A 42667-nucleotide genomic window follows, 5' to 3' on the forward strand; every position below is an offset into this window, starting at 1 on the left:
TCACCCCGTTGATTGGATCGGCGGTCGCCGCACGGGTAACGGCCGTCGCGACATCCGCCGAAGCAATGGGCTGAAACGCCCCGTGCGGCGCGCGGACCGTGTCACCGTCGGCCAATGAATCCGCAATGCCGTCAACGAATTCGAAGAACTGAGTCGCCCGCACGATTGAGTACGGAGATCCCGATTCCGTGATCACCTTTTCCTGGGCTATCTTGGCCCGCATGTAGCCGCTTTCGGCGGCCCGGTCGGCGCCCACGATCGATAAGGCGACGTGATTGCGCACCCCGGCGGCCCGCTCCGCCGTCAGCAGGTTGCGGGTGGAGGTGGTGAAGAAGTTCAGGACATCATCGTCGGCCCAGGACGGCGAGTTGGAGACGTCCACCACCGTGTCGACACCGGTGACGGCATCGGCAACACCCTCCCCGGTTACGGTGTTGACGCCGGTGCTCGGTGATGCCGGGACTGCTTGGTGTCCCTGGTCGGTCAGCATGGCGACGACCTGTGATCCGATCAGCCCGCTGCCACCGATTACCAAAATCTTCATGATCATGCCTTTCAAGTCTCCCGATGCACTGGCCCTTTCAGCATGATTCAGGCGAGGGCAAGTCGGAACCCTGGAAAGTCCGTAGTTATGCCGAACTCAGGGGGCCAAGTCCTTGGCCAAACCTCGCAGTTGGCGGCGCGAGGTGAGGCCAAGCTTGGCGAACACTTTCCGCAGGTGCCATTCGACGGTGTGCGAGCTGATGAACAACTGCGCGGCGATCTCGGGGTTCGTCAGCCCCTCTCCGGCCAGCCGGGCGATCTGCGCCTCCTGTGCCGTGAGCTCACCGCCGGATGCTGCGCCTGCTTTGGCCGACCGCTTGCTCACCTTCTCGCCGGTGGCCAGCAGCTCGCGACGGGTCCGTTCGGCGAACGCCTCGGCTCCCATCCGGGCGAACATTTCGTGGGCGGTACCCAACTGGGCGCGCGCGTCGATCCGGCGGTTGCAGCGGCGGAGCCATTCCCCATAGGACAGGTGTGCCCGCGCTAGCTGAACCACGATGCGGGTTCGCGCAAGCCGCTCGATTGCGTCCCGGTAGAAGACCTCCGCTTCACGGTCGGTAGTCAGCAGCGCCCGTGATCGCGCGTAAACTCCGGCTGCCCAATCTGTTTGGGCCCCCAGCGCCCGGGCTTCGAGTTGACGCAGCGCGTCATGGGCGGCGTCTTTGGCGCCGCTTCTCGCGGCAGCTTCGATGAGTTCCACGAGGCACTGGCCGAACAGACCTAAATCCTCGTGTTCGCATGCCTGGCGCGCGGCGGCGAAGGCATCGTCGTAGCGGCTCAGACCGTTGTAGAGGACAGCGCTGGAATACCCGGTCAACGCCACTATTCGGCCTTCGCCCCTGGCGATCCCGTCTGTTGCCGCTCGGTCGATCAGATTGGTCGCGACGTTCTCATTGCCCCGCCAAGCGGCCAGCAGCACCGAGTGATATTTGACCGGGGCATAACCCGTAGCAGCCGAGATGGCGTCGGCCTCCTCGACAAGTTGGGATGCCGTTGCGAATTCGCCGGCCTGGACGTGTACACCGGCGCGATAGACCAGGGCGTTCGGTAACACGGCGAGTGCGCCCGCCGCACGCGCCAGGCGTACCGCGTGGGTGGCCAGCCGATGCCATACGTCGTCGTCCCAGAGTTCGTGGGCGGCAGATTCCTGGACGATGGGAAAGGCTCGCCAGAACCAATGCATGACGTCATCGGCGCGCTCGGCGGCAGCTTCGATGAGGCGCAGCGCTTCGCGCATCGCTGCCAGACTCGGGACGAGTCCAGCCGTCGCCCGCAGCGCGACGCCATCAAGAAGGAGATCGACTGGCCGTGCCGGCTGCGGCCCGGGCGGTGCCGCGCGGGCCGCCTCGGCGGTCGACGCAATACCGCCATGCGGGCACAGCCGGCCGCCGAACATCGCCGCCCCCACGGCGTCTAGGTACGTTTCGCGGGATTGCGCGTCGTCCAGTGTTTCCAGCCGGCGTGCGGCGTCGAGCAGGCGTACGGCCGCATCGGAGACCATCGGTGCATCGGCATCACCGCTACGGCTGCGGGAGAAAACGATCTGCGCGCGCAGTCGGGTGACGCGGGCCTGCTTCAGCTTGTCCAGTGGCGCGGCCTCGGCGATGGCGAGCAGCTCGTCCGCGGCGTCGAAGGCCGCCACGTCACGCTTGGCCTGGGCGGCCGCGAGTGCCCGTGCCCCTCTGCGGGCCGAATCCGAGGTCAGTTGGGTGGCCCGTTCCAGGAACGCGGCAGCCGCGGCCACTCCGCCTCGGGCCTGGGCGCGGTCGGCGGAGCTCTCGAGTGCGGCGGCGATGGATTCGTCCGGACCCGGAGCCGCAATGGCCAAATGCCACGCGCGCCGGTCCGGATCGCTTCGTGGGTCGGTCACCTCAGCTAGCGCCCGATGTACGCGTCGGCGATTCATCAGATCCGCCGTGCGGTACGCCGCTGACCTCACCAGAGGATGACGGAATCGCACCCTGGTGCCCACGTCGATCAATCCGGCCGCTTCCGCTCTGGCCGCCGCGTCAAGTGGAAGCCCTAAATGCTCTGTGGCGCGCGACAATAGCGCCGCATCGCCCACCGGCTCTGCGGCCGCAATGATCAATAGCTGCTGGGTCTCGTCCGGCAGTGACCGGATCCGCCGGACGAATGTCTGCTCGATCTGTCCCGCCAGTGGTTGCACGTCCGGGCGCTGGAAGCCGCCGGCCAGCTGCGCGGCGGTCAGACCCCTGGGCAACTCCAACAGCGCCAACGGATTTCCCCGGGTCTCCGCCACGAAGCGCTCGCGCACCTCGTCGTCCAGTCGGCCCGGGATCACCGAATCCAGCAATGCGCGGGCGTCGGCGGGATTGAGGCCGCGGACCGCCAACCCGGGCAAGCCGTCCCAATCATCGGCATCGATGGCGGCCGAGGCGTCTCGCACCGCGAACACCATCGCCACGGGCTCGGCGATCAGTCGCCGGGCGACAAACGTCAACGTCTGGGCCGAGATTCGGTCGATCCACTGCGCGTCATCGATGAGGCACAGCAAGGGCTGGGCCTGGGTCGCTGCATCGATCAGACTGAGCACGGCCAGCCCGACGAGGAAGCGATCCGGCGCAGGTCCGGCGCTCCGGCCGAATGCGATCTCCAGTGCACCGCGCTGCGGAGGCGGCAGTTGATCGATGCGATCCAGCACTGGCACGCACAGTTGCTGTAAAGCGGCAAACGGGAGTTCCATCTCGGACTCCACCCCGGAGACCCTAGCCACGCGGAAGCCCGGGGCACGCTCGGAAACGAAATCCAGCAGCGCCGTCTTGCCAATGCCTGCCTCGCCCCGCAGCACCAGAACCTGACTCTTGCCCGAGCGGGCGCCCGACACCAGCCGGTCGAGGGCAGCACATTCCGCGCGCCGACCACGCAAAGGTTGTGCCTGTTGATCTTTCACCCACACCGCCGCTGGAAAGTGATTTGCCGTTCGACTTTACCGAGCGCACCTGCCTATGGCGTCGAGCACCGACCGCGGCCCGTGTCTTAAATCAATTGCTTGACTTAACGCGGCAGGCGCCGATTAACTCGTCGTGTGGTCAACGAATTGGACGGCAAGGTCGCCATCGTCACCGGCGGCGCTTCGGGCATCGGTCGCGGACTCGTGGAGCGGTTCGTGGTCGAGGGCGCGCGAGTCGTCATCGCCGATGTCGAGACCGACCGCGGCGAGGCGTTGGCCGCATCGCTCGGCGGCGCGGCCGCCTTCCGGAAGACCGACGTCTCCGATCCCGAACAGGTGGGGGCGCTGGTATCCGATGCCGTCGAGAAGTTCGGCGGTCTGCACGTCATGGTGAACAACGCCGGGATCTCCAGCCCGCTGCGGAAATTGCTCGACGACGACCTCGCCGATTTTCACCGGGTGATGGGGGTCAACGTGCTCGGCGTGATGGCGGGTACTCGAGATGCCGCGCGGCACATGGCCGAACACGAGGGCGGATCCATCATCAACATCACCTCGATCGGCGGCATCCAGGCCGGCGGCGGTGTGATGATCTACCGCGCGTCCAAGGCGGCCGTCATTCAGTTCACCAAGGCCGCGGCAATCGAGTTGGCAATTCACGAGATTCGGGTCAACGCCATCGCACCCGGCAACATACCCACGCCGATCCTGGGCAAGTCGGGTGCCGGCATGGACCCCGAACAGCTGCGGCAGTTCGAGGCGCGAATTCGCGAGACGATGCGGGAGGACCGGCCGCTGAAGCGCGAGGGCACGCCCGACGACGTGGCCGAGGCGGCGCTGTATTTCGCCACCGACCGCTCGCGCTATGTCACCGGGACGGTGCTTCCGGTCGACGGTGGGACCGTGGCGGGCAAGCCGATCCGGTCCAAGCGACACAGCTGACACCGCCGGAAGGCCCCGAGCGCGATGATGGACGGTCCAAAAATTTAAATCAATCGCTTGACTTAAAGTGCCGTACGGGGTTGACTGATCCAATGACCACCGCCGGCCGGACCGTTCGCACCGATCGGGCCAGTTCCACCCAAGAGGCGATTCTCGTGGCGGCCGAGCGCCTGTACGCCGAGCACGGCATGTTCGCCGTGTCCAACCGGCAGGTCAGCGAGGCCGCCGGCCAGGGCAACAACGCCGCCGTCGGCTATCACTTCGGCACCAAGGCCGACCTGGTGCGGGCCATCGAGCACAAGCACCGCGGGCCCGTCGAGCAACTGCGCGAACAGATGGTGACCGAGCTGCTAGACACGGGCGGTTCGACCGACATGCGCAACTGGGTGGCCTGTTTGGTGCGCCCGCTCACCGATCACCTGGAGGAGCTCGGAAATCCGACCTGGTATGCGCGCTTTGCCGCCCAGGCGATGACCGACCCCGCCTACTACAACATCATCGTCAAGGGCGCGCTCAGCTCCCCGTCGCTGGTCCAGGTCGTCGAGGGCATCAACCGCTGCCTGCCCGAACTGCCGGCCGAGGTGCACTTCGAACGCAACATCATGGCCCGAAACTTGTTGATGCACACCTGCGCCGATCGTGAACGCGCGCTCGCCGCAGGAGCGGTGACGTCCCATCGTTCATGGCGTGCCGCGGCGTCCGGACTCATCGACGCGATCGTGGGCCTGTGGCTGGCGCCCGTGACGGCGTACGAGTGAAGGGCGTGCGAATGAAAGTGACTGTCGACCAAGACCTTTGCGCTTCATCAGGGAACTGCGTGATGAACGCGCCCGAAGTGTTCGACCAGCGCGACGACGACGGCGTCGTGCTGCTGCTCAATCCCAATCCCACGCCCGAGCAGGCCGAGGGCGCGCGCCGGGCGGCGGCGGCCTGCCCCGCGCTTGCCATCCACATCGAGGAATGAAAACGATGTCCGACACCCTGACGAGCACCGCGGCGGAGCACGCGTCCGAAATTCCGGACTACCCGATGGCCAGGGAGCCGCGCTGCCCCTTCGCGCCACCGCCGGATGTCATGGCGCTGGCCGAAGCCCGACCGCTGTCCCGGGTCCGGATCTGGGACGGCAGCACACCGTGGCTCATCACCGGCTACGAGCAAGTGCGCGAGCTGTTTTCGGATTCGCGGGTCAGCGTCGACGACCGGCAGCCCGGCTTCCCGCACTGGAACGAAGGCATGCTGTCCACGGTGCACAAGCGGCCGCGATCGGTCTTCACCGCCGACGGCGAGGAGCACACCCGATTCCGGCGGATGCTGTCCAAGCCGTTCACCTTCAAGCGTGTCGAAGGTCTGCGCCCGTCCATCCAGCGCATCACCGACGAGCACATCGATGCGATACTCGCCGGGCCGCAGCCCGCCGACATCGTCACCGCATTGGCGCTCCCGGTGCCCTCGCTGGTGATCAGCCAGCTGCTGGGCGTCCCCTACGAAGACGCCGACATGTTCCAGCATCACGCCAACGTCGGCCTCGCGCGCTACGCCACCGGTGAAGACACCGTCAAAGGCGCCATGAGCCTGAACAAATACCTCGCCCAGCTGGTCGAGGCCAAGATGGAGAACCCGGCCGAGGACGCCGTGTCCGACCTCGCCGAGCGGGTCAAGGCCGGCGAACTCAGCGTCAAGGAGGCCGCCCAGTTGGGCACCGGCCTGCTGATCGCCGGGCACGAGACCACCTCCAACATGATCGGTCTCGGCGTGCTCGCCCTGCTGGAAAACCCCGACCAGTTGGCCGTTATCCGCGACGCTGAAGATCCGAAGGTCATCGCCAGCGCGGTCGAGGAACTGCTGCGCTACCTGAGCATCATTCAAAACGGCCAGCGCCGCGTCGCGCTCGAAGACATCCACATCGCCGGCGAAACCATCCGCGCCGGTGAGGGCATCATCATCGATCTCGCCCCGGCCAATTGGGATCCGGACGCGTTCGCGGAGCCGGACCGGCTCTACCTGCATCGCTCCGGCGCAGATCGCAACGTCGCATTCGGCTATGGCCGGCATCAATGCGTCGGGCAGCAGCTGGCCCGCGCCGAGCTGCAGATCGTGTTCCACACGCTGGTGCGGCGCATTCCCACACTGCGACTTGCCATTCCGATCGAGGAGGTTCCGTTCAAGGACGACCGACTCGCCTACGGCGTCTACGAACTGCCGGTGACCTGGTAGCCAGCCCGCTACTCATCAAATATTCGGATCCGAATGGAGGGTCAACGATGACGACTCAGACAAGTACGCTTTACCCGCCCGGCGGTTATGGCGCTCCGAAGGACCGCCGTGGTCACGCCGCGGGCAGCGACGTCGGCCTTCCGCAGGGGACCGTCGTCTTCTCCGCGGACAACCACATCTCGCTCGCGGACGACATTTTCTACCAACGCTTCCCGGACGGCCTGAAGGATAAGGCGCCGCGGATCTGGTACGAGGACGGCGCCTACCAGGTGGGCCGCAAGGGGCAGTCGTTCCTGCCGGGCGACTTCAGCGCCGTGCTGATGCAATACGACGACCTGCCCGGCGCCGCGAGCACCAACATCGAAGCGCGCATCCAGGAGCTGCACGACGACGGCGTCGAGAAGGAATTGGCGTTTCCCAACGCGGTGCTGGCGCTGTTTCACTACCCGGACAAGCAGCTTCGTGAGCTCGCCTTCCGCATCTACAACGAATACATCGCCGAGCTGCAGGAGCGCTCGAACGGCCACTTCTACGGCGCCGGACTGATCAACTGGTGGGACCCGCAGGGCACTAGGACGACGCTTGAAGAGCTGAAGTCGTTGGGGCTCAAGACGTTCCTGCTGCCGCTCAACCCGGGCAAGGACGACGACGGCAACATCATCGACTACGGCAGCACCGCGATGAAGCCGGTCTGGGACGAGATCGAGGCCGCCGGTCTTCCGGTGACCCACCACATCGGGGAGACCCCACCGAAAACGCCGTGCCAGTTCAACAGCGTGGTGGTAGGGATGATGATCAACATCGACGGATTCCGTGAGCAATTCGCCAAGTACCTCTTCACCGGAATTCTGGATGATCATCCCGGGCTGCGCATCGGCTGGTTCGAGGGCGGCATCTCCTGGGTGCCGTGGGCGCTGCAAGACGCCGACCACCTGATGGGCTCGTACCAGCACATGTTCAACCGGACTCTCGAGCACGAACCGCGTTACTACTGGGACACCCACATGAGCGCCTCGTTCATGGTCGACCCGCTGGGCTTGCAGCTGATCGATCAGATCGGGGTGGACAAGGTGATGTGGTCCAGCGACTACCCGCACAACGAGAGCACCTACGGCTATTCCGAGAAATCACTGAAATCCGTTGTGGATGCGGTGGGTCCGGAGAACGCGGTGAAGATCGTCAGCGACAACGTCACGAAGTTCCTGGGTCTGTAGTGACGACATTCGCGCAACTGAACACCGACACCGGCAACGGACTGGTGATCCCGGAAACCGCCGACCTGGCCCGCCTGCGCCGTGCGACGGGGGCCCGGCTGCGCTCGGCGATGGCGGAGCGCGGTGTCGACGCGATGATCCTGCTGGGCAACAACGCGGTGGTCTACGCCACCGGGGCCAGCTGGCCGCTCGGCGACGCCGGGTTGTCCTACGTCGAGCGGCCGGTGGCCGTGGTGCTCGCCGACGACGACTGGCCACACGTGTTCCTGCCGTTCCGCGAGGGGGCCGCACAGGAGTCGGACCTGCCCGCCGATCACCTGCACGGGCCCGTATATCTCGAATTCGACGAGGGCGTCGAGCATTTCGCGCATCAGTTGGCCGATCTCATCCCGGCCACTGCGGTAATCGCGGTCGACGAGTTCACCGGCGCCATGTCGCGTGCCGCCAAGGTTCTGTTCCCGGGCGGAGCACCCGTCGACGCCGCGGCCATCGTCAGCGCCGCCAAGTCGGTGAAGACTCCGGACGAATTGTCGTGCATGCGTACCGCGATCCAGATCACCGACGAGGCGATGGTCGAAGTGCAGAAGAGTTTGGCCCCGGGGATCCGTCAAATCGATTTGTCGGCAAGCTTTTTGCGCCGCGCCTTCGAGCTGGGCGCCACGGCCAGCATGCTTGAGCCGATCTGGCAGGTGATGCCGCCCAGCAAGGCCGAGGGTGTGTGGACCACACACGGCGACTTGGCGCTGCCGCTGCTCACCACGGAACGCGAGCTGGCCGAGGGCGACGTGCTGTGGACCGACGTCAGCATCACCTATCAGGGCTACTGTTCGGACTTCGGGCGCACCTGGATCGTCGGCCGCGATCCGTCACCCCGTCAACAGGCGCAGTTCGACAAGTGGTTCGAGATCATGAGCGCGGTTCTGGGTGTCGCCAAGGCCGGTGCCGCCGCGGCGGATCTGGGGCGCGCCGCCATCAAGGCCAACGGTGGCACCAAGCCGTGGCTGCCGCACTTCTACCTGGGCCACGGAATCGGCGTCAATGCCGCCGAAATGCCCATGATAGGAACCGATCTCGGCCAGGAGTTCGACGAGAATTTCGTTTTGCAATCCGGGATGGTGCTGGTGCTGGAGCCCGTCGTCTGGGAGGACGGCACCGGCGGCTATCGCAGCGAAGAGGTCCTGGTGATCACCGAGGAAGGTTGGATCCGTTTGACCGACTACCCCTATGACCCTTATGGCAACTGAAGTCCTGCCTGACGAGCGCACGCTGCGCCTGGGCCGCCGCCGCCGGGCGCTGGCCCAGATGGCCGCACACGATCTCGACGTCCTGGTCCTCGGCCGGCAAGCCAATGTCCGGTATGTCACCGGGGCGCCGCAACTGTGGGTCGCCGGCACCCGGCCCTTCGGCCCGACCTGCGTGCTGGTGCGCGAAACCGGCGCCGTCCACCTCCTGAGCACCTGGGACGAGGGCGTTCCGGAAGACATCCCTCACGAAAACCTCTACGGCATCTCGTGGAATCCGATGAACACCATGTCGGCGCTGCAGCGCATCGACGGCGCGGCGAGCGCGCGGCGCGTCGGAACCGACGCCCTCTCACCAGTTTTCGCCCAGTTGCTGCCGACCGCGTTTCCCAACGCCCAGCTTGTCGACGGCGAGCTGGCCATGCGGGCGGCACGCCGCATCAAGACGGACGAGGAGATAGCGGCCATCCGGGAATCCGTCGCGGTGGCCGAGTCGGCCCTGGCAGCCGCGGTATCCGAGTTGCGGCCGGGGGTGACCGAGCAGGCGCTGGCCGGCGTCCTGCTGGAGGCATCCGCGGCCGGCGGGGTCAGCACCCCGTCGAATCAGGATGTCGCATGGGTGACTTCACGCAAGCATCCATGGCGGCGGGCCGACGACGGTAATCGGAACGACGGCCGTATCCAGGACGGCGATCTGGTGGCCTTCTCCGCCGGCGTCCTGGCCGGGGGCTACGTCGGTGAGGTCGGCCGGACCTGGCCCGCCGACACCAGGCACGCGCCCAACGGGGCCGCCGCCCTGCAGCGGCGCTGGGAGAGCCTGTGGGGCAAGCTGATCGGTGCCTGTCGGCCCGGGGCGGGCGCGGGCCAACTGCTCGCCGCCTACCACGCCGCCGGCGAGCCCGAGCCGCCGATGCCGGTGGCCCGCGGCCTGGGCATGGGGTTCGACCCGCCCGTCGTCTCCAAGCATCTGCCCGCGACCGCGGCCGGCGAACGCCTCGAGCCCGGGATGGTGCTGGCCGTCACCGGTTATGTATGGGAAGAGGGAGTCGGCGCTGTCTTCGGGCGAGAGGCGGTCCTGATCACCGCCGACGACCCCGAGGTGCTCACCGGTAGCCCGTTCTGGCAACCCTAGCCATGAACGAGCCCTCCGAGCCCGCGGCCGAAGAGATCATCCGGTATGACAAGGACGCCACGACGCGGATCGCCACGATCACGTTCGACCGCCCGGACTATCTCAACGCGCCGACGATCGCCGCGCGGGTGCGTTACGCAGACTTGTTGCACCGGGCCAACATCGACGACGACGTCAAGGTTCTGGTGGTCCGCGGTGCCGGCGACGACCTGGGCTCGGGTGCGGATCTCACCGAGGCCATGCGGATGCGCGACGCGGCGGACCAGGGTCCGCGGCTCGCCGAATACCGGATCGGCGCTGACGAAGTCCGATACCCGCCGCAGGGGTCGTTTCGTAACGGTGCCACGCTCGGCCAGTGGTATGCCAACCCGAACTCGGGCATTCGCGGCCTGCAGGACTTCAAGAAGATCAGCATCCTCGAGGCCAAGGGTTACTGCTACGGCTGGCATTTCTACCAGGCCGCCGATGCCGACCTGGTGATCTCCAGCGACGACGCGCTGTTCGGGCACCCGTCGTTCCGGTATTACGGTTGGGGGCCCCGCATGTGGTGGTGGGCGCAGACCATGGGCATCCGCAAGTTTCAGGAGATGGTGTTCACCGGACGGGCTTTCACCGCCGCGGAGATGTATGACTGCAACTTCCTCAACAGCGTGGTGCCGCGGGCTGAACTCGAGGCCGAGGTGGACAAGTACGCGCTCGCCTGTGCCAGTAACCGCCCCACGGACACGGTCTTCATGCAGAAGGTCTTCTTCGAAATCATGAAGCAGTTCCAGGGCGAATATCTGGGCAGCATGCTCAGCGGCGTGTTCGAGTCAATGGGAGGCAGCGTCCGCCCGGACGCCGGCGATGAGTTGATGCTCGGCGACGCGATGAAGCGGGGCCTGGGTGACGCGGTCAAGGACAACGACGTCAAGTTTCCCGCCGAATGGCGGCTGAGCAAGAAGGCCCGCAAGAAGGCGCGAGCCGACAAGAACAGCAACGCGAAGAGAAAGAAGCAGTGACGCAACGTCGCGTCGAACCGCCGCTTGACGGCTATACCGTGATCGACCTGTCCACCGGTATAGCCGGCGCCTACTGCACCAAGTTGCTTGCCGACGGCGGTGCCCACGTCGTGAAAGTGGAATGCCCGCAGGGTGACTCGCTGCGCGCATGGTCGGCCTCGGGCGCCACCATCCCGGCCGGCGGTGACGGCGCGCTGTTCAGCTTCCTGGCCGGGGCGAAACACAGTGTCGTCGCCGATCCCGCCGCCGACGACGACGTCGAACTGGTGAACCGGCTGCTGGCCGCCGCGGATGCGGTGGTGTGGTCCGCCGGCTCCGAAGTGGTCGAACACCCGAACTTTTCGCCGCGCGCCATCCACGCCGGGCACCCACATCTGACGGTCACCGCGATCACGCCGTTCGGCCTGGAGGGCCCGTGGCGCGACCGCGCGGCGACCGAGTTCACGCTGCAGGCGTGGTCGGGAGGAATCGTCGGGCTGGGCCGCGGCGAGCAGGAGCGTCCGCCCGTCTTCGTCGGCGGTCAGGTCGGCGAATACCTGGCCGGCGTCTACGCGAGCGTGGCCACCCTGGCGTCCCGGTGGCGCCGAATCGACGGCGGGGCAGGAGAACTGCTGGACCTGTCGATGCTCGAGACGCAGATCCTGTGCCTCACCTATTACCCGGTCTCCTACTTCGAAGTGCTCGGCCGACCGTGGCGAGACATGCGGCGGCCGACCATTCCTGGAGTGGCTCAGGCCAAGGATGGCCTGGTCGACCTCGGGTGTGGGACCGCGCAGCAGTGGTTCGACCTGTGCGCGATGGTGGGCCGCCCGGAGTGGATCGATGAGGAATCGCCGCTGTCGATCACCGAGCAGGCGAACATCCACGCCGAGGAGATCTTTGCCTGGCTGGCCGACACCCCGGTCGACGAAATCCGGGAACTGGCTTCCGCATTCCGCATCCCCAACGCGCCCGTCGCCAACGGCGCCAACGTGACGTCGTTCGACCAGTTCGTGGCGCGCGATTCGTTCGTGTGCAATCCGCGCGACGGCTTCCAGCAGCCCAGCCACCCGTACCGCATGCGGCCCGCGCAGCTACGCCAACCGGAGCCGGCGCCGCGGCTGGGCGAGCACACCGAGCGCTACCGCACCGCGCTTCTCCCGGCGCGGCCCGCGCCGAGTGGGGTCGCGAAACGGCTGCCCCTCAGCGGTATTCGAGTGCTGGACATGACGACGTTCTGGGCCGGTCCCTGCTGCACGCATGCGCTGGCCCTGCTCGGCGCCGAGGTCATTCACGTCGAGTCGACCCGCCGGCCCGACGGCACGCGGATGATCGCCGGCATACCGATCACCGAGGACCGGTGGTGGGAGAAGTCTCCGATCTTCGAGGCCCTCAACACCAACAAGAAAGGCCTCACCCTGGACCTGCAGAGTCCGCGAGGCCGGGAACTGCTGCGCGAGCTCATCGCAACGTCCGACGTGCTCGTGGAAAACTTTACGCCGCGCGTGCTGGACCAGATCGGCCTGGATTTCCCGACCGCCCAGTCGATTCGACCGGACATCGTGATGGTGCGGATGCCGGGCTTCGGCCTGGAGGGACCCTGGCGTGACAACCCGGCATTCGCCTACGTCATCGAATCGGCCTCCGGGGTGAGTTGGCTCACCGGCTATCCCGATCGCACGCCGTATGACCCGTATTCGATCGGAGATCCTAACGCGGGCGTGCATGCACTCAACGCGATACTGCTGGCGCTCGAGCACCGGCGCCGCACGGGCGAGGGCGTGTTCGTCGAAGCGGCGATGGTCGATGCCGCGCTCAACATCGCCGCCGAGCAGGTCATCGAGTACTCGGCGTACGGCGCGCTGCTGGCGCGCGCCGGCAACCGGGGACCCACCGCCGCGCCGCAGAACCTGTATCTGAGCGCCGACATCGACGAATTCGGCCGCCTCGACAGCTGGGTCGCCATCGCCGTGGCCACCGACGAGCAGTGGGCCAGTCTGGCCCGGGCGATCGGGTCACCCTCTTGGGCAACCGATTCCGCGCTTTCGACCCAGGCGGGCCGGCGCCTGCACCACGACCGAATCGACGGCCAGCTCGCCGCCTGGTGCGAGCGCCGCAGCCGCGACGAAATCGTCACAACCCTGTGGGACGCCGGAGTGCCGGTGGCCAAGGTCATGCAACCGCACCGGCAACCCGAGCTGGCACAGTTGGCCTTCCGGGATTTCTTCGAAGTTGTCGACCATCCCGTCAACGGCCCGGCTAGGCTCAGCACCGTGCCGATGAGGTTCTCGACCGGTCCCCACAAGTTCCACACCGCGCATGCGCCGTTGCTGGGGCAACACAACCACGAACTGCTGTCCCGACTGGGCCTGTCCGATTCGCAGATCGCCGAGCTGGAAGCCGACGGCGTGATCGGCAGTGCACCGGCGATGCACGCGCGGAGCTGATCGACGATGACGATCGACCCCTCGAACATCCTGCTCACCGACCGCGTCGCCGTGGTGACCGGTGGGGGAGCGGGCATCGGTCGCGGGATCGCCGCCGGCATGGCCGCATTCGGTGCGCGGGTGGCGATCTGGGAGCGTGACCCGCAGACCTGTGCGCAAGCGTCCGAAGCCATCGGGGCCCTGGGAATCGTCACCGACGTCCGAGACGGCAACCAGGTCGACGCCGCCCTGGAACGCACCAGCGCCGAGCTGGGCACGCCGACGATCCTGGTGAACAATGCCGGCGGGGTGTTCTCCTCGCGCCTGCTGGACACCAGCGAAAACGGCTGGGACGCACTGTATAAGGCGAACCTGCGCCACGTGCTGCTCTGCACCCAGCGAGTTGCCCGGCAGCTGGTTGCCGCGGGCGTTGGCGGCAGCGTCATCTCGGTGACGTCGATCGAAGGCGTCCGAGCCGCACCGGGCTATGCCGCCTACGCCGCTGCCAAAGCGGGGGTGATCAACTACACCAAGACCGCGGCCCTGGAGTTGGCGCCGCACGGCATCCGGGTCAACGCGATAGCGCCCGACATCACGCTCACCGAGGGCCTGGCGGCGCTCAACAGCGACGATGCGGCGGCGGCCATGGCGGACATCGTGCCGCTGGGCCGCCCCGGCCATGTCGACGAAATCGCCGGCACCGCAGTGTTTCTGGCTTCCGACATGTCGGTCTATCTCACCGGGCAGACGCTGCACGTCGACGGCGGCACCCACGCTGCCAGCGGCTGGTACCACGACCCCCAGACCGGTGACTACCGATTGGGGCCGCCGCCATCGAGCTAGTGGCGGTCGCAAGTGCGGCGAAGCCGGGCGCGGCGGGCCGCCACCATCGAGCTAGTGCGTCCAGCCCTCGGCGGCCTGTTCGTCGAAGGTCCGGTCGATGCGCTCGAACCGGCGGCGGATCGAATCCCGGGCGGCCCCGTGCGGCAGCACGTAGAGGCGGTTGGCCAGGATCGCATTGGCCGTCAACCGCGCGACGTCGTCCGCGCTGACCGCCTCGTCCTGCGTCGGCAGTGTCCCGAACGCCCCCTCGGGTGATGCAGACAGCCCATAGTCCGCGCCGCGAATCCGTTCGGAGTTGGAGACCAGCTTGGTCTCGACCACCATCGGGCACAGCACCGACACCCCGATGCCGTTGGGCTTGAGCTCGCGGGCGAGCGTTTCGGCGAGTCCTACGACGCCGTACTTGGCAACGCCGTAGGTCCCCAGGCCGTTGTTGGGCACCAGCCCGGCGAAGGACGCGGTGAATGCGATGTGCCCACCCTTGCCTTGATCGAGCAGCCTCGGCACGAACGCCTCGACGGCATGGATCGAACCCCACAGGTCGATGTCGATCACCCAGCGCCAGTCGTCGTGGCTCGTCTGGGCCATCGGCCCCGCGACGACGATGCCGGCATTGCTGAACAGGACATCGACCTGGCCGAGCAACCGGAAGGACTCCTCCGCGAGGTGCGCCATCTCCTCGAGGTGCCGGACGTCGCAGACCACGCCGTTTGCGTCGAACCCCTCGCCGCGCAGCCGGTTCACCGCCTGTTCCAGCGCGGGCTGATCGACATCAGACAGCACCACGCGGGCGCCCCGCCGGGCGAATTCGGTGGCGGTGGCCAACCCGATGCCGCTCGCACCGCCGGTGATTACCGCCCCGCGTCCCTCGAAATCGTCCATAGATTCCGAGCGTATTACCCGGGCGGTGGGCGGTGTGAGAGGCGTCATGTAGATAGCCTGCTAACTATTAGGGCACCATATAATTATGGCCGCTGCGACCGCTCGCGAAATCGATCCGCTCGCCCTGGAACACCAGGTGTGCTTCGCGCTCGCGACGACCAACCGGGCGGTGTTGGCGGTGTATCGGCCCCTGCTGGAGCCCCTCGGGCTGACCCACCCGCAATATCTGGTGATGCTGGCGCTGTGGGATCACCGCAAGACGCCCGGGGCCGACCGGTTTCCGTTGTCGGTCAAGCAGATCGCCGCGGCGTTGCAGATGGATTCCGCGACGCTGTCGCCGATGCTCAAGCGCTTGGAGGGGCAAGGGCTGATCACTCGTGCCAAGAATCCGGCCGACGAACGCACCACCGATGTGACGCTCACACAGCGCGGAATCGCGTTGCGGGAGAAGGCACTCGAGATCCCGCCCGCCGTGGTGGCGCGCCTGGGCGTGGAACTGGCCGAGCTCGAGAACCTGCATCAGGTCCTTACCCGAATCAACGCCGCCGCCGTGGCAGCCGGCGCACTGCAATCCTGACTTCACCCCGAGGAGCCATCATGACCGCCGCGAAACCCAATCTCTGGCAGCGCATCGGCTATGCCTACGGGCGGCGACTGCCCGACTCGATGCGTGACTGGGTGGCGCGCGATCTGGCCGGGGAGGGAGCCATCCGCCGGCACATGATCAGGTGGGCCATACCGCCCCTGTTGGTCCTTGCCCCGTTTTGGTTGCTGCCCGCCTCGCTCTACGTGCACACGGAGATGACGGCGCCGCTCTACATTTGGGCGTTGCTGATAACCCTTGCCCTGAACAAGGTCTGGCGCCGCCACCGGTTGGCCGTTCATGGACTGGATCCGAACCTGGTCGACGTGATCAATCGACAAAAACAGGCGCGGATGCACGAGGACTACATCCGCCGCTACGGGCCGCGACCCGAATCGGCCGAATGGCAGTCCAACAGCAGCCCCTTCTAGCGGCTACTTGAGGCAGCTACCCGCATCGATGGGCAGGGTCACGCCGGTGATGTAGCGGGCCTCGTCCGAGGCGAAGAACAGCACCGCGTTGCTGATGTCGATCGGCTCGACCCAGGGGATCGGCAGCGTGTGGAACAGTTGACAGATCGGCGCCATGTCGTCGGGACCCGGGTTTTCCAGGTCGGGACGGAACATCTTGAAGGTGCCGTCGTTGTGCAGCATGGGCGTCTTGACGTGGGTCGGGTGCACGGAGTTGACGCGAATCATGTGCTGTCCCAGCTCAACTCCGAAGGCGCGCATCAGCCCGACGACGCCGTGCTTGGCCGCGACATAGTGGCCGGTGTGGGGGTAGGCCTTGAGCCCGCCGACCGAGCTGGTCAGGATGATCGAACCGCCGTTGCCGCCCGCGATCAGATGCGGCACACCGGCTTTCACGGTTTTCCACACGCCGGCCAGGTTGATGTCGATCATCTCGGTCCAGTCTTCTTCGCTGGTCTTGTCCAACGTTTCGCCGCCGTTGCCGATTCCGGCGTTGGCCACGATGATGTCGAGCCGGCCGAGTTGCTCGACGCCGGTGTCCACCGCCGCCTTGAGTGCGGCATAGTCGCGCACGTCGACTTCGGCCGTGAAGATCCTGCGGTTGTGTCCCTTGACCAGGTCGGCGGTCTCGGCGAGGTCTTCGGGTGTCGATGCCGGGATCGCGGTGTCCAGCACGCCTTCGCGGATCGGCTTGCAGATGTCGATGGCGATGATGTCGGCGCCCTCCTGGGCCAACCGCACCGCGTGGCTGCGGCCCTGACCCCGCGCCGCTCCGGTGACGAAAGCGACTTTGCCCTCAACACGTCCGGTCATGGCTACCTCAACTCCTGACTTGATCGATCGGCACGCCTGCGCCGGAGAACGATGCGTTCGGGACCGCGAGTCTTGCCGCCCTTGAACTCTGTCATTCGGCCGTCGCGGGTGTCAATGACGAATCCGTTTCGGCTATTTGTGGTTCTAGATATTAGAGAATCTCATTCTCACCGGCAAACGGCGTGCGCTATTTGCTCATGGCGAGATGCGGGAACGCGGGGCGTTCGGGTGCTACGCGACGAATCCGCGTGAGCAGAAATCCCATACTTCTTCGGCGGTGATGGGATGCGTCGTCGCGTCGTCGGGCCCACCGCTCGATTGTGCGATGAACATCACCGTCTGCATGGTCATGGCGGCCACCCGCTTGGGGTTGATGGTGGTGCGCAGCTTGCCGGCATCATGCGCCGCGTCCATCAGTTCAGTCAGCAACGCGAGCAGCGGTGCATGGGCGATCTTGACCTCGGCCGGGTGGGTGACAAGCAGTCGAGGAGCAAAGTCGGTGAACAGCGGGCGCTTGGCCGTCGGGTCCGGGCGGGACGCTTCGTACAGGAGCTGCACGGCGACCTGCAGCCGCTCCAGCGGATCGGCCTGGTTCTCGGTGGCCGCGCGGATCTGGTCGGCCGACCGGCTCAGTGCGTCCTCGAACAGCGCCAGCAGCAACTCGTGCTTGCCGTCGAATTGCAGGTAGAAGCTGCGCAACGACTGGCGGGAGCGGTCCACGACCTCCTGCACGGTAAAGTCCGTGCTGCCCTTTTCGATGATGATGGCCTGGGCGGCGTCGAGGAAGCGCTGAACGCGCTGCGCCGCACGCAATTTCGCCGTCTTGATCGACCGCTCGACCGCACGCTGCTTCCAGGCCGGCTCTTCGCTTGGATTGGTCACGGCCGACTCAGGTGATTGCCGCGCGGGGAGAACATGGTTGGACTCTACCGGAGAACGCCGTGACATCGCTGCGCTCGACCCCCTCACGGATCACGTGTCGGAGATTGTAACTTTCTTACCACGAGAATACTATTCTCTTAGACGTGTGTATGGAAGCGTAATCGCAAGAGTGAACCGCTTCGTCGGCGGAAACCTTGATCTACCGACGTATGGGAACGCTCAGGAGCAACCCGGGAAGTGCCGTGCAGCTGACGTTTGACGCCGACGTGGAGGCGTTCCGAGCCGAGTTCGTGGCTTTCCTCGACGCACACCTGCCTTCCGAGGCCGAGGCGTTGGTGCGGCCGCAGTCGAGCTCTGACATTCCGGAGTGGGCCCGCCGGTGGCAACGCCTGCTGTTCGACAACGGCTGGCTACAACCCGGCAACCCGCCGGAGTTCGGCGGACGCAACGCGACGCTGCTGCAGCAGTACGTGTACTCCGAAGAGTTGTCGCGCCGGCGGATCTATCAAAGTTTCAATCCCCAGGGCGTCGGGATCATCGCGGCGTCGTTGTTGTCGTTCGGGACGCCCGAACAGAAGCAGCGGTGGGCGGTGTCGATCCTGCGCGCGGAAATCACCGCGTCGCTGGGAATGAGCGAGCCCGGCGCGGGATCGGATCTCGCTTCGCTGAAGACGCGCGCGGTGCGCCACTCCGATTCGCAAGGCGACTGCTTCATCGTCAACGGGCAGAAGGTGTGGACATCGGGCGCCCATCACGCCGATGTGTTGCTGACATTCGTGCGCACCGATCCGGATGCGCCAAAACACAAGGGGATCAGCGCTTTACTGATCCCCACCGACACCCCCGGTGTGGTTCGGAGGCCGTTCGCCTCGATGGGTGACATCGAAGACGTCGACTTCAACGAGGTCTTCTTCACCGATGCCCGGGTGCCGGCCGAGAACCTGGTGGGGGAGCTCAACGGCGGCTGGCGCGTCGCGACCGGTTCGCTCGGCCACGAACGCGCGATGCTGTGGCTGGACTACGCGGACATGCTGCACGCGATGACCGTCGAGTCGAGCCCCTCGGGGCCGGTGCAGCGGGACAGCTACGCGACGCTGGTGATGGATTTCTACGCGATGCGGCTACTGGGGTCGGCGACGCTCGCCAAAGCCGCGCGTGGCGAAGAGGACGTGCCCGCCCAGTCGGTGCTCAAGTTGCTCGGCTCGGAGGCGATGCAACGCGCCTGCGAGGACGCGCTGGCCGCCAAGGACGGCGAGGGACTGGCCTTGCGCGGAGTCACCGCCCCGTTCGCCCCGCTCAACCTGGACAGCCACTACGGCAGCTGGTTCGACCGGTACGCGCGCACCTTCGCCGCGACCATCGCCGGTGGTACGTCGGAGATTCAGCGCAACATCATCGCCGAACGTGTGCTCGGGTTACCGCGCAATTGATCTGCGCGTCAATGGTTTCGGGCGTCCAGGTGGGCGTAGTAGCCGATGGCGACAAGACCCGCAACTATCGCAACCGTCCCTAGAACCATCCCGGCCAGAGCGGTTCGGCGGTTGTTCGCCTGGCCGCGGACCACCCTTCGTCGGGCGATGTCGCCGGTCACCACGGCCGCGATGCCGAAGGGCACCCCGAGCAGCAGCCAGCAGGTGATGAGTCCGACCAGGCCCAGGAGCACCGAGGCGACCCCGAACTGGTTCTGTGGTCCTTGCGGCTGACTCATTGCGTCCCACCTCCCAGGGCTCATGGCGGGGCCGACGTCCGCTCCGACGCCGAGCCACCAGGTGGCCCCCGCGAAGCATCTCATGCTCCGCGCACGGCGCCTGGGTGTGGGCGCGCCGCGTTACAGCTGCGCGAGCCGGGGCGCCGAGCCGGCAGCCACGACCGCCTTTCCGGCCTGACGGGTGAGTTCTTTCGAACTACCCAGCAGTCCGTCGAGGATCAACGACCGCTTGATGTGGTGGTGCAGCGGGTGTTCGGCGGTGAAGCCGATACCGCCGAGCACCTGCTGACAGTGACGCGCGGTGATGAGCGCCGCCTGGCCGGCCGCGGCCTTGGCCAGCAGCGAAGCAAGCCCCTGCGGGTCGTCGCAATCCGTGGCGGCCTGCAGTGTCGCCTCGGCACCCTCGATCGCGACCAGCGCCTCGGCCAGTCGATGCCGGATCGCCTGGAACGAACTGATGTGCCGACCGAACTGGACCCGGTCGACAGCGTGCTGACGAGCCAGTGACAGCATGGCGCGGCTGGTGCCGACCAGCCACCACCCGAGAGCCCGCCAACCCGCGTACAGCGCGGCTGGCGGCAACGAATCATCGTGAGGCACACGGTGTATCGGCAACAGCTCGTCGATCGCCGAGTCGGCATGGTCACGGCGCTCCCACAGCACCCAGGTGCCACCGGCGAACGGCAGCGGCAGGGTTCCCCCGGGCGCGTCCCCCGCCGCGCGCAGCACCACGTCGTTGAGCACGGGTGCGTGGGCACCGGTCTCACCGAGCAGCTTGAACACCAGAGGTATTGCGATGTCGGGCATTTCGTCGAGCATGTCGCGCCAGCCGAGCTCGGTCAGCGCCGCGTCGAGCTTGGCTCCCGAGGCGGCCGTCATCGTCGTCCGCAACGACTCCGCAAGCAGGCGAAGCGATTCGGGATCGGACTCGATGTCCGTCGGAGGGGTCACGGTCACTCCTTCCCGAGGTCGAGTAGCCGGCGGGCGATGATATTGCGCTGGATCTCGGCGGTGCCGCCGTAGATCGTCGCGGCGCGCGAATACAGATATTCCGAACGCCACGGCGTGTCTTCGAGCTCCAGCGTTCCCGGCAACACGTCGCGGACGGTGTCGTAGAGTCGCTGCTCCGCGGAGGCCAGCAGCACCTTGTCGATGGAGGTGTCCGGCCCCAGCCGGGCCCCGTCGCGCATGCGGTGCTGGGTGGCACGCGATCGGCAGCGCAACGTATGAAGAGCCAGATAGGCTCCGCCGAGCGCGGATTCGTCGGGGTCCCCGTTTTCTGACGCCGCGGTGATCAAGTCGTCGAAACGTGAATAGAGGTAGGCGATTCGCTGCCAGAAGCAGGCGGAGCGTTCGTAGGGCAGCAGGTCCATGGCCAGTCGCCAGCCGTCCCCGGGCTTGCCCAGCATCCGGCTGGCCGGAATCACCACGTCGTCGTAGTACACCTCGCAGAATTCGTCGACGCCGTGCATCGTGCGCAGCGGGCGGACGGTGATGCCGGGGGTGTCGAGGTCGACGAAGAACGCGGTGATCCCGTCGTGGCCGGGCGCGGTGCGGGTGAGCAGGACGCACCGGGTGGAGAACTGCGCGAAGCTGGTCCAGACCTTTTGTCCGTTGACGATCCAGTTATCGCCTTGCTGCGTCGCGCGGGTGGTCAGCGACGCCAGGTCACTGCCCGACCCCGGCTCGGAAAAGCCTTGGCACCATTGCTCTTCCCCGCTGAGTAGCCGCGGCACCATTTCCTTGGCGAGCTCCACGGGCGCGTAATCGATCATCGTGGGGGCGAGGACCTCGAGCATCGAATAGGGGCCGGGTTCGGCCAGGCGCCGACCAACCACCTCTTCGCCGACGATCGCGCGCAGCACTGCCGGGCCGCCCAGCCCACCGACCTCGACCGGCCAGCCGAACCGCATCCAATCGGCGTCGTAGAGCGCGCGGCTGACCCGGGCGAACTGCCGCATGTGCCCCTGCAGCGAGTGGTCGGGCTCGGGGGTCAGATCGTTGTCGTCGAGCCACGCGCGCAGGTCGGTCCGGAACTGCTCGACATTCACTTCGATTGGTCGGCTCCTTAAGTCGCTGCCTGGGCCGCGGAGTCACCGGCGGGACGGCCGATGGCGTGCGGGCGCCCGGAGTCGTGCACCCCGCTGCGGCGGATGAAGGTCATGGCGCGCGTCTTCAGTCGCCACCCGTCAGCGGTCCGCAGATAGGTGTCGCGGTAGTAACCGATCCGCATGTCGTGAGTGGCATGGTCGATGAAGCACAGCGGTTGGGTGCCGGTGGCCGCATCCCCATTAAGGTCGACCACCGCGGTTCCGGTGAGGAACAAGCCCTTTGGGGCCGCGGCCACCAATTCCGGAAATCGGCTCAGGCTGTAGGTCTCGCCGAAGGCGCTGTAGGTGCCGTCGGGAGTGAAGACGGCGACCAGACCTTCGATGTCCTCCTGGGTGATAGTGACCGCGTAGCGGCCGAGCAGCTGCTGGATCTCGACCAGGTCATCAGTTCGGGTTGGGCCGCTTTTAGGCTGATCGGGCGTCGACATAGACCTTGCCGCCTTTCATGACGAAGCTGACGCGCTGGGTAACCGTGATGTCTTCCAACGGGTTTCCCGGTACCGCGATGATATCCGCGAGCTGGCCCGCCGCGAGGCGCCCCCGGTCGGTCGAGTTGATCAGCTCGGCCGCGGTGATGGTGGCGGCCCGCAACACCGCCAGCGGCGGCATGCCCCATTCCACCAGCGTGACAAGCTCGTCGGCATTCTTGCCGTGCGGGATTGCCGGGGCGTCGGTGCCGACCGCGATTTTCACCCCGGCCTCGTAGGCGGCCTTGATCGAGGTCTCGGCCTTGGGGAACATCTCGGCCGCCTTGTCCTGCAGGGCTTTCGGGGCGCGTGACACGTCCATCGCCTGGGCGAGCCTGCGGGTGGTCACCAGGAACCTGTCGTTGTCGACCAGCATCTGGATGGCCTCGTCGTCCATCAGGAACCCGTGCTCGATGCAGTCGATACCGCACGCGACCGCGTGCTTGACGGCTTCCGCGCCGTGCGTGTGGGCGGCGACACGCAGTCCACGGCGGTGCGCCTCGTCGACGATCGCGCGCAGTTCCTCGTCCGAGTAGTGTTGCGCCCCAGCCTCACCGGTCAACGACATGACACCGCCGGAAACGCACACCTTGATCAATTCGGCGCCGTGCTTGATCTGGTAGCGCACCGCCTTGCGGATCTCGTCGACCCCGTTGGCGATGCCCTCTTCGATCGTGAGCTCGAGTGCGCCCGGCATGAATGCGGCGAACATCGTCGGGTCAAGGTGCCCGCCGGTGGGCGTGATCGCGTGGCCGGCGGGGACGATTCGGGGCCCCTCGATCCAGCCCGCGTCGATGGCCTTGGCCAGGGCGACGTCGAGCAGGTAGCCGCCGGTCTTGACGAACAATCCCAGGTTGCGCACGGTGGTGAAACCGGCGCGCAGCGTGCGCCGGGCGTTGCCGACAGCGCGCAGCACCCGCGTCGGCGGGTCGTCTTGCACCTGGGACAGCCCGGGCGTCTCCCCGCGCCCGCCCATCAGGAGGTTGACCTCCATGTCCATCAGGCCCGGCAACAGAACTTGGTCGCCCAGCTCGATGATTTCGCCTTCGGGGTCGCCCCCCACGCCGACGATCCGGTCGTCCTGGATCTTCAGGATGCCGGGCCGGATGATCTCGCCGCCGTCAACGTCGAGCAGCCCCGCGGCCTTGAGCGTCAGCACCTGCTAGATCACCGGTTCCCGGATCACTTCAACCCACGCCGCGCCGCTGTCCGGCACGCGCGGCTGCTTCCACGCCTCGATGGGGAAGGACACCATGACGAGCGACTGCATCATGTGCATCAACGTCTTTGCGTCCTCCGGCAGGTCGTCCAAGGGAAACTTGTCGCAGTAGGCGATGACGTCGTTCAGCATCGGGAAAGCGACGTCGTAGAACTCCTGCATCTGGGCCATCGTCGAGGCCAACCGCTTGGCGTAGCGCTCGGGCTCGGTGGCCAGGTCCCACTCCAAAAAGGGCTCGAGGGCGGCGAATTCAGACGGTAGCGCCATTGCGCTGGTACTCCTTGACGTAGTTGGCGGTCGTGTGGTGCAGGTGTCGGATCAAGACTTCCTGGTCGCAGAGCAGGAACTCCTTGACGGCCCGGGTGCCGATCATGGTCTGGGTCGCTTCCAGGGTGTTGGCGTCCTGCAGCGCGTACTCCTTGAACGTCACGGCGGCCAACTCCTGGGCCAGGCGTTCCCGCGCATTGCGCGGCGGCACGAAATACAGCGACGACTCGAAGATGTGCTTGTCCACCGCGGTCGGCCAGTAGTGGTAGGTCAAATACCAGCCCGGCTCCCAGATCAGCAGCATGAAGTTCGGGTAGAACAGCCACGAGTCGATGCCCCACTGCGGCACCCGCTTCACGTTGACGCCCGGTGGCAGCTCCATGTTCTGGATGATCTCCGGCTTGTCCCACGGACCGAACAACCCGCTGCGCAACACCTGGTCCATCGGCTTGACCATCGACATGTCCGGGGGAGGTGCCTGACCGCCCCAGGTCGACTGCAGGTTGTGCGGGCCGGCCAGCTCGTAGTGCAACGCCTCGTAGCCGAACTTCTGGATCTTGGCGGCTTCTTCCTTGGTGTACTGACCCTGGTGCAGGATCGGCGCGTGGTAGAACTCGACGAACGCGTCGATGAACAGCTTCCAGTTGCTGCCGACCTCCGCCCGGTAGGAGTAGGTCTCGGTCATCTCGCCGAACGGGTAGCCCTCGATGCTCTTGGCCAGCGGTCCGAGGTAGTCGGTGAGCGGCGCCGCGTTGTCGTCGAAGTTGATGAAGATGAAGCCTTCCCACACCTCGCAGCGAACCGGCGCCAGGCCGAAGTTGCTCTTGTCGAGGTCGAAGAACTCTTCTTCCTGTTGAACGAAGGTCAGATCGCCGTCGAGGCTGTAGCGCCAGGCGTGGTACTTGCAGGTGAACTGCCGGCAGGTGCCGGAGGTCTCCTCGTTGGGAAAGTCGTTCCACACCAACTTGTTTCCGCGGTGGCGGCAGACATTGTGGTACGCCTTGACGGACCCGTCCTTGGTCTTGGTGATGATCACCGACGTGCCCTTGCCGGCGGAGGGTAGTTCCCTGGTGAAGTAGCTGCCGGTGCGGGGCAGGCGCTCGACGCGACCGACGTTGAGCCAGGTCTTCCTGAACACGGCGTCACGTTCGGCCTCGAAGAACGCGGGGTCGATCGAGTCGGTGTAGTCGACCGGCGCGGTCCCCAACTCGGGGTAGTTTTCTGTCCAGCTGCCGGCGGCTGGCTTCGGGAAGTGCGGCAACGTTCTTACTCCTCTTATTCGACGTTGTTAGCGGCTGTGGTGGCGTGTTCGGGTTGGATGCCAAAACTGTTGAAGGCCATGGCCAGCAGGGCGTAGCAGCCGACTGTGAAGACGAAGTCCATCCGTTGCTGGTCGTCGAGGCGCTCGCCCAGTGCCGCCCAGGTCTGGTCCGACAGCTCCGACTTCTCATCGAGCTCGTCGACGCCAGTGATCACGACCTGGTCGAACGCGTCGGCGGCCTCGCCGCGCTTCAAGGCCGCGATCTGGTCGTCGGTGATTCCTTCTTCTTTGGCCATTCGCTCGTGGTGTGACCACTCGTAGGCGCACCGCCGGCGATGGGCCACCCGCAGGATGGCCAGTTCGCGGATGCGGGCCGGCAGTGTGGACGACACCAGGAGGTGGACGTTGAACCGCAGAAACGCCTTGGCTAGCGCCGGATGATGGGCAAGCGTGGACAGCGCGTTGTTGCTGTCCGCCTCACGCATCGCCGAGAGGGCCTGCCGGGTCGCCTCGTCCCACTGGTCGGCGGGCAGCGGCTGCAAGCGCATTGGCAGTGTCCTCTCGGTGAAAGAGAATCATATTCTCATTTGCAACTAACAGACTGGCACGAAACGCGCGTCCGGTCAATGCCGGCGTGCCGCTCGAGGACAGGTCCACCCATCGCCCTGGCGCACGTCGCGACCGGGCGGCCGCCCGCGTCGACAGGGCGGCCACCGGCCCCCGTTCCGCCACGCCAACCCGGTCCTACCTCACGGCATGGCTGCGCCGTGGAAGGGCGCTGGGCCTGCACGTTCGGCTGCTGGTCAGAAGGTTGCGGCGGCGCCGAGCAACCGCTGGATGTTGATTCTCGCCTGGCGAGAAGATAGTTTTCAGTTTAGTGATCTTGGCACGGGCAGCGATTCGCCGAGGCTCTAATCGATCCGGTGGATCCGATGAAAGGGACGGCCATGAACAAAGAAGACATGATTCTGATCAGCGTCGACGACCACACCGTCGAGCCGCCGGACATGTTCAAGAACCACCTGCCGAAGAAGTATCAGGACGATGCGCCCCGGCTCGTGCACAACGCCGACGGATCGGACATGTGGAAGTTCCGCGACACCGTCATCCCCAACGTCGCGCTCAACGCGGTGGCCGGGAGGCCCAAGGAGGAGTACGGCATCGAGCCGACGGGGCTCGACGAGATCCGGCCCGGTTGTTACAACGTCGACGAGCGCGTCAAGGACATGAACGCCGGCGGCATCCTGGCGTCGATCTGCTTCCCGTCCTTCCCCGGTTTCGCCGGAAGGCTGTTCGCCACCGACGACAACGACTTCTCGATCGCACTGGTGCAGGCCTACAACGACTGGCACATCGAAGAGTGGTGCGGTGCCTACCCGGCGCGATTCATCCCGATGGCGATCCCGGTGATCTGGGATGCCGAGGCGTGCGCGGCCGAAGTGCGGCGGGTCGCCAAAAAGGGCGTGCACGCCTTGACCTTCACCGAGAACCCGGCCGCGATGGGCTACCCCAGCTTCCACGACGACTACTGGGCCCCGCTGTGGAAGGCGCTGTGCGACACCGGCACCGTGATGAACGTGCACATCGGTTCCTCGGGACGGTTGGCCATCACCGCGCCCGACGCCCCCATGGACGTGATGATCACGCTGCAGCCGATGAACATCGTGCAGGCCGCCGCCGATCTGTTGTGGTCCAAGCCTATAAAGGAATACCCCGACCTCAAGATCGCGCTGTCGGAGGGCGGCACCGGCTGGATCCCCTACTTCCTCGAGCGCGCGGACCGCACCTTCGAGATGCACTCCGCCTGGACGCACCAGGACTTCAAGGGCAAGCTGCCCAGCGAGGTGTTCCGCGACCACTTCCTGACCTGCTTCATCAGCGACAAGGTCGGCGTGGCGCTGCGCAACATGATCGGCATCGACAACATCTGCTGGGAAGCCGACTACCCGCACAGCGACTCGATGTGGCCGGGTGCGCCCGAAGAGCTGTGGGATGTGTTGTCCCTCAACAACGTTCCCGATGACGAGATCAACCGGATGACCCACGAGAACGCCATGCGCTGGTACTCGTTCGACCCATTCACGCACATTTCGCGCGAACAGGCGACCGTCGGTGCACTGCGCAAGGCCGCCGAGGGGCACGATGTGTCCATCAAGGCCAAGGGTCACGACAAGGACGGTCGGGGCGGCTCGTCGTTCGCGGACTTCGCGGCCAACGCGAAAGCCCTTACCGGCAACAAGGACTGAGCACAGTACTGTCGCCGAGCAGACGCAAAAGCACCTAAATCGTCGGCGTGTCGGGTGCTTTTGTGTCTGTTCGCGCTGAGAAGAGGAGACCACCAGTGGGTGGAATGAACTTTGAGCTGACCGAAGATCAGGAACTGATCCGTCGGTCGGTGGCGGAGCTGGCACGGAAATTCGACGACCAATACTGGATGGAGAAGGACCAGGCGCACGAATTTCCGACCGAGTTCTATAAGGCCATCGCCGAGGGCGGCTGGCTGGGCATGACGATCCCGACCGAGTACGGCGGGCATGGCCTGGGGATCACCGAAGCGACGATCCTGCTCGAGGAGGTCGCCAAGTCCGGCGGCGCCATGAACGCGGCCAGTTCGATTCACCTGTCCATCTTCGGCATGCAGCCGGTCGTGGTGCACGGCTCCGACGAGCTCAAGGCCCGCACGTTGCCCGCCGTCGCGACCGGCGAGGTGCACGTCTGCTTCGGTGTCACCGAACCCGGTGCCGGGCTTGACACTTCGCGAATCACCACGTTCGCCAAGCGGGACGGCGATCGCTACATCGTCAACGGTCGCAAGGTCTGGATCTCCAAAGCGATGGAGTCCGACAAGATCCTGCTGCTCACCCGGACGCAGAGCTACGACGAGGTCACCAAGAAGACCGACGGGATGACCCTGTTCCTCACCGATCTCGATCGCAGCCGCGTCGACATCCGCCCCATCCGCAAGATGGGCCGCAACGCCGTCAGCTCCAATGAACTGTTCATCGACAATCTCGAGGTGCCGGTCGAGGACCGAGTGGGCGAGGAAGGCAAGGGCTTTCAGTACATCCTCGACGGTCTCAACCCGGAGCGGATGCTGATCGCGGCCGAGGCGCTCGGCATCGGCCGGGTGGCGCTGGAGAAGGCGGTGAAATACGGCAACGAGCGCGAGGTGTTCGGCCGACCCATCGGCATGAACCAGGGATTGCAGTTCCCACTCGCCGATTCACTGGCCCGGCTCGACGCCGCCGAGCTCATGCTGCGTAAGGCCACCTGGCTCTACGACAATGGCAAACCCTGTGGGCGCGAGGCCAATACGGCAAAGTATCTGTGCGCCGACGCCGGCTTCACCGCCGCCGACCGGGCGCTGCAAACCCACGGCGGCATGGGTTACGCCGAGGAATACCACATCACCCGTTACTTCCGGGAGGCCCGGTTGATGAAGATCGCGCCGGTCAGCCAGGAGATGATTCTGAACTTCCTGGGAGCCAACGTCCTGAAGTTGCCGAGGAGCTATTGACCACGACCGATGACCCCGTGTTGCTGTCGGAGGACCGCGGCGGGGTGCGCACCCTCACGCTCAACCGCCCGCGTCGCAAGAATGCGATCAACCCGGAACTATGGGTCGCCCTGCGGGACGCGCTGGAAGCCGCCGGCCACGATCCCGGCGTGCGCGCACTGGTGATCACCGGCTCCGGCGGCAGTTTCTGTTCCGGCGCGGACATCTCGGCTCCCGAGGACATCCATCCGAAGTACAAGTTGCAGCGGTTGACCGACGTGGCGCTGGCGCTGCACGAGCTGTCGATTCCGACGATCGCCAAGGTGACCGGGGTGGCCGTCGGCGCCGGCTGGAACCTCGCGCTGGGCTGTGATCTGGTGGTGGCCACACCGGAATCGACGTTCTGCCAGATCTTTTCGAAGCGTGGCCTGTCGATCGACCTCGGCGGCTCCTGGCTGTTGCCCAAAATCGTTGGGCTGCAACAGGCCAAGCGGCTCGCGTTGCTGGCGGACACGATCGATGCCGAGGAAGCATGCGCCCTCAACCTGGTGACCTGGGTGGTGTCGGCCGCGGAGATCGACGCGTTCGTCGACGATCTCGCCAACCGGCTGGCGGCCGGCCCGCCGATCGCGCTGGCCCACACCAAGGCGCTACTGAATGAGGGCGCCGACCGCACCCTGCGGGACGCGCTGGCCAGCGAGGCCCGCGCCCAGGGCGTCAACTTCGCGACCGCGGACACGGCGGCGGCCTACGCCGCTTTCGCGCAACGGCGGGAGCCATCGTTTACTGGTCGGTGGGCCCTAGCAAAATCTGGCGGGGAACCACATTCGGGCGACAAGCAATCGGAGTAGGGATATGCGTGAAACAGTCATCGTCGAGGCGGTGCGGACGCCGGTGGGGAAGCGCAACGGCGCCCTGTCCGGCATGCATGCCGCCGACCTGTCCGCGGTCGTCCTGACCGAACTCATCGAGCGCACCGGCATCGGTCCCGAGATCATCGACGACGTGGTCTGGGGTTGCGTGTCCCAGGTGGGCGATCAGTCCAGCAACATCGGCCGCTACGCGGTTCTGGCCGCCGGCTGGCCCGAGACCATCCCCGGCACCACCGTCAACCGAGCCTGTGGGTCCAGCCAGCAGGCGCTGGACTTCGCCGTGCAGGCGGTGATGTCCGGGCAGCAGGATGTCGTCGTGGCCGGCGGGGTCGAGGTCATGAGCCGCGTACCGCTCGGTTCGGCCCGCGCAACCGGTATGCCCTACGGCCCGAAAGTACTTGCCCGCTATGACGATTTCTCCTTCAACCAGGGCCTGTCGGCGGAACTGATCGCCAAGAAATGGGGATTCTCCCGCACCCGCCTCGACGAATTCTCCGTCGAGTCCCACGAGCGCGCGGCCGCGGCCCAGGACAGCGGCGCGTTCACCGAGCAGCTGGTGCCGGTGTTCGTCGAGGGAGCCGACAACAACGTCGTCACCGCCGACGAGGGCGTGCGGCGCGGCAGCACCGTGGAGAAGCTCGGCGCGCTCAAGCCCGCCTTCGCCGAGGACGGGGTGATTCACGCCGGCAATTCGTCGCAGATCTCCGACGGCGCCGCCGCGCTGCTGGTGACCACCGCGGAGCTGGCCGTCGAGCTCGGTTTGACGCCGATGGTGCGCTACCTGGCGGGCGCTGTGACCGGCGCCGATCCGGTGCTGATGCTCACCGGCCCCATCCCCGCGACCGAGAAGGTGCTGGGCAAGGCCGGCGTTGCGCTGGCCGACGTGGGTGTCTTCGAGGTCAACGAGGCCTTCGCGCCGGTTCCGCTGGCATGGCTGGCGGAAACCGGGGCGGACCCGGCCCGGATGAACCCGCTGGGCGGGGCGATCGCGCTGGGGCACCCGCTGGGCGCGTCGGGGGCGGTGTTGATGGCGCGCATGGCCCACCACATGCGCGACAACGGGATTCGCTACGGGCTGCAGACCATGTGCGAAGGCGGCGGCACCGCCAACGCCACGCTGGTCGAGCTGGTGAGCTGACAGCCCCCGAGGCGGGACCCGGCGCGCTGAAAAACCACACCACGTGACCCTTGTCACAGCGGCCAAACTAACCTACTGTGTGTTCACTAGGTTGGTTTTGCTACGTCGGTAGAGAGGACCCTGGTGCCCGTCGCGCGGCGATACGACACGCTTCTCGCTAAGGGGGAGGACCGCAAGCAGCGGATCCTCGACGTCGCCCAACGCCTGCTCACCCGCAACGGCTGGCGCAGCACCACGCTCGCCCAGATCGCCGGTGAGGCCGGGGTGACACCGGCAGGCCTGCTGCATCACTTCGAATCGAAGGAGCAGCTGCTGCACGCGGTGCTCGATGCCCGCGACCTCGACGACGACACCCACGCCGACCGGACCGGGGATCTGTTCGACCAGATCGCCGCGGTCGCGGACCGGTTCCACCGGGCCCCCGAATTGGTGGGGACGTTCACGGTGCTGCTCGTCGAGAACATCCTGCCCGAGGCTCCGCTGCACGACCGCATGCTGGCCAGGCACCGGGCCGCCACCGACATCGTCGCCGAGCTCATCCGTCGCGGTCAGGCCGATGGCCGGTATCGCGAAGACATAGACCCCGCCGTCAAGGCAGTAGAAATCCTCGCCTTCGTCCACGGAATGGAAACCACATGGTTACTCGATCCCTCGATACCGCTGCCCGAGGTGTTCAAGCAGTACGCCGAGACACTGGCGCGGGACTTCGCGCCCCCGAAGAAGCTCGAGACGACATGAGGTACCGGCTCGACGTCGTCGCCACCACCGCGGTCGATGTGGTGCGGTTCGCCGGTGGCTGGATCTTTGACCGGTCGATGGCGGGTTGGGACGTCACTGTGCTCTTGATGGATCTGGCCGACCACCCCGATGACCGGCCGCTGCAAATCATCGGTGCCCAGGTGCTCGACCTCGAAGAGGCGCTGGCGTCGGTGCATTCGCGGCCCCGCCCCCAGGCCCTGGCGGCCGCGGCGGATCTATTCGGCTGCGACGCGCGGGTTCGCCAAGGCGTGCTGCGGGCCCTCGATCAGGGCGCCATGGAGGTCACGCTGTGGGGGGAGGACTGGCCGTCGGAACTCGATGACAGCGTCGGACTGGTGCAACACCAGCTGAGCATGGCGGCGCAGACGTTCAAGGCCCAGGCCCTCGCGGCGGCGGCCGTACCGCACGCCCCCGTCGGCCACGTCGAGACGTTCCGCAGCGGGCTGCTGGCGTGGCCCTCGGTGGCCGCCGACCTGGTTCCCGCCAGCTAGTCGGGCGCGATCAGACCGGCGCGCCACGGTCGGGCGGCCGGCGAATCGCGCGTCTCGAGACGCCCGGCGGGGACCCGTCGTTGACGACCACCACCCCGTGTGAAAATGTAATACTCATCCGCGAGAGGCACATTCTCACTAGCCGAGATTCAAGGAGCAGGAGATGGCGAACGAATTCTCCGAGTTGGACTTCTTTCGCGGCAGCGAGCTCATCGAGAACCCGTACCCCTACTACGAGGCGCTGCGTCAGCGTTGCCCCGTCACCCGGGAAAGCCACCACGACGTCACGATGATCACCGGGTGGGACGAGGCGTGTGCGGTCCTCAACGACGCCGAGACGTGGTCTTCCTGCATCTCGGTGACGGGTCCGTTCCCCGGCTTCCCGGTCCCGATCGAAGGCGACGACATCACCGAGCTGATCGAGCAGCACCGTGACGAACTGCCCTTCAGCGACCAGCTGCCGACGCTCGACCCGCCGACCCACACCAACCACCGCTCGTTGCTGATGCGGCTGATCACCCCGAAGCGCCTCAAAGAGAACGAGGACGCCATGTGGGCGCTCGCCGACCAGGCGCTCGACGACTTCCTGGCCCCCGGCCACGGCGAATGGATCAAGGGCTTCGCGGGCCCGTTCACCCTGCTGGTGATCGCCGACCTGCTGGGCGTGCCGATGGAGGACCGCGACAAGTTCATCAAGGGCATCCGCGAGCACTCGGGTGGCGGCGTCGGGGGCACCGGCAAGGAATCGTTGGCCCACAGCCCGCTGGAATTCCTCTACGGCCTGTTCTCCGATTACGTCCGCGACCGCCGGAGCGAGCCGCGTGACGACGTGCTGACCGGCCTGGCCACCGCCACCTTTCCCGACGGTTCGATCCCGGACGTCGAGGACGTGGCTCGTGTCGCCAGCAACGTGTTCTCGGCGGGACAGGAGACCACCGTGCGGCTGCTCGGCGCGGCCCTGCAGACGCTGGGCGAGCGCCCCGATATCCAGGCGCAGCTGCGCAAGGATCGCAGCCTGATCCCGAATTTCATCGAAGAATCGCTGCGCCACGAGAGCCCGGTCAAGGGCGACTTCCGGATGAACCGGCGGCCGGTCAATGTCGGTGGCGTCGACCTGCCGGCCGGCACTACGGTGATGATCGTGCAGGCCGCGGCCAACCGTGATCCGTGCCGGTTCGAAGAACCCGCCACCTTCGATCCGACGCGCAAGAACGCGCGCCAGCACATCTCGTTCGGGCGTGGTATCCACAGCTGCCCCGGCGCCCCGCTGGCGCGGGCCGAAACCCGGGTGGCGATCGAACGGCTGCTCGACCGCACGACGGATATCAGGATCAACGAGGACGTCCACGGGCCCGCGGATAACCGTCGCTACCAATACGTTCCGACCTACATTCTGCGTGGCCTGACCGAATTGCACCTGGAGTTCACACTGGCATGAAGGTTTGGGTAGACGACCAGCGGTGTCGCGGTCACGGCATGTGTCTCACGCTGTGCCCCGACGTGTTCAGCCTGACCGACGACGGTTACGCCGTAGCGACAGATTCCGATGTCCCGGCGGAATTGGAGTCCGCCGCTCAGGAGGCGATCCAATGCTGTCCCGAGCAGGCGATCAGCGAGAAATAACCATAATTACGGGCGAGTAAGGAGATTCGAGTGGCCAAAGGGTATGTCATCCTCACCGAGGCCATCAAAGACCCGGAAGGCATGAAGGCATACGCTCAAGCCGCCGGATCCGCGATGAGCGGTGCCACCATCCTCGCGGTGGACACCGCGCCCAAAGTCATCGAGGGCGACTGGCACGGCGACCAGACCGTGGTGCTCGAATTCGAGTCGGTGGATGCGGCTCGGGCGTGGTACGAATCCGAGGGCTACCAGAAGGCGGCGAAACTGCGCCAGCAGGCTGCCGACTGCAACGCCGTCATCCTCTCCGGAATCTGATTACTCTCCGACGATCGAGATCGCCTGCCGAGGACACTGACGGACGGCCTCGCGCACGTCCGCCTCGTTCTCCGGGGTGACTTCCTCTTGGTGGACGGTCAACATGTCGTCGTCGCCGAGTTCGAAGATGTCTGGGTTGATGCCCATGCAGACACCGTTGCTCTCGCAGAGTCCCCAATCGACTTCGATCTTCTTCGTCATCGTGGCCCCCTTAACGAAGCACCTTGACGGGCACGTTCTTCCAGCCCGCCACGTTTTGCATGGTCACCCGTTTGCATCCCGCCAAGTCGATCTCGTAGCGCGGCATGAAGTCGAGCAACCGCTCCAGCGCGATCCGGCTTTCCAGGCGGGCCAGCGCGGCGCCCAAGCAGCTGTGGATCCCGTACCCGAGTCCGAGATGCTGCGCCTCGGTGTGATCGCGTTCGATATCGAACGTGTCGGCGTCGGTGAAGGCCTCCGGGTCGCGGTTGGCCGCGGCGCCGCAGAGGAATACGGGTTTGCCCGGCGGGATCACGCCACCGCTGACGTGGGCCTCCTTGAGGGTGTAGCGGACGTTGTATTGCACCGGCCCCTCGTAGCGCAGTAACTCCTCGACCGCCCCGGGGATCTTGTCCCGGTCCTCCTGCAGCTTCTGCCACTGGTCGGGGTGATTGGCGAAGATGACCGCGGCGTTGCCCATCAGCTTGGTGACGGTCTCCGCGCCCGCGCCGCCCAGAAGGGTTGCGAACCCGCAGATCTCGATGTCGTCGAGCTTGCGCAGCTGGCCGTCTTCACCCGGAATTTCGGCGGCGATCAGCCGGCTGATCATGTCGTCCTGCGGATCCTGGCGCCGCTCTTGGACCAGGCTGAAGTAATACATCGCCGTGTCGATGTTGGCCTGCATGCCCGCTTCGCTGACCTCGATCTGTCCCGGTTCACGGTGCAGGCTGGTGTCGATCCAGTGGCGGACCTGCTGGCGGTATTCCTCAGGGACCCCGGCCATCCGGGTGATGACCTCGACCGGGAACGGTCCGGAGAAGTCCTGCACGACGTCGAAGTTATCCGGATCGACCACTCCCAGGTATTTGTCGATCACCTCGATGATCGTCTCCCGCTGCGACTGGATCGCCCGCGGTGTGAACGCCTTGTTGAGCAGGCTGCGCATGTGGCGGTGCTCCGGTGGATCCATGAAGATGATCGACTTCTGCTCGGGCGGCAACCCCTTGCGCACCATCCCCAGGTCGCAGCCGCGCGCTGACGAGTACGTCTCGAAGTCCTTGAACGCGGCCGCGACGTCTTCATGGCGGGTCAGGGCGTAGAAGTCCTCTTGCTCGTCGTAATACAGTGGCGTTTCCTCGCGCATCCGTCGATAGATGTCGAACGGATTGTTGAAGTAGTCCTCGGAGTACGGATCGAAGACGACCTTCGGTTTTGTCACTGCATCCTCCTCAGCGGCGAGGTCGGGCTGAAACCTTTACAGCGGAGTCACTGACTGTAACGCTAACGGTAATACCTTCGTGACGAACCGGAAAGACCAAAACGCTGGCATTTCATGCCCTCTTCGCGACGCCGATGGCCGCGATGACGTCATCCAGCGCGCCCAGACCGCTGCCCAGCGCCTCGGCGCTAGCCCGGGCGGCGGCCACATCCTTCGCCACGAACTCACCGGTCATTTCGATGAACGACGCGATGGAACCGCCGGCCGCGATGAGGTTCAGCGCGTGGCTAGCCGCGCTGCCGTGTCCCAGGGCGGTCAGCAACGTCGACTCCGGCACGCCGAGCCCTTCTCCCAGCCGGACCGACTCGGCCAGCAGCCCGAGCTGCGCAGCGAACAGCGCGTTGTTGACGAGTTTCACCTTCTGGCCGGCGCCGGCCGGCCCGACGTGCAGGACCGGGTCGCCGTAGCAACAAAGCAGCGGTCGCGCTCGGTCAACCGCTTGGTCGGCACCGCCGACGAACAGCGTGAGCCGGCCGGCGGCGATGTCGTGTGGGCCCCCGCTGACCGCGGCGTCGACGACGTCAACGCCGTTGGCGCGCTCGGCAATGGCCGCGATGGTCTTCGGGTTGACGGTGGTGTGCACCACCAGCACCGCGCCGGGCCGCATTGCGGATAGCAATTCGCCGGCCAGGCAGACCTCTCGAACCTGATCGTCGTTGAACACACAGAGCACCACGACGTCGGCTCGGGCACCGGCTTCGGCCGCCTCGCCGACGGTCCGCGCGCCCAGTTGCTCGAGGTCCCGGCGTCTTTCGGCCGTTCGGCCCATGGCCTGGACGTCGTGACCGGCTGCCACCAGACGACCGACCATCGGGCGTCCCATCCGTCCCGCGCCGACGAATCCGACTCTCACCGTGGATGGTCCATCAGGGCCAGCGCCGCGTCGGCCGCATCGAGCACCGCGCCGCCGTCGGCCCCGGCCTGCTCGGCGAGATCGACGACCAGCCGAACATCCTTCTGCAGCAGGCCACCCGCGACCCCAGCCAGCCGATCAAGTCCGCCGATGCCGCCGAGAGCGTTGAGCGCAAAGCTGTTGCCAGAGCTGCGGGAGACCACTTCGGTGAGGCGGTCCGGTTCGACGCCAAGCGCGCTGGCCAGTGACAGCGCGCTGGCCGCCGTGGCCAGGTTGGCGGTGAACAACAGGTTGTTGAGGAGCTTCGTGGTCTGTCCGGAACCCAGCTCGCCGAGGTGAACGACGGGATCGGCATAGGTCTGGAAGACGGGGCGGCAACGCTCGACGACGTCGGTGTCGCCGCCCACCATCACCAGCAGCCGGCCCTCGGCCGCCGCGCCGCCCCCGCCGCTCACCGGCGCGTCGATGACGGAAACACTTTGGGCGGCAGCCTTGGTCGCGAGGTCTCGGCAGGTGTCCGGATGCACCGTGCTGTGCACGGCGATCACGCTGCCGGGCTTCATCGCCGACAGCAATCCGTTTGTCCCGCAGGCCAGTTCGTCGATGTCGGCGTCTGCGACCACGCAGAGGCAGACCAGGTCACTGGCCGCGGCGAGTTCGGCGGGTGACCCGGCGATGCCGGCCGAGGTGTCGGCGAATGCCTCGAGGGCCTCCGGCCTGCGCGCCCACAACGTGGTGGGGTAGCCGCCCTCGACGATCCGGCGCGCCATGGGACCGCCCTGGCTGCCCAACCCGATGAATCCGACGCGCATCAGCCGGCCTCCAGATCGGATTCCGTCTTCGCTGAACGCTCGGCCACGCAATCCCGCACGAATTCAAGGACTTTCGAGTGGTAGATGGGGGCGGCGTGACTGAGGCTGATGTTGTGCCCGGCGTCCGGTTGTCGATGCACGACGAATCGCGGCGCCCCGGTGAACAGGGCGCCGACCTCGGTCACCGCCGCATCGTCGGTCTGCCAGACCTTTTCGTGCTCGGCGATGCTGAAGTGCACCGGGACGCGCACGGCGGGCGCGAGCTCCGGGAAAGTCTGTCGCGCCCAGTCCGACACCATCTGGTCCTCGTAGGCCGGGGCGGACGGCGACACCGTGGCGCCGTTGAGGACCTCGGGTGGGTAAGACTGCTCTGGGCTCCACAGCAGTTCGCGCATGCCCGACGGGCGGCGTTCGCGGGTGGCCGTTTTCAGTATTTCCTTAGCGGCGGGGTGGTAGTGCCGGCCGGTGCCGGCCAGCTCGATACCGAGGAGGTCGGCACCTCGCGCGTCGGCGGCCAACCGCAGCGTCAGCTCGCAGCCGCCCGAGTGGCCCCACACGAATATGCCTGCGCCCCGCGGTCGTTCGCCGAGAATGCGGTCGACGGCACCGTAAGCCAGGTTGACGCGCTGCTCGCCGGAGGCCATCGCTTCGGGATAGGGCGCCGAGCTGCCATAGCCGGGCCGATCAAGGGCCACCACGGTGAACCCGGCGGCCGCGCCGGTCCGCAACAGCGAATACGAGGGGTGGCCCGGGCAGTCGAAATACATCGCGGTGGTGCCACCGCCGTGGATGGCCACGATCACGGCCTGCGGGTCTTCGACTTCGGTGACCAGCGCCGACATCGGCACCCCGTCGACGATTACCAGCCTTGGCCGCGGCGCCGCGGGGTTCATGCTCGTCTCATTCCGGCGCCCGCAGCAGGAGCACGCCGCTGGGAGTCAGGCCGCCGCTGCTGACCACACCGACGCGGGCACCGGCGACCTGGCGGTCACCGGCCTCGCCGCGCAGCTGAGTGATGGCTTCGTGCAGCAGACCCATGCCGTGGGTGCGGCCGTGCGAGAGTTGGCCGCCGTGCGTATTGAGCGGCAACTGCCCGTCGCGCGCGATGTTCTTGCCGCCGTCCAGAAAGTCTTTGGCCTCACCGATTCCGCAGAAGCCCAGCGCCTCGATCCAGGACAGACAGTTGAAGGAAAACCCGTCGTACAGCTCTGCCACGTCGACGTCGGCGGGTCGCAGCGAGGTACGCGTCCATACGTGCGCCGCCTGGCCCAGCACCTGCGGCTCGTGGGTGAGGGTGCTTTGGTCCCAGTCGAGTCGCTCGACGATCTGCGTTCCCACCGCTTCCACCAGTACCGGCGGCTTGGCCAGGTCGCGGGCTGCGTCGACGGCCGAGACGATGACGGCGATGGCGCCGTCGCACGGCACGTCGCAGTCGTATAGGCCGAACGGCGTGGTGATGGGCCGCGCTCCCAGGTAGTCGTCCATCGTCATGGGCGACCGGTAGATGGCGGTCGGGTTGAGTTCGGCATTGGCGCGCTGGTTCAACGCGATCCAGCCCAGCGTTTCCTTGGTGGTGCCGTACCGGTGAAAGTGCCGCTGCGCGTTCATCGCCAGTGTGTGTGCCGCCGACGTGGCACCGAATGGCATCTGCCAGCCCGACATTCGGCCCGCTGAACCATGGGCCGGGGTGATCTTGCCCTGCTTCATCAGCTCGCCGTTGGTGGCTTCCCACAGGGTGCGAAAGCACAGCACGTGGCGCGCCAGCCCGCAGGCGACCGCGAGCATCGCGGCGATCACCGAGCCGCCCGGCCCGAACGTCTCCATGGCGCCGTTGTGCCACGTCGGCCGAATGCCGAGCGCGCCCTCGAGGGCGGTGGTGCCGCCCTCCCCGAAGCCGCCGACATTGATCGCGCCGGGGTAGGTGGACAGGCCGTCGATGTCGGCGTAGGTCAGGCCGGCGTCGGCGATGGCCGCCTCGCATGCCTGCACGGTCAACGCCAGCGGCGGCTGCATCAGCCGGCGGCCGATCGGGGACGCGCCGATCCCGGTGAGCGCGACCTTGTCTTCGAACTTGTCCACCGTCAGCATCGGGCGGACGTGCTCGCCGAAACGTTCCGGCGCGATCTCGTCGACCGGCAGCTCACCGGGTTCGTCGGCATCGGCCCCTCCCGCGCGCAAGGGCCGAAACAACGGAAACCACACGTCCTCGACCTGCTCGAAGACAACCTCGACCTGCTGTCCGAGTTCCAGCCGATCGACATCGCTTTCGACGATGTTGGTGGTCAACCGGACCCGCGGGTCCTCCGCGATAGCCACCTGCGCGATCACGTAGGGCGCCGCCAGCCCGGGCAGGCTGAACCGCTCGTTGATCGTGAATCCGGCGAGCGTCGCCCGGCCCGAGACCGCCCGCACACCGATGTCGCGGGACCGGCAGTACCGGCAGACCGGCGCGGGTGGATGGATCAGCGATTCACAGCTCTGGCATTCCTGCAGGCGCAGCTTCCCGTCGGCACCCGACGTCCAGAAGAATTCGTTGTCCTGCGTGATCAGGGGCAGCGGCCGTCCGGGTGCTGCTGACACGTCACCTCCGGGGGTCCGCACGGCCGGCCTGGTAGGGCCATTATGCAAATCGGAGAATTACGTTATCACTCTGCGCGCACGCGATCCAGACGCGTTGCGGGTCAGGTGAGGTGGGCCCCCGGTCAGTACGGCACCCAGACGCCGTCGAAATAGGCGCCCCATTGGTGGAAGCCGACGCTCCACATCGGTTCGTTCGGCGACCACGCCGGCCGTGGCGGCGGGGGCGGCACGTCCGATGCGAATTCCGGCGAATACGCCGGCGGCACGGCGTACCACGGCGGCGGAGCCGGTCGCGGTTTGCATTCGAACGTCGACACGTTGAACGACAGGTTGCGATCGCACTGCGCCGAGCTGATCGCCGGCGTCGCGATCGCCGCAACGACCATCGTCATGAAGGCGACCGCGACAACGGCGGTCAGGCGACCAAATAACCACCTCATGGTGGGCCTCCCGGTGGGGCCAATTCGAGCCTGGCCCGGTCCAGCTTATTCCGTTGCTACCGCCACGACCAGGTGACTTTCGGGGCGTCTCGTGGCGTTTCCCGTCGACCGGGAGTTATGCTCGCCACGCGGTATCAAGTACTTAACATTCGGAGGACGGGTTGCTCGACGCAGAGAAGATTCTCATCACCGGGGCGACGGGCAAGATCGCGTTTCCGATCGCGCGTGCCCTGGCCGCAGCGGGCAACGAGGTGTGGGGTGCCGCGCGCCTGAAAGATCCCGCGGCCCGGCAAAAACTGGTGGACGCCGGGATCAGACCGGTCGCGCTGGACGTCGGCGCCAGCGACTTCTCCGGTCTCCCAGACGATTTCACCTACGTCTTCCACGCCGCCGTGGACCCGGGCGCCGACGATTGGAGCCAGTGCGTCGAAACGAACGCGCAGGCGTCCGGCGAACTGCTCTACCATTGCCGCGCCGCAAAGGGTTTCGTCTTCTGCTCCACCGGCTCGATCTACGCCTATCAGGGCCGGCGACCGCTCACCGAAACCGATCCGCCGGGGGCACCACTGCGGGCGAACTACAGCTTCTCCAAGGTGGCCGCCGAGGCGGTGTGCACCTGGATCGCCAGGCGCTTTCACATCCCGCTGACCATCATCCGGATCTGTTCGACGTACGGCCCCCAGGGCGGCGCGCCCGCCGACCGTCTCGATGCGATGTTGGCGGGCAAGCCCATTCGGTTGCATCCCGACAAGCCGAACAACTACAACCCCATCTATGAAGACGACTATGTGGAGCTGGGCGTCCGCGCGATGGAAGTCGCTGCGACACCGCCCGTCGTGGTGAACTGGGCCGGCAGCGAAACCGTCAGCGTGGAGGAGTACTGCGCCTTCATGGGTGAGCTGGTCGGTGTCGAGCCGATCTTCGAGTACACGCCCCAGGCGCACACCCCGCTGTGGCCGGACGTCACCCACATGCACGACGTGCTCGGCCGCACGAAGGTGCCCTGGCGCGAGGGATTTCGGCGCATGATCGCGGCCCGCCACCCAGAAATCCAGCTCTACCAACCAGATTCGACGAGAGCCTGAGGTTCAACGCCATGCATCTTCCCGGCACGCCATCGGACGAGGTGCCCGAGATCCTTGCCGCTGGTGGTGGCGAGATCACCACCCTGTTCGTCTCGATGGCGATCCGCCACCCCGACGGGAAAGACGCCGAGTATCTGCGCTGGCACAGCCTGGATCACCGCCCGGAGCAACACCGCCTGCGCGCGGTGCGCGCCTCGTTGCGGTTGGTGTCCACGCCGGCCTGCCGCTCGGCTCGCGCGGTGAGCGGCGGGCCGTTGGACGCGGTCGACCACGTGATGACGTACTTCTTCACCGACACGGCCGGATTGCACGATTTCAACGAACTGTCCACGGCGCTGGGGAACGCCGGCCGTAAACTCCCGCTGCTGCCGCCGGTGGAGCGCGGCGTGTACGACGTGCAACGCAAAGCCGCAGCGCCGCGCGTCCGAATCGGGTCAGACGTGTTGCCCTGGCTACCGGTGCGCGGCGCGTTCGTGTTGGTCGAGCGGGGACCGTCGTCCCCGGACCCGCTGGCCGACGTCGACGGCGTCGCCGGTGTCTGGTCCGCGGTATCGCGCCGGGTCGACGCCAGCTTGGCCAGCGCACCGGAGAACCAGACGATCACGTATTGCTTCCTCGACGACGATCCGGTTGCCACCGCGGAGCGGTTGCGGCCGGTGCTCGAGGCCCGCTGGGCCGAATCGGGCATCGAAGCATTGTTTGCCGCACCATTTTTCGCAATTGTTCCATACGAGTGGGATCGCTATGTGCCGTAGGAAAGGGGCCGCATGCGCATCGGCTTGATGGTCGGCTCCGACAAGGAGCGTTCACGCGCCGATCGACTTGCCGGCCTGATCGACGACGGGGTCGCCGCCGAAAGCGACGGTTTCACCGCGTTTTGGATGCCCCAAGTCCCCGGCTACCTCGACGCGTTGACCGCCGTGGCGCTGATCGGGCAGGCCACCGAGGCCATCGAGATCGGAACGGCGGTCGTGCCGATTCAGACTCGCCATCCGATGATCATGGCGCAACAAGCCCTGACCACCCAGGTCGCGTGCGGCGGACGGTTCACGCTCGGCATCGGACCCTCGCATCATTGGATCGTCAACTCACAGCTGGGCTTGTCCTATGACCGCCCGGCGCGCCTGATGGGCGACTATCTCGACGTGCTGCTCGCTTCCTTCGCCGGTCCGGGCACCGTGGATGTCGACAACGAAAACTATTGCGTCCATTCGCCGGTCGATGTCACCGACGTCTTCGGCGTCGCCGTGCTGCAACAGTCGCACATAGTTCGGCGAGAAGTCGGCGTGTCCGAGCACCTCGCTGGCGTAGCCGCGAGCCTCGTCCGCCTCGCCATTGGAGCAGAGCGCGACGGGAACACCGGCGACGATCCGGGGCGCGGGCCGCCCGGCCCGGGCGGCCGCCGCGGTGAGGCGTGGAACGACGTGGTCGGCGATGGCGCGCTCGTCGGCCATCCACAGCACGGTGCCCCCGGCCCGCTCGCCGGCGAGTTGCAGCATCGTCGGCCCGAGCGCCGACAGCAGCACCGGCATCTCGAAGGCGTCGGTGACATCGACCGGCGAATGGACGCAATAGTTTTCGTTGTCGACATCCACGGTGCCCGGACCGGCGAAGGAA

The 42667-nt window shown here is 66.4% G+C and carries 44 protein-coding genes and 2 pseudogenes (1 of these 46 cut by a window edge); 25 read left to right on the top strand and 21 right to left on the bottom strand.

Annotated features, from left to right (window positions below; translation table 11 throughout):
• Together A5624_RS10580 and A5624_RS10585 are read right to left on the bottom strand one after the other, a co-directional pair.
• A protein-coding gene (locus A5624_RS10580; RefSeq protein ID WP_066865870.1) for an SDR family oxidoreductase crosses the window boundary here: on the bottom strand, window positions 1–544 show its 5' portion. The gene continues 224 nt to the left of window position 1, outside the view; 544 of the gene's 768 nt are visible here — the first part of the coding sequence; its start codon is at window positions 542–544; its stop codon lies off the left edge, out of view.
• A gap of 96 nt (window positions 545–640) precedes the next feature.
• Window positions 641–3454, bottom strand: coding sequence for an AAA family ATPase (locus A5624_RS10585; protein WP_369827469.1), 2814 nt, complete (start codon window positions 3452–3454; stop codon window positions 641–643).
• A gap of 135 nt (window positions 3455–3589) precedes the next feature.
• On the opposite strand from A5624_RS10585, the gene A5624_RS10590 reads away from it, so the two are divergent.
• The 10 genes from A5624_RS10590 (at window position 3590) to A5624_RS10635 (ending at window position 14446) form a co-directional block, all read left to right on the top strand.
• Window positions 3590–4396, top strand: coding sequence for an SDR family NAD(P)-dependent oxidoreductase (locus tag A5624_RS10590; protein WP_066865724.1), 807 nt, complete (start codon window positions 3590–3592; stop codon window positions 4394–4396).
• Window positions 4397–4488: 92 nt separating this feature from the next.
• A complete protein-coding gene (locus tag A5624_RS10595; protein WP_066865727.1) occupies window positions 4489–5154 on the top strand; it encodes a TetR family transcriptional regulator in 666 nt (221 codons plus the stop codon).
• A gap of 11 nt (window positions 5155–5165) precedes the next feature.
• On the top strand, window positions 5166–5360 hold the full coding sequence (locus A5624_RS10600) for a ferredoxin (RefSeq protein ID WP_066865873.1): 195 nt from the start codon (window positions 5166–5168) through the stop codon (window positions 5358–5360).
• 5 nt (window positions 5361–5365) lie between these two features.
• The gene (locus A5624_RS10605) at window positions 5366–6610 is read left to right on the top strand and encodes a cytochrome P450 (protein ID WP_066865877.1); all 1245 of its coding nucleotides are present in this window, start codon (window positions 5366–5368) and stop codon (window positions 6608–6610) included.
• A gap of 47 nt (window positions 6611–6657) precedes the next feature.
• Complete coding sequence (locus A5624_RS10610) at window positions 6658–7824, top strand: amidohydrolase family protein (protein WP_066865730.1); 1167 nt, start codon at window positions 6658–6660, stop codon at window positions 7822–7824.
• Window positions 7824–9068: a Xaa-Pro peptidase family protein gene (locus tag A5624_RS10615; RefSeq protein ID WP_066865733.1), complete on the top strand. Its 1245-nt coding sequence runs from the start codon at window positions 7824–7826 to the stop codon at window positions 9066–9068. The genes A5624_RS10610 and A5624_RS10615 overlap by 1 nt, the downstream gene beginning before the upstream one ends.
• Window positions 9058–10197, top strand: a complete 1140-nt coding sequence (locus tag A5624_RS10620) for a Xaa-Pro peptidase family protein (RefSeq protein WP_066865736.1) — start codon at window positions 9058–9060, stop codon at window positions 10195–10197. The genes A5624_RS10615 and A5624_RS10620 overlap by 11 nt, the downstream gene beginning before the upstream one ends.
• A gap of 2 nt (window positions 10198–10199) precedes the next feature.
• Complete coding sequence (locus A5624_RS10625; RefSeq protein WP_066865739.1) at window positions 10200–11198, top strand: enoyl-CoA hydratase/isomerase family protein; 999 nt, start codon at window positions 10200–10202, stop codon at window positions 11196–11198.
• Window positions 11195–13624 carry a CaiB/BaiF CoA-transferase family protein gene (locus A5624_RS10630; RefSeq protein WP_066865742.1) on the top strand — a complete coding sequence of 810 codons (2430 nt, stop codon included), beginning with the start codon at window positions 11195–11197 and terminating at the stop codon, window positions 13622–13624. Before A5624_RS10625 ends, A5624_RS10630 begins: the two co-directional genes overlap by 4 nt.
• Window positions 13625–13630: 6 nt before the next feature.
• Complete coding sequence (locus A5624_RS10635) at window positions 13631–14446, top strand: SDR family NAD(P)-dependent oxidoreductase (RefSeq protein WP_066865745.1); 816 nt, start codon at window positions 13631–13633, stop codon at window positions 14444–14446.
• A gap of 51 nt (window positions 14447–14497) precedes the next feature.
• Here A5624_RS10635 and A5624_RS10640 read toward each other — a convergent pair whose 3' ends face one another.
• Window positions 14498–15328 carry an SDR family NAD(P)-dependent oxidoreductase gene (locus A5624_RS10640; protein ID WP_066865748.1) on the bottom strand — a complete coding sequence of 277 codons (831 nt, stop codon included), beginning with the start codon at window positions 15326–15328 and terminating at the stop codon, window positions 14498–14500.
• Window positions 15329–15413: 85 nt separating this feature from the next.
• On the opposite strand from A5624_RS10640, the gene A5624_RS10645 reads away from it, so the two are divergent.
• Entirely contained in the window at window positions 15414–15905 is a 492-nt protein-coding gene (locus A5624_RS10645; protein WP_066865751.1) for a MarR family winged helix-turn-helix transcriptional regulator, read from the top strand.
• A 20-nt stretch (window positions 15906–15925) separates the two neighbouring features.
• Window positions 15926–16342, top strand: a complete 417-nt coding sequence (locus tag A5624_RS10650) for a DUF5313 domain-containing protein (RefSeq protein WP_066865754.1) — start codon at window positions 15926–15928, stop codon at window positions 16340–16342.
• 3 nt (window positions 16343–16345) lie between these two features.
• Here the strand turns inward: A5624_RS10650 and A5624_RS10655 are convergent, their stop codons facing one another.
• Window positions 16346–17194 carry a mycofactocin-coupled SDR family oxidoreductase gene (locus tag A5624_RS10655; RefSeq protein WP_066865757.1) on the bottom strand — a complete coding sequence of 283 codons (849 nt, stop codon included), beginning with the start codon at window positions 17192–17194 and terminating at the stop codon, window positions 16346–16348.
• Window positions 17195–17425: 231 nt separating this feature from the next.
• Window positions 17426–18076 carry a TetR/AcrR family transcriptional regulator gene (locus A5624_RS10660; RefSeq protein WP_066865760.1) on the bottom strand — a complete coding sequence of 217 codons (651 nt, stop codon included), beginning with the start codon at window positions 18074–18076 and terminating at the stop codon, window positions 17426–17428.
• A 242-nt stretch (window positions 18077–18318) separates the two neighbouring features.
• On the opposite strand from A5624_RS10660, the gene A5624_RS10665 reads away from it, so the two are divergent.
• Entirely contained in the window at window positions 18319–19506 is a 1188-nt protein-coding gene (locus A5624_RS10665) for an acyl-CoA dehydrogenase family protein (protein WP_066865880.1), read from the top strand.
• Between the two features lie 8 nt (window positions 19507–19514).
• Here the strand turns inward: A5624_RS10665 and A5624_RS10670 are convergent, their stop codons facing one another.
• The 8 genes from A5624_RS10670 to A5624_RS10705 form a co-directional block, all read right to left on the bottom strand.
• The gene (locus A5624_RS10670) at window positions 19515–19784 is read right to left on the bottom strand and encodes a DUF4190 domain-containing protein (RefSeq protein ID WP_066865763.1); all 270 of its coding nucleotides are present in this window, start codon (window positions 19782–19784) and stop codon (window positions 19515–19517) included.
• Between the two features lie 120 nt (window positions 19785–19904).
• Window positions 19905–20663 carry an acyl-CoA dehydrogenase family protein gene (locus A5624_RS10675; protein WP_232002241.1) on the bottom strand — a complete coding sequence of 253 codons (759 nt, stop codon included), beginning with the start codon at window positions 20661–20663 and terminating at the stop codon, window positions 19905–19907.
• A 74-nt stretch (window positions 20664–20737) separates the two neighbouring features.
• The gene (locus A5624_RS10680; protein ID WP_066865776.1) at window positions 20738–21835 is read right to left on the bottom strand and encodes an acyl-CoA dehydrogenase family protein; all 1098 of its coding nucleotides are present in this window, start codon (window positions 21833–21835) and stop codon (window positions 20738–20740) included.
• Between the two features lie 17 nt (window positions 21836–21852).
• Window positions 21853–22323, bottom strand: coding sequence for a nuclear transport factor 2 family protein (locus A5624_RS10685; RefSeq protein ID WP_066865779.1), 471 nt, complete (start codon window positions 22321–22323; stop codon window positions 21853–21855).
• Window positions 22301–23521 carry an amidohydrolase family protein gene (locus tag A5624_RS10690; protein ID WP_066865782.1) on the bottom strand — a complete coding sequence of 407 codons (1221 nt, stop codon included), beginning with the start codon at window positions 23519–23521 and terminating at the stop codon, window positions 22301–22303. Before A5624_RS10690 ends, A5624_RS10685 begins: the two co-directional genes overlap by 23 nt.
• Window positions 23522–23524: 3 nt before the next feature.
• Window positions 23525–23848, bottom strand: coding sequence for a hypothetical protein (locus tag A5624_RS10695; protein ID WP_066865785.1), 324 nt, complete (start codon window positions 23846–23848; stop codon window positions 23525–23527).
• Window positions 23832–25109, bottom strand: a complete 1278-nt coding sequence (locus tag A5624_RS10700) for an aromatic ring-hydroxylating dioxygenase subunit alpha (protein WP_066865788.1) — start codon at window positions 25107–25109, stop codon at window positions 23832–23834. The genes A5624_RS10695 and A5624_RS10700 overlap by 17 nt, the downstream gene beginning before the upstream one ends.
• A gap of 14 nt (window positions 25110–25123) precedes the next feature.
• A complete protein-coding gene (locus A5624_RS10705; RefSeq protein ID WP_066865790.1) occupies window positions 25124–25657 on the bottom strand; it encodes a carboxymuconolactone decarboxylase family protein in 534 nt (177 codons plus the stop codon).
• Window positions 25658–26056: 399 nt separating this feature from the next.
• On the opposite strand from A5624_RS10705, the gene A5624_RS10710 reads away from it, so the two are divergent.
• The 9 genes from A5624_RS10710 to A5624_RS10750 all read left to right on the top strand — a co-directional run bounded on the left by A5624_RS10710 (window position 26057) and on the right by A5624_RS10750 (window position 33803).
• Complete coding sequence (locus tag A5624_RS10710) at window positions 26057–27355, top strand: amidohydrolase family protein (RefSeq protein WP_066865793.1); 1299 nt, start codon at window positions 26057–26059, stop codon at window positions 27353–27355.
• Between the two features lie 104 nt (window positions 27356–27459).
• Window positions 27460–28626 (top strand): acyl-CoA dehydrogenase family protein, encoded by a 1167-nt coding sequence (locus tag A5624_RS10715; protein ID WP_066865795.1) that lies wholly within the window; start codon window positions 27460–27462, stop codon window positions 28624–28626.
• Entirely contained in the window at window positions 28623–29456 is an 834-nt protein-coding gene (locus A5624_RS10720; RefSeq protein WP_066865798.1) for an enoyl-CoA hydratase/isomerase family protein, read from the top strand. The genes A5624_RS10715 and A5624_RS10720 overlap by 4 nt, the downstream gene beginning before the upstream one ends.
• A gap of 4 nt (window positions 29457–29460) precedes the next feature.
• Window positions 29461–30615 (top strand): thiolase family protein, encoded by a 1155-nt coding sequence (locus A5624_RS10725; protein WP_066865801.1) that lies wholly within the window; start codon window positions 29461–29463, stop codon window positions 30613–30615.
• 123 nt (window positions 30616–30738) lie between these two features.
• Window positions 30739–31353: a TetR/AcrR family transcriptional regulator gene (locus A5624_RS10730; protein WP_066865804.1), complete on the top strand. Its 615-nt coding sequence runs from the start codon at window positions 30739–30741 to the stop codon at window positions 31351–31353.
• Window positions 31350–31865 (top strand): hypothetical protein, encoded by a 516-nt coding sequence (locus tag A5624_RS10735; protein ID WP_066865807.1) that lies wholly within the window; start codon window positions 31350–31352, stop codon window positions 31863–31865. The genes A5624_RS10730 and A5624_RS10735 overlap by 4 nt, the downstream gene beginning before the upstream one ends.
• 163 nt (window positions 31866–32028) lie before the next feature.
• Complete coding sequence (locus tag A5624_RS10740; protein WP_066865809.1) at window positions 32029–33303, top strand: cytochrome P450; 1275 nt, start codon at window positions 32029–32031, stop codon at window positions 33301–33303.
• Window positions 33300–33488, top strand: coding sequence for a ferredoxin (locus tag A5624_RS10745; RefSeq protein ID WP_066865812.1), 189 nt, complete (start codon window positions 33300–33302; stop codon window positions 33486–33488). Before A5624_RS10740 ends, A5624_RS10745 begins: the two co-directional genes overlap by 4 nt.
• A 30-nt stretch (window positions 33489–33518) precedes the next feature.
• Complete coding sequence (locus A5624_RS10750; protein ID WP_066865814.1) at window positions 33519–33803, top strand: DUF1330 domain-containing protein; 285 nt, start codon at window positions 33519–33521, stop codon at window positions 33801–33803.
• Here A5624_RS10750 and A5624_RS10755 read toward each other — a convergent pair whose 3' ends face one another.
• The 7 genes from A5624_RS10755 to A5624_RS10785 all read right to left on the bottom strand — a co-directional run bounded on the left by A5624_RS10755 (window position 33804) and on the right by A5624_RS10785 (window position 39965).
• Window positions 33804–34004: a ferredoxin gene (locus A5624_RS10755; RefSeq protein WP_007777398.1), complete on the bottom strand. Its 201-nt coding sequence runs from the start codon at window positions 34002–34004 to the stop codon at window positions 33804–33806.
• Window positions 34005–34014: 10 nt separating this feature from the next.
• A complete protein-coding gene (locus A5624_RS10760; RefSeq protein ID WP_066865816.1) occupies window positions 34015–35220 on the bottom strand; it encodes a cytochrome P450 in 1206 nt (401 codons plus the stop codon).
• A gap of 112 nt (window positions 35221–35332) precedes the next feature.
• Window positions 35333–36133 (bottom strand): NAD(P)-dependent oxidoreductase, encoded by an 801-nt coding sequence (locus tag A5624_RS10765; protein WP_082990535.1) that lies wholly within the window; start codon window positions 36131–36133, stop codon window positions 35333–35335.
• Window positions 36130–36945: an NAD(P)-dependent oxidoreductase gene (locus tag A5624_RS10770; protein ID WP_066865823.1), complete on the bottom strand. Its 816-nt coding sequence runs from the start codon at window positions 36943–36945 to the stop codon at window positions 36130–36132. The genes A5624_RS10765 and A5624_RS10770 overlap by 4 nt, the downstream gene beginning before the upstream one ends.
• Complete coding sequence (locus A5624_RS10775; protein ID WP_066865824.1) at window positions 36945–37838, bottom strand: alpha/beta hydrolase; 894 nt, start codon at window positions 37836–37838, stop codon at window positions 36945–36947. Before A5624_RS10775 ends, A5624_RS10770 begins: the two co-directional genes overlap by 1 nt.
• A gap of 7 nt (window positions 37839–37845) precedes the next feature.
• Window positions 37846–39525 carry an OB-fold domain-containing protein gene (locus tag A5624_RS10780; RefSeq protein ID WP_066865883.1) on the bottom strand — a complete coding sequence of 560 codons (1680 nt, stop codon included), beginning with the start codon at window positions 39523–39525 and terminating at the stop codon, window positions 37846–37848.
• A gap of 122 nt (window positions 39526–39647) precedes the next feature.
• Window positions 39648–39965, bottom strand: coding sequence for a hypothetical protein (locus tag A5624_RS10785; RefSeq protein WP_066865826.1), 318 nt, complete (start codon window positions 39963–39965; stop codon window positions 39648–39650).
• A gap of 161 nt (window positions 39966–40126) precedes the next feature.
• On the opposite strand from A5624_RS10785, the gene A5624_RS10790 reads away from it, so the two are divergent.
• The 3 genes and pseudogenes from A5624_RS10790 to A5624_RS10800 all read left to right on the top strand — a co-directional run.
• Window positions 40127–41050 (top strand): NAD(P)-dependent oxidoreductase, encoded by a 924-nt coding sequence (locus A5624_RS10790; protein WP_066865829.1) that lies wholly within the window; start codon window positions 40127–40129, stop codon window positions 41048–41050.
• Window positions 41051–41061: 11 nt separating this feature from the next.
• Window positions 41062–41805, top strand: a complete 744-nt coding sequence (locus A5624_RS10795; protein ID WP_066865832.1) for a hypothetical protein — start codon at window positions 41062–41064, stop codon at window positions 41803–41805.
• Between the two features lie 12 nt (window positions 41806–41817).
• Window positions 41818–42303 (top strand): annotated as a pseudogene (locus A5624_RS10800) (LLM class flavin-dependent oxidoreductase); the annotation flags it as partial.
• 6 nt (window positions 42304–42309) lie between these two features.
• On the opposite strand, the pseudogene A5624_RS27360 reads toward A5624_RS10800, so the two are convergent.
• A pseudogene (locus A5624_RS27360) lies at window positions 42310–42582 on the bottom strand (LLM class flavin-dependent oxidoreductase); the annotation flags it as partial.
• Between the last annotated feature and the right edge of the window lie 85 nt (window positions 42583–42667).

It is taken from the genome of Mycobacterium sp. 1482292.6 (assembly GCF_001672995.1).
GTDB lineage: Bacteria > Actinomycetota > Actinomycetes > Mycobacteriales > Mycobacteriaceae > Mycobacterium > Mycobacterium europaeum_A.

Coding starts and splice junctions, on each gene's coding strand:
- A5624_RS10595 (WP_066865727.1), top strand. CDS start 4,489: ATGACCACCGCCGGCCGGACCGTTCGCACCGATCGGGCCAGTTCCACC.
- A5624_RS10600 (WP_066865873.1), top strand. CDS start 5,166: ATGAAAGTGACTGTCGACCAAGACCTTTGCGCTTCATCAGGGAACTGC.
- A5624_RS10605 (WP_066865877.1), top strand. CDS start 5,366: ATGTCCGACACCCTGACGAGCACCGCGGCGGAGCACGCGTCCGAAATT.
- A5624_RS10610 (WP_066865730.1), top strand. CDS start 6,658: ATGACGACTCAGACAAGTACGCTTTACCCGCCCGGCGGTTATGGCGCT.
- A5624_RS10620 (WP_066865736.1), top strand. CDS start 9,058: ATGGCAACTGAAGTCCTGCCTGACGAGCGCACGCTGCGCCTGGGCCGC.
- A5624_RS10625 (WP_066865739.1), top strand. CDS start 10,200: ATGAACGAGCCCTCCGAGCCCGCGGCCGAAGAGATCATCCGGTATGAC.
- A5624_RS10635 (WP_066865745.1), top strand. CDS start 13,631: ATGACGATCGACCCCTCGAACATCCTGCTCACCGACCGCGTCGCCGTG.
- A5624_RS10640 (WP_066865748.1), bottom strand. CDS start 15,328: ATGGACGATTTCGAGGGACGCGGGGCGGTAATCACCGGCGGTGCGAGC.
- A5624_RS10645 (WP_066865751.1), top strand. CDS start 15,414: ATGGCCGCTGCGACCGCTCGCGAAATCGATCCGCTCGCCCTGGAACAC.
- A5624_RS10650 (WP_066865754.1), top strand. CDS start 15,926: ATGACCGCCGCGAAACCCAATCTCTGGCAGCGCATCGGCTATGCCTAC.
- A5624_RS10655 (WP_066865757.1), bottom strand. CDS start 17,194: ATGACCGGACGTGTTGAGGGCAAAGTCGCTTTCGTCACCGGAGCGGCG.
- A5624_RS10670 (WP_066865763.1), bottom strand. CDS start 19,784: ATGAGTCAGCCGCAAGGACCACAGAACCAGTTCGGGGTCGCCTCGGTG.
- A5624_RS10675 (WP_232002241.1), bottom strand. CDS start 20,663: ATGACGGCCGCCTCGGGAGCCAAGCTCGACGCGGCGCTGACCGAGCTC.
- A5624_RS10685 (WP_066865779.1), bottom strand. CDS start 22,323: ATGTCGACGCCCGATCAGCCTAAAAGCGGCCCAACCCGAACTGATGAC.
- A5624_RS10695 (WP_066865785.1), bottom strand. CDS start 23,848: ATGGCGCTACCGTCTGAATTCGCCGCCCTCGAGCCCTTTTTGGAGTGG.
- A5624_RS10705 (WP_066865790.1), bottom strand. CDS start 25,657: ATGCGCTTGCAGCCGCTGCCCGCCGACCAGTGGGACGAGGCGACCCGG.
- A5624_RS10710 (WP_066865793.1), top strand. CDS start 26,057: ATGAACAAAGAAGACATGATTCTGATCAGCGTCGACGACCACACCGTC.
- A5624_RS10715 (WP_066865795.1), top strand. CDS start 27,460: ATGAACTTTGAGCTGACCGAAGATCAGGAACTGATCCGTCGGTCGGTG.
- A5624_RS10725 (WP_066865801.1), top strand. CDS start 29,461: ATGCGTGAAACAGTCATCGTCGAGGCGGTGCGGACGCCGGTGGGGAAG.
- A5624_RS10735 (WP_066865807.1), top strand. CDS start 31,350: ATGAGGTACCGGCTCGACGTCGTCGCCACCACCGCGGTCGATGTGGTG.
- A5624_RS10740 (WP_066865809.1), top strand. CDS start 32,029: ATGGCGAACGAATTCTCCGAGTTGGACTTCTTTCGCGGCAGCGAGCTC.
- A5624_RS10745 (WP_066865812.1), top strand. CDS start 33,300: ATGAAGGTTTGGGTAGACGACCAGCGGTGTCGCGGTCACGGCATGTGT.
- A5624_RS10755 (WP_007777398.1), bottom strand. CDS start 34,004: ATGACGAAGAAGATCGAAGTCGATTGGGGACTCTGCGAGAGCAACGGT.
- A5624_RS10770 (WP_066865823.1), bottom strand. CDS start 36,945: ATGCGCGTCGGATTCATCGGGTTGGGCAGCCAGGGCGGTCCCATGGCG.
- A5624_RS10775 (WP_066865824.1), bottom strand. CDS start 37,838: ATGAACCCCGCGGCGCCGCGGCCAAGGCTGGTAATCGTCGACGGGGTG.
- A5624_RS10785 (WP_066865826.1), bottom strand. CDS start 39,965: ATGAGGTGGTTATTTGGTCGCCTGACCGCCGTTGTCGCGGTCGCCTTC.
- A5624_RS10795 (WP_066865832.1), top strand. CDS start 41,062: ATGCATCTTCCCGGCACGCCATCGGACGAGGTGCCCGAGATCCTTGCC.